The organism is Salinicoccus jeotgali (assembly GCF_039538805.1).
GTDB classification, from domain to species: domain Bacteria; phylum Bacillota; class Bacilli; order Staphylococcales; family Salinicoccaceae; genus Salinicoccus; species Salinicoccus jeotgali.
Window position 1 is genome coordinate 57672 of the sequence record NZ_BAABCK010000012.1, and the last position, 57671, is coordinate 115342.

Below are 57671 nucleotides of genomic sequence, written 5' to 3' on the forward strand. Positions count from 1 at the left end.
GCCATCTCAAGGACATTTTTTACACGGGCGTCATTAGGGACTTCGAACACACCGGGATATTTCACCGCACCCTTGACTTCCACCATGATTGTCTGTGATTCAGCTTGCTCTTCTTCAGGGGCTTCATCGGATGACTCTTCATAAGCTTTAGGTTCGTAGGCTTTCATCGGCATTTCTTCCTCATTGGAAGACATTAATTTAAACACAATTATCGAAAACACTAGACACACGGCCGCACAAGCGATGGGAATTTTATACCTTTTGCATACTTCCATGAATTCAGTCACTGCATTTCCTCCTAGAATAATCTCTCATATATATATGGGGAGAAATGGCCGTTTTTCTTTTTTTACATTGCAAGTAAATAATAAAACTCGAAAAATAAAAATGACCCGGCATCTGCCAGGTCATTCCGTCTGTTTATTTTTTCAATACATAGAATACCCTGTCACAAATATCGGTCACTGGATTATCTATTGAGAAATCACTGAAGGAATTGAGGATTGAAAAATCAGTCTGATTGATTACCCGAATCATTTCCTTATGCTTATAGGTTCGTTGCTCATGGGTTTCAGCAATTTTACGGTATGTGTCCCCGTCTTCCTCTTTTACGAAGAACGTCATATCATGGATTACCGACAGTGGATGCTCACCTGTAATGGCATGCCATATATAAGTGATATGATCTGTTTCATCCGAATAGGTCATATCATTAAATTCATGCTCCATTTTATAGACGCTATGGATATCGAATAGGAAGATACCATCTGGATTCAGATGATCGTAGACGTTCTTAAGCACCTGGGCCACTTCACTAGGGTCTTTGCAGTAGTTCATCACATCGACGGTTGCAATTGCCATATCAAACTTCTCATCAAGGCGGAAATCGAGCATATCTCCAGTTAAAAACGATGTTTGCTTCAAATTTTTTGATTTTGCCTCTTCTATCATCTGTGGGGACTGATCCATGCCAGTCACCTTGTCGAAATCAAGCTGACTGGTCAGACGGCCTGTACCGCATCCGATATCCAGGACACTTTGCCGCCCCCCTTTGAAATGGTTGATGATGTCCAGCCAGAGATCATATGGCAGATCATAGGTGAGTGCCTCATAATGGCGGCTGAAAAGTTGGTAGGTTGACTCAGACTTCAACGCGTTCACCATTCTTGAACAGACGCTCAAGATTATAGTATTCACGCTCTGGTTTATGGAAGATATGGAGGACGACGTTGCCTGCGTCGAGCAATACCCATTTACCTTCCTTATAGCCTTCCATATTCGTCTCTACGCCGTGTTTTTGACACGCATCCTCTGCTTCATCGGCAATCGCCTGAACCTGGCGGTCCGAGCTTGCGTCGCAGATAAGATAATAGTCGGTGACGCTGCTTGACCCTGAAACATCAAATTTCATGATCTCCTCTGCACGCTTATCATCACATGCTTCTGCTAAAAGTTCGATTAGTTGTCCGGTTTTCATACATTCACTCCTTGACCATATTATAGTAATTCAAGCATTCCAATGTCTTATGATAGATCGGCTGATCCTTAGACAATAGATGCTGCATGTTGGCTTTAGTAATCTCATAGACCGCAAGATCCAGATTGCGGTCATCAAAAACAAGCTCCCGTATCGTTTCCACGCCGGGCTGACTTCTTTTCGGCTCAATATAATCTGCAACATAGATGATTTTTTCATTAAGCGACATATGGCTCCTGCCGCTCGTGTGGTTCATGATCGCCTGGTAGATTTCCTCATCCTGCACCCGGTACTCTTCACGCATTTTTACTGCAGCCACTGGGCCATGCAGAACCGCAGATTTATAGCTGAGGAGTTCAGGGTCGAGCTTATACTTTGTGACGTACTGGTACATCTCGCCCAGTTCATCGTACTTCGAGAAATCGTGGAGTATGCCTGCAAGGAAGCATTTATTTTTGTCTCCCTTGAATATTTCAGCCATTTTAACTGCCGTCTCTGCTACTCTTTTGGAATGTTTATACCTTTTTTCAGGTAGTTTGGCCTTTACCATATCTAACGCCACTTTATGTTTCATACAAGCGATGCTCCTTTATATACTGGTATACAGAAGGCTCGAGCTGATGCATTGCCACTTCCCCTTTTTTTATCCTTTCCCGAATGACTGTAGAAGAAATCTCCATAACAGGCTGGCTAAGGGCAATGAAGCGTTCATCTATGGCCAGTTCATCGGAGCGGCGGCTCATTACAACGAAATTCATCATTTTAAGCAGCGCTTCATGACGATGCCACTTGTGGAATCCTTCATATTGATCGGAACCGATAAGGAAATACCGCTCATCTGATGGATATTCCTCCTTCAGATATTGGACGGTGTCGAAAGTGTAGCTCATACCTTCCCGAGTAATTTCCCAATCGAGGATTTCCATGAACTTGTAGGGAGCGGCGGCTCTTTCTAACATTTCAAGACGGTGTCTGTCACCAGTGGTGGATTCATCTTTCAGCGGTGACTGTTTTGCAGGAATCAGGATGATCTTATCCAAATCCAGGGCGATCTTAGCCTCAACGACGCCATGTATATGACCGAGGTGCACAGGATCGAATGTCCCTCCAAAGAAGCCTATCCTCATCCCAAGTCGATCTTCTTGTTCTCTTCAGACATTTTATACAATACAATCGTCTTTCCGATTATGGTGACGACATGACTGTTCGTGGCTTCGCTGATTTGGGCCGCTATATTATCCTTATCCTCCAGACAGTTCTGCAGGACTGATATTTTGATGAGCTCCCTCTTTTCAAGAACGTCGTTGATCTGCTCGACGAAGTTCTCATTGACTCCATTTTTCCCAACCTGGAAGATGGGGTTTAGATGATGCGCCTCTGCTTTCAATTGTTTCACTTGACGAGAAGTGAGTGTATTCATGATTGGCCTCCATTATATTCTTTATACTTTTTATTAACTGCTTCGTAATCTCCCTTGTCGCCAGTCCATATTTCATATGCATCCATTGCCTGATGGATGAGCATCGGCATGCCGTTCATACGGTTTGCTTCCTTGAAATAATCGAGGAATGGCGTTACTTCCGGTTTATAGATGAGGTCGACTCCGATTGTCGATTCGCCGAATAATCCTTGCGGCAAGTCCAACACCTCTACAAGATCTTCATTTGCGAGTCCCACCGGTGTCGAATTGATGATGACATCGAATGCTTCTTGACCAGTCAGCTCAGGCAACAGCGTGAAGGAGAAGTCCGTCGTTATAAATCCCTCCATGGCAGTACTTCGGCGTGCCGCTATGGTCACGTCATCTCCGATGTTCGCGTGTGCCCGGTGTACTGCTTTCGCTGCACCACCGGCTCCGATGATGAGTACTTTGCGTCGACTTTTACCGAACTTGCCATGGAACGCATTCATATAGCCTGTAACATCGGTGTTATGGCCCCTCCATACTCCATTTCTTATGGACACGGTGTTCACAGCACCGATGTTTCGGGCATCCGCTTCAATCTCATCCAGATGCTTCATGATACTTTCTTTATGTGGGAGGGTGACGTTGAACCCTTTCAGTTTATTAGCCGATGCCGTCTCCTGTATGGCATCAAGCGCGTCAGGTTCAACTTCAATCGCCAAGTATTCATCAGACCTCCCCTTAGCAGCGAAATTCGCATTATGGATTAAAGGTGAGAGACTATGCGATACAGGGAATCCTATTACTGCATAATTACCCATTACTGGTCTCCTTTAAATATCGTCGGCCTCAAAGTGACTTCCACACCTTCAGGCACGCGTACAGTCACTGTAGATCCGCCACCTACGCGGATGAACGACAGTCCGCTTATTTCTATGTCACTATCTTCTTCGATATCGAATTCATGACTTTCATAGGACTCGGTCAAGTAAGGTGTTTCAATTTCGGGTGGCGCCAACAGAGTATTATAATGTTTGCTGTAGAATTCATCTGCATTATCCGTCTTGGTCCGGTGGATGGTAAGCGCGTGGTGTGCAAATACGTTAAAACTGTTGCGTTCTCCATAATTATGGTCGATACGCGCCAAGTTACCGATGAAAAGACTCTGCCCGGAGTCCAGTTGGAACCCTTTGGATTTGATCTCTTTAGTTGGAGTTATATGCTTTAAGCTGTCGCTTGAGACATAATGGGCCATTTGGGAATTCAACATCACACCAGGTGTATCATAGATGAACGCATTTCCATCCAGTGGGATATCGATGAGGTCGAGGGTGGTTCCAGGGAACTGGCTTGTCGTAATCACTTCTTTATCTCCCGATGTGTTTTCAATCAGGCGGTTAATGAGTGTCGATTTACCTACGTTCGTCGTGCCCACAACATAGATGTCCTTGCCTTCCGACAACTTCGACAAGCGCTCGAGCAGCTTGTCTATCCCTTCATTCTTCATAGCACTCACTACTACAGTGTCGACAGCTTTGATGCCCGCTTCACTGAGCATGAGTTTAGCGCGATGCACAAGCCGGCTGCGGTTGACCGATTTTGGCAGCAGGTCAATCTTATTGATGACCGCAACCACTTTCTTGTCCCCGACAATCCTGTTGAAGGACGGGATGATGCTGCCGTTGAAGTCGAATACATCAACCACTTTGACGATCAGACCGTCCGTTTCATATAAGGCATTCAGCATCGTCATGAAATCTCCGGAATCGACATCCACATCCATCACTTCATTATAATGTTTCAGACGGTAGCATCGTTTGCAGATCGGATTTTCCTTTTCCAGTCCGCTTGCGGGTATATAACCCGGTTGTTTTTCGTCATCGCTCTGCAGTTCTGCTCCGCAGCCAATACATTTAATAGACTCCAAATGTCAGTCCCTCCATTGAATAAGACCTTTACGGTCAAAATATCTCATTATGATGCGTTCAATTCTCCGGTTGACCACAGTGGCCCAACCATCTTTCTTTTTGACGGGCAATACCAGAATACTTTCCAACCCGGTCCGATTCGCCCCCAATACATCCGTCAGAAGCTGATCGCCGATCATGACCGTTTCAGATTTAGCTGCCCCCATATTGGCGAGCGCTCTCCGGTAGGAATGCCCTAGGGGCTTTCTGGCCCGGTATATATACTGGATTTCGTGCGGGTCACTGAAATCACCGACTCTTTGCTGGCTCCCGTTAGAAACGATGGAGACTTTTATATCGTTATCCTTCATCTCCTTAAGCCACTTCAACACTTCTTCATTGGCATCGGGTTCGTCGAACCCCACCAGAGTATTGTCCAAATCCGTGATGATTGCGCGTATGCCGCGCTCTTTTAAATATTCAGGCGTTATGCTATGGAATTCCCTGAAATAGTCGCTTGGTAAAAAATATTTTTTAAGAAGCTTCAATGTCCGCACTCCCAGTGAGTTTTTTTATATTCTATCACAAAAATAAAAGCCCCTTAAAAAATTAAGGCGCTTTTTTAACTATTCAATGATGTCATTATCCTCTGTCTCGGTCTCTTTGTAAACCAGAAAACCGATGACGACTGTAATGATGATTGAAATGATCATGAGAAAAGTCATTGAGTATCCCTCCAGGTCACAAGTCCTTCATTAATAATTTTACAACTTCAGATGAATGAATACAAGCTTTAGACAAAAATTCTTCATAAGCCATATCTGCACTGTCATCCGCCCTATCTGAAATCGAACGGATGATGACGAATGGCGTCGAGAATTGATAGCAAGTCTGTGCGATGGCCGCCGATTCCATATCCACCGCATAGGCTTTTTTGAAGTTTTGCAGGATGGCGCCCTTCTGGGCCGCATTGCTGATGAATGAGTCACCACTGACCACTTGGCCGCTATGACCAGTTATATCCTGATTTTTGGAAATCGCGGTCATCGCCAACTTCACGAGGCCCTTATCAGCATAGTACATTTTTGGCATGCCCGGCACTTGCCCCAGCTCATAGCCGAAGTCGACAGCATCGACATCGTGATGCAGCACATTCGTGCTGACAACCATGTCCGTCACATCAAGGGTATCCGATAAGGCCCCGGCCACACCCGTGTTGATGATGAGGCTTGGGTTATATCGTTCAATGAGGAGTGCGGTGATCATGCTTGCATTCACCTTTCCGATGCCGCTCTCGACGACAATCGCATCTCTTCCGAAAAGTTCACCGGTGTACGCGGTGGTATGGGCCAGTTCCTCCGATGAGCTGATATCCATCCATTCCAGTAGAATGTCAACTTCCGGCTTCATCGCACCGATGATACCGATGGGTCCCCTAGTCAATGGAAACAATCTCCACTTTCATTTCATTGCCGTTCGGGAGCGGTACATTTACTGAATCCTTCAATTTGGCACCCATCAGGGACTGGGCTATCGGCGATTCATTTGATATTTTACCTTCAAACGGATCGGCTTCAGCACTGCCGACAATCTGATAGGATTCTTTGTCTCCATCAGGCAGTTCCTTGAATGTGACGGTCTTGCCGATCTGGACTACATTATTGTTGTTGCTGTCTTCAATGATTTTGGCGTGGCGCAGCATATCTTCAATTTTGGTGATTTCCTGTTCGACGAACCCTTGCTCATCTTTAGCTGCATCATATTCAGAGTTCTCTGAGAGGTCACCGAAACTTCTTGCGACTTTTATCTTCTCAACCACTTCGGGGCGTTTTACGACTTTCAGATGTTCGAGTTCCTCCTGCAATTGTTCATATCCGCTTTTTGTCATTGGAAATTCTTTATTCATATCCATAATGGTTATAAGCCTCCAGTAATTATAAGTCTAGTTAATTTTTGATTCGTTAAGCAATGTGCGTATTTTGGTCGTGATGAGATCAATCGCCACATCATTCTTGCCACCTTCAGGGATGATGACATCACTGAAGCGTTTAGTGGGTTCGATGAATTGCAGGTGCATCGGCCTGACTACGTTCAAGTACTGGCTGATTACTGAATCCATCGTCCGGCCCCGCTCTTCGATGTCACGCTGTAGCCTTCTCAATATACGGATGTCGGAATCTGTATCCACATAGAGTTTGACGTCCATCAAATCCCGCAGTGCTTCGTTCTCAAGTGCGAATATGCCTTCGATGATGATGACATCTTTCGGCTCAACCAGAATGGTCTCATCACTCCGCGTATGGATCTCATAGTTGTATGTCGGGATTTCTACAGGCTTGCGCTCGATGAGCTGGCCAATGTGGGAAATGAGAAGATCATTATCGAATGCAAATGGATGATCATAATTGGTCTTCAGCCGTTCCTCGAATGTTTTATCGCTCTGGTCTTTATAATAATAGTCCTGCTCGATCAATATGACGCTGTGACCGTCCAAGGCATGCATTATCTTGCGTGTGACTGATGTCTTGCCGGAGCCTGAACCCCCGGCTATGCCAATGACTGTTGGTTTTCTCATTCGCCTTGCTCCTCTTTATCTTTTGTAATTATGAGTAGGCCATCGCCGACCGGCAAAAAGGCTGAAGACATCTTCGATTCTTTTATCATCCGATTGAACCCGTCCACCTTCTCCTTCATTCTCCGGGTGCCGCGGGCAGTGATTTCTTCCTTTGTGACCAATCCTCTAAGCAGTATATTGTCGATGATGATCAGACCACCCGGTTTGACATGAGGAGAGAACTTATCGAAGAAATTCCCGTTGTTCCCTTTTGATGCATCGATGAAGAGAAGATCGAACTTCTGTTCACCAAGTTCCTCGGGGACCACTTCCTTGGCATCTGCCAAAAGGCTCCTCACCCTGTCTGACACACCTTGCATTTCGAAAAATCGTTTAGCATGTGCGTGGGAATCCTGGTCTTTCTCAATAGTGACGACAGAGATATCCTGGCTTACCGATAGCATGTGCATTGCACTGTAGCCAATGGCAGTACCTATCTCAAGGATTCTTTTTGTGCCTGAGAGATGGATATAATGTTTCATGACTGATAGGGCGTCCTGGTCCATGATGGGTACACGGTTTTCTTGTGCATACGCAAGCATTTCAGGAAATAATTCTTTTTCAGTGTTCATTTCTTTAATATATTCATAAATGTCCATATAAGCCACCATATATACAAAAAATACAACTGATAACAAAAGTTATCAGTTGCTTTGTTCGTCAGAATCATATTAGCACAGATTATTCCAGTTGAAAAGACGATTTTACATGCTAATTGTTATTAATATATTTTTCCCTGTTTTCAGTGTGTTCTTCGAATGTTTCAGCAAAATGGTTATTGCCTTCGCTGTCTGCAAGGAAATAATAAAAGTTTGTATTGGAAGGATTCATTGTGCTCTGTACAGACTCCATGCCTGGAGACGCGATTGGACCAGGTGGAAGGCCTGTAATATTGTAAGTGTTGTAAGGATCCTCCACTTCAAGGTCTTCAAATAATGTGCGTTCCTTATGCTCACCTAGGGCATACAATACAGTTGGGTCAGTCTGAAGCGGCATCGCCGGGTTCTCGGACATGCGGTTTAAGAACACGCTTGCGATCTTGGAGCGGTCGGCCAGCGATGTCGCCTCTTCTTCGACTAGGGAAGACAATGTGAGGAACTCATGGAATGAAAGTTCCTTCGTCTCGCCTTCAAAAGTCATTGTATATCCTTCACTCGAATTGAAGACGCTGTATGAATTATTCTTAGTGGCATCAAGCATCTGTTCAATAATGTCCTTTACCTTCGGTTCTTCCTCAGTGATGTCATATGTTGCAGGGAAAAGATAGCCTTCAAGCGGGAACTTGACCTCTTCATCGAGTATTGCATCAGACAGCATATCAGGATATTCCTCAATCAACGATTTGATGTAGGATTCATCATTCATCAGATCCATGAATTCTTTTTCCTTGATAGGCAGCTGCTCTGCCATCTGGGCGGCAATCTCATCTATCGAATAGCCTTCAGGTACCGTCAGTCTATGTTGGATTTCCTGATAGATACGCCCTGTTTCAAGCGTCTTTGCAATCTTTTCGAAGTCCATTGAAGGAGAAAGTTCATAGTTTCCGGCCTGATAATTGGTGATGCTATTTAGTTTAAGGTAGTATTCAAACATCATGCCACTTTTGATGATCCCTTCCTCTTCCAGGACTTCACCTATCTTATCGGCTGTCGAACCTTGCTCTATCTTCACTTCTTTGACTTCTGTAGAATCGCTGTCCAGAGGCTCGATCCCAGATTTGACGTATACATATATGGAGAAGGCCGCGATTACAAACAGTATCGCCAACGTGGCGATGACGAACAAGGACAGGTATGACGATACATTCTTTGAAAATTTGATATCTTCGTATTTGCTCATGTATAACTCCTATCTCAAAAATAGCTTCCAATAAAATTGGAAGCCATCCGTAATTCCAGAAAAAATCTACTGTTCCGGTTCGTCCATACGAGTATTGACGATTTCTTCGATCATATCCCATTCTTCATCCGTCTCGACGGGCATGAACTTACCGCCTTCGCCATCTCCATCGGGTACATTGATCATCGGAATAAGTTCTATCTCTTCATCCTCATTGGAGAAGTTTCCTTCCTCTGCAAGAATGACGTATTCCTTATCGAACCCTGGATGATGGAATTCGAGCATTTTGCGGTAAAGTACTTCGTTCCCCTCTTCGTCGTATAGTGTCAGCATTTCCTCTTCCATGTTGAATTCCATTTCTTCCTGACTCATAGTTCAATCTCCTTTGACCGGGTTATCGAGGTAGCCCTGCAGTATGAATACTGCGGCCATCTTATCGATAACTGCCTTCCTTTTTTTTCGGGAGAGGTCCGCTTCAAGTAGCGAGCGCTCTGCCCCGATTGTGCTTAAACGTTCATCCCATAGTGTTATTTTAACATCTGGCAACGCGTTTTCAAGCAATTTGGCAAAGTGGATTGAACGCTCTCCACTCTCTCCAATTGAATTATTCATGTTCTTTGGCAATCCTACGATTATTCTCTCGACATCATTATCCATCGCCAGCCTGACGATCTCTTCGATACCGTATATCCCTTCATCGTAGTCGATTTTGAGCGTGGTGACGCCTTGCGCTGTCCACCCGAGTGCATCACTCAGCGCCACACCAATGGTCTTCGTCCCAACATCAAGTCCGAGTATCCTATTCATGTATTTCCTTCTCGATGTAGCTCCTGACAAGGACTTCCATTATTTCATCACGGTCGATATGCCGAATTCTATTGCGCGCCTCATTATGCCGGGGGATATAGGCCGGATCACCGCTTTGGAGGTATCCGACGATCTGGTTGATTGGGTTATACCCACGCTCTTCCAGTGTCCTGTAGACGACGGCCATGATGTCTTTGACATTTTCAGTTTTCATGTCGTCTACACTGAATTTCATTGTTTCATCAAACTGGTTCAATTACAGCACTCCCATCGTTGCTTCCCTTTTCAATCAGTATAGCATTGATTGTTTTTATAAAGTACTTTTAATATAGTCTTCAACAAATTGTAATGCACTTGTTATATTCTCTGGAGCGGTGCCGCCACCTTGTGCCATATCCGGGCGCCCACCGCCTTTCCCGTCCACTGTTGAAGCCATGCCCTTCATGATGTCGCCGGCTTTTAGGCGGTCGGTCAATGATTTAGGCACTGTCACCACAAGGGATACCTTGTCGCCATTCACCGAACCGAGCGCAATTACTGCATCTTGGGCCCGTGATTTTAGGCGGTCCATCGTTTCTCTCAGTTCCTTGGCATCTTCTGTCTGCACTTCCATGGAAAGCACCGGCACACCGTTGATATCCTTGGTTTCATGGGTGGCCTCTGAGAGCTTTTCATCTTGGCGAGATGCTTTCAAATTCTTGATTTCATTGTGCATCGACTGGTTTTCAGCAAGCAGCGCTGAGACCTTCTTATTGACTTGGCCATCTTTGACCTTCAGGTTTTTGGCAATCTCTTTTACAACTGCTTCCTTCTCTTTGTAGTACGCCACCGCGTATTTGCTAGTGACAGCTTCTATACGTCTTATGCCTGCCCCGATGCCTGTTTCAGATACTATCTTGAAAGTACCGATTTCACCGGTGTTTCTGACATGGATACCGCCGCATAGCTCTATCGAGTACTGGTTGATATCCACTACGCGGACGACGTCGCCGTATTTTTCACCGAACAGTGCCGTAGCACCCTTTTGTTTTGCTTCTTCTATCGGCATTTCCTCAATCTCTACAGCCATATTGCGGTAGATGTTGGCATTCACTATATTTTCTATCTGTTCGGTTTCTTCTGCGCTCAGGCCTTCAAGGTGGGAGAAGTCAAAACGCAGCCGTTCTTTTTCCACAAGTGAACCTGCCTGGCTTACATGATCGCCAAGCACATCTTTTAACGCCTGGTGCAGAAGGTGCGTTGCAGTATGGTTTTTGATGATGAAGTTACGGCTTTCTGCATCCACTTCCAGGTCATATGTGGCACCTTTGGAAAGTCTACCTTCCGAGATATGTGCCACATGCACATTCTGCCCGTTCGGTGCCTTGTAGACTGAGCTGACTGTAAGTTTTGCACCGTCTGCCCGGATCTCCCCTTTATCTGCCACCTGTCCGCCGCTTGTTGCATAGAACGGTGTACGGTCAAAGATGAGTTCCACGTCCTGGCCCGCCTCTGCAGCATCCATCTCGCTATCCGCATGGATGATGTGAAGCAGCACGGCTTCTTCGCTTTTAGAAGTATAACCGGTGAATGTACTCGGCGCAGTAAGGCGCGCAAGCGTTTCAGACTGGACCTGCATCGAGTCACCCGATTTCCGGGCATTCCTTGCCCGTTCACGCTGCGCTTTCATTTCTTCGATAAAACCTGCTTCATCAACCGTCATGCCGTCATTCTCTGCATATTCCTTGGTCAGTTCATACGGAAATCCGTAAGTGTCATAGAGTCTGAAGGCATCTTCGCCGCTGATGACATTATCATCCTGCTGCGCTTTCTTCTTGAACTGTTCGTAGATTTGGATACCTTCATCAAGCGTGGCAAGGAAGCGCTCTTCTTCTTTTTTGATGACTTCCTTGATGAATGCCTTGCGTTCGCCCACGTTCGGGTAGAAACCTTCCATTATTTCAGATACCGGTTCCACCAGGTCAAACATGAAGGCACGGTTGATGTCGAGCTCTTTGCTGAAGCGGACTGCGCGTCTGATCAGACGTCTTAATACATAACCGCGTCCTTCGTTTGAAGGGAGTGCACCGTCCGCAACCGCAAAGCTCACGGTGCGGATATGGTCGCTTATCACTTTGTACGCAACATCGGCTTTGGCATCTTCGCCGTAACGGTGGCCACTGATCCTACTGATCTCAGCAAGGATTGGGGTGAAGAGATCCGTATCAAAGTTGGTCGGCACTTCCTGTATGATGCTGGCCATCCTTTCGAGCCCCATGCCCGTATCAATGTTCTTTTTCGGCAGTGGTGTATAGGAACCATCCTTGTTATGGTTGAATTCACTGAATACGAGGTTCCAGATTTCCAGATAGCGTTCATTTTCCCCACCCGGGTACATTTCATCCGCCGGAGCACCCGGTTCGAAATCCGGACCGCGGTCATAGAAGATTTCACTGTTCGGGCCGCACGGACCTTCCCCGATATCCCAGAAGTTACCTTCTATGCGGATGATGCGATCAGCATCAAGGCCAATCATCTCCCGCCATATCCTGTAGGCATCTTCATCTTCTGGGTGGACGGTGACATAGAGGAGTGATGGGTCGAAGCCGATCCACTCGCTGTTCGTCAGGAAGTCCCATGCGTAGCGGATCGCATCTTCCTTGAAATAATCCCCTATCGAAAAATTGCCTAACATTTCAAAGAATGTATGGTGACGGGCTGTAAAGCCGACGTTCTCAATATCGTTTGTCCTGATCGCCTTTTGGGCATTGACGATTTTAGGGTTCTCTGGAATGGTGCGGCCGTCAAAGTACTTCTTTAGAGTCGCCACCCCTGAGTTGATCCACAGCAGGGAGTCGTCATCTATCGGTACAAGCGGTGCACTCGGCTCCACCATATGATTGTGTGCCCTGAAGTATTCAAGGAACATATCCCTGATTTCGTTACCGGTCAGTCTTTTCATTACAGTCACTCCTTAGTTTTTAAAATAAAAAAAGATCCCCCCAAAATATGGGACGATCTGAACCGCGGTACCACCCAAGTTATGACATAGTCATCACTTTGCATATATATAAAGTGGGTGGAGATTAGCACGTGAAAGGATGCGTCACTGCTCTCAGCTGCTGCAATGTCTCTGTCCATCACAATCCAGTCACTCGGGATCTCCACTTGTTTTAACCTTGATTTGATTATAGGAATATTCATCGGATCTGTCAATTGAAATCGTATGGTGTCACGCCTTCCATATTTATCATGGCAGGAATCTGGAACATTTTCGATTCGGTCAGGATTTCAGGCATCTCGTCTGCCGGCTTATCATCCTTGTTAAAGAGCAGCCGGATCATCTCGGACAGAGAAGTGCGTCTGTGGATGCCCTCTTTCTCCAGGGAATCATAGAATGCTTCTTGGTCCCCACACAATATAAGGGATTCTTTCGCACGTGTGATCCCTGTATAGACGATGTTCTTCATCAGCATATGGCGATAGCTTTTGACGACCGGCATGATGACGATCGGATATTCGCTCCCTTGCGCTTTATGGATGCTCGTACAGTAGGCGTGCGATAATTCCGTCAGTTCTTTGCGTTCGTATGCGATATGGATGCCATCATAATCAACCAGAATCGTATCCTTTTCTGCTTCATCTTCATCTTTGAAGAGTATGGAATCGATCACTCCGGAGTCACCGTTAAAGACATTGTCTTCACCCCGGTTGACGAGCTGTATGACTTTGTCCCCCTTCCTGAATATGACATCGCCAAAGGCGATTTCATTTTTATCTTCAGCTTCAGGATTGAGGATGGTCTGGAGGATGCGGTTGAGCTTCAGGATTCCGGCATCCCCTCTATAGATGGGAGCCAACACTTGAATATCACGCATGTCATATCCTTTGTCGACCGCTTTTTTCACCACATTATCGACGATATCCGGAATATGGTTCATTTTAGCGGGAATGAAAAGGCGGTCTTTGAACTTTTCGGTGATGTCCATTTTCCTACCTTCTTTTATCTCATGTGCCAATCGGATGATCGAAGATCCTTCGCCTTGACGGTATATTGTATCGAGCTCGGTCGTCGGAATGACTCCAGACTCGATCAGATCTTTGAACACGGTGCCGGGACCGACGGATGGCAATTGATCGCGGTCCCCGACGAACACCAGCCGCGTGAAAGGTTTGACATTGCGCATCAACTGAAAGAACAGCCATGTATCGACCATCGACATCTCATCTATGATGATGAGGTCTGCATCGATTTCTGCGTCGATCACTTCATCCTTACCGGTATCCATGCCCCAACCTATCATACGGTGAATGGTTGACGCCTTGATGCCTGCAGTTTCACTGAGGCGCTTGGATGCCCGGCCAGTGGGGGCGACGAGTCTAATCGGGTATTCGTCACCGTCATACTCGTCGGCAGGCTTCAAGTCGTTCAATTCATGGTAGGCACTGATGATGCCTTTGACTATTGTAGTTTTCCCTGTTCCGGGACCGCCTGTGATGATGGAGATCTTTTCAGTCAACGCACTGATCATGGCAGATTTCTGCCTATTGTTGTAGTGGATATCGAAGCGTTCACCAACATCTGCGATGATTTCGCCTGCCTTCTCTTCACCCGCTGATACTTCCGAACGGTCATTCATCATGCGGAAGATCTGCTCGGCCGATTTGTATTCGGAATAAAAAAGGGAGGGGACATAGATGCGGTCCTCATATTGGACGAGCCGGTCGTCGTCTGACAGCTGATCGATCGACTGGTTGATGGTCTCGTCCGAAAAGTACTGCTCAGCGTCATGGTTCAGCAATTCCCGTGTCATTCCGACAAGAGTGTCCCGTGTGGCATAAGTATGACCATCCGACATGATCACACTCTCCACTAGATACATGATGCCGGCTTCAAGACGGCTGACATCATCTTTACCGATACCAGCATTCATCGCTATACGATCCGCCGTATGAAAACCGATGCCATCGATGTCCATAACCAGTCGGTAGGGCTCCTTCTCTATCACCTGGAGTGCCTGGTCCTGGTAGGTCTTCAATATTTTAGCACTCATCCTGGCACCGAAACCAAGATCGGTCAGTTTGATGACCAGACGCTCAGTCTGGCTGTTCTCCAATATGCGGTAGTGGATCATATCGCGCTTCTTTTTGGACAAGCCTGCCACATCATCCAGTACACTCCGGTCATCTGCAATTTTTTTCAATGCATTGACGCCAAGGGTTTCAATGATCTTTTTGGCTGTCTTTTCCCCTATTCCTGGAAACGTATCCCCTGAGAGGTATTGGATCAGCCCGCGCATCGTCGTCGGCTGCTCTTTCCTGAACATGTCCGCACTGAATTGTTCCCCGAAACGTGCATGACGGGTCACTTTGCCTGAGAACCTATATGTGTCGCCTTCTGCGACCGCGTGGAAGTAGCCCGTGACGATCGCTTCGTCACTGAAGTTCGTATTCGTTTCATTGATGAGTACCTTGAGCACAGTAAAACGCGTCTGTTCACTGACGAATATGACGCGCTCCACTTCCCCTGTTATGAATGTATCATCGTAGATTGTAGATTGATCCAAATGGAATCACCTTCCTCGTTCCGGTCCTCTCAATCGTTGAGTCGTGCAAGTGCATGATGGGCAAGATGATGGTCCTCTTGGATCTCTATTGCGCGCTGGAAATGGCTTATCGCCTGCGCTTCATCATCTTTCATGAGCTTAACCAGTCCAAGGTTATATTCGGCATCCGCGTTCTCTTCCATGGATAATACTTTCTTCAACAAGGTCTCCCCGGGCCCGTACAGCCCGACTTGACAGCAGAGAAGACCATATTGGAACGCGATATCCGCATCATCAGGCTTTACTTCATGTGCTTTTTCAAAAAATTGAATGGCCTGTTCAGGTTCGTTCAGGTGTACATGGCTCATGGCCAGCATGAAATTCAGATCACCATCGTCTGGGTTCCGGGTGTAGGCCAGCAAGTAGAGCCTTACCGCTTCCTTGAACCGTTCATTATCGAAGTAGACGTTCGCGAGTGCATAGTAGGCGCTCGTACTCGCCTCATTCAAGGTGATCGCCTTCTGCAAAAATCGCTCTGCTTCTTCATCTTGGCCGGCCCGATGCAGCAGATTGCCGGCGTTGATATAATGTGCTTCTTCCTCAGGTGATGACTCTATCTCCTTGAATATCTCCTTAAGTGCCTCTTCAGTTCTGCCCTCTTTGATCAACTGTTCATATCTGATGGTCATTATGCAAGATACTCCAATTCTTTTGATTCTTTGTATATACGGTCTATCGTCGCTCCGCCGAGACACACTTCCCCATCATAGAAGACGACTGCCTGTCCAGGTGTAACGGCGCGCGCCGGTTCGTGGAATTCTACAAGCAGCCTATCGTCCATCTGCTTGACGGTCACCGGTACATCTTCTTGGCGGTATCTGAATTTGGCGGTGCATTCAAACGTTTCCGGTACTGGGTTGATGAAGTTGATGTCTGAAGCTTCGAGGCTTGAAGAAGACAATGCTTCATTGTCGTAGCCGGATACTACATACAATTCATTTGTTTCAAGGTTTTTCCCAGCCACAAAGTAGGGTCCTCCGTCTCCGCCGATGCCGAGACCTTGCCGCTGTCCGATCGTGTAGTACATGAGGCCGTCATGACGGCCTTTATCTTCCCCGGTATCCATATTGATCATGCGCCCTGGATTGGCGGGCAGATAACTGCTCAGGAATGTTTTGAAGTCCCTTTCGCCGATGAAGCATATGCCGGTCGAATCTTTTTTATCTTTTGTGGCCAGATCATACTCGCGCGCCAGCCTGCGCACTTCCTTCTTGTCCAAGTGGCCAAGGGGGAACATCACTTTGGATAATTGCTCCTGGGATAGTTGGTTGAGGAAATACGTCTGATCTTTATTATTATCGATGCCCCTCAGCATCTTTGTACCCTCCTCATCATGCACGACTTGTGCATAGTGTCCGGTCGCAACGTAATCTGCACCAAGCTTCATGGCATGATCAAGGAACGCCTTGAATTTTATCTCCTTGTTGCACATCACATCAGGGTTAGGGGTCCGCCCTTTTCTGTACTCCTCGAGGAAATATTCGAATACCCTGTCATAATATTCCTTCTCGAAGTTCACAGAGTAGTACGGTATGCCGATCTCCTCAGCTACTAGGCGCACATCTTCATAGTCTTCTGTAGCGGTGCATACGCCATTTTCATCCGTATCATCCCAATTTTTCATGAAGATGCCTATTGTATTATAGCCCTGATCTTTCAGGAGCTTAGCTGTCACTGAACTGTCTACGCCGCCACTCATACCGACGACGACAGTTATATCTGAATTATTCATGTTATCCTTCCTTTCCGAGTATGCCTAACGCATAAGTCTTCCGTATATATCTTCAAGTGCCGTGACGATGGCTTCCACTTCCTCATCTGTCATCATATAGGAGAAGCTGAACCGTATCGATTGGCGGTTACGGTCCGATTCGCCATACATCGAAGTGAGGACATGGGAAGGGTTCAATGTGCCGGCCTGGCACGCGGAACCGGCTGAAGCATGGATGCCGGCCATGTCCAATGCCGTCAGCATGAATTCTGCTTCGGCAAAAGGGAAATGGATGTTGATGATGTGGCTTGCCGACTTATTGACGTCTCCGTTCACTTCAAATGGAATGTCGGATTGTGTCAGCAAGTTGAGGAACTGCTCTTTAATCTGCATCTCCCGTATGCTTCTGCGCGTTATTGCATCGGATGCCTGATGCATCGCGAGCGACAGGCCTTCGATCCACATGGTGTTTTCAGTGCCTCCGCGAAGTTCCTTCTCCTGGCCACCGCCTGTGATGAGCGGGATGAGTTTCACATCTTTATGTTTATAGAGCAGGCCGATACCTTTTGGGCCGTACATCTTATGTGCACTCAATGTCAGCAGATCCGCTCCGAGCTCCTTGACGTCTACCCTCATGTGCCCATAGGCCTGGACCGCATCTATATGGAGCAAAGCCGTATGCTCTGACAACGCTTCTTGTATTTCATAGATCGGCTGCATCACGCCGGTTTCATTATTGACCAGCATAATCGACACAAGTACCGTTTCATCCCGCAGGCTATTTTTGAGTTCATCGACATCTATCGCGCCATCCGCGTTAGCTTGGAGATAGGTGACGTCCGCATCCAGACTTCTCAATGTGTTCAGGACGGAGGCATGTTCTATCTCGGTCGTGATGATATGGGGGCGGACGTATTGGTTCGCCACCCCTCTGATTGCCATATTGTTGCCTTCAGTGGCACCACTGGTGAAAAAGACTTCTGACGAAGAGGCGTTTAAAAGTTGTGCAATCCCCCTGCGCGCCTTCTCGATTTTGGCCCGGGCATCTTTGCCTGCCCGGTGAATGCTTGAAGGATTGCCGAAGCCGTCATCTTCCAAGAGTGCTTTGCGGACCGCTCCATCCATAGGGGTAGTCGCCGCATAGTCTGCATATACTTCCATTAGAATCACCCATCTCCAAAAATAGCTTTATTATACATTATAAGATTTTAACATGGAACGGTAGATTTTTATACTTTTGAAGCCCATTGTTAGACAAAATAAATCTAATGGATGATAATTGTCCATTATAAGGAGGATTCTATCTATGTCAAAACAACTGACCCCATCCATTCTTAACCTTGTGCCTGTACGTGAGGGCGGAAATGCCAAAGATGCATTCAAGGATATGGTCGACCTCGCTGAACATGTCGACGGTTCAGATTATAAAAGATACTGGGTGGCTGAACACCATAACACCACTTCAATCGCGTCTTCTGCGACGCGCCAACTGATCCATCACATCCTGCACCACACAGAACATATCCGTGTCGGAAGCGGGGGCGTCATGCTGCCGAACCATTCCCCTCTGATCGTTGCAGAGGAGTTTGGCACCATGCACGCCATATTCGGGGACCGTCTGGACATCGGCCTTGGCCGCGCCCCTGGTACGGATATGCGTACCGCGTCTGCCATCCGCCGCAACAACCATGATGGCGTCTATACATTTGGTTCAGAAGTCGAAGAAATCCGTAAATACCTTTCGGATGAAAAGACCCAGGTTGTAGCCTTCCCCGGCAACGGCACAGAAATCCCGCTCTATATACTCGGCTCTTCCACCGACTCTGCACACCTTGCGGCCCGTCTGGGACTGCCATACGCTTTTGCGGCACATTTCGCACCAGATCATATGGAAGCAGCCTTCAAGATCTATGAACAGGAGTTCGAGGCCTCCGACCAGTTGGCGGAACCCTACAAGATTGCCTGCCTGAATGTTATCATGGCCGATACTGATGAAGAGGCGAAGCATCTCTCCACTACGATGGCGCAATTCGTCCTGAATGTCATCAGGGGCGGGGGCAAAAAACTGCAGCCGCCTGTTTCAGACATGGAATCGATCTGGTCGCCGCCTGAAAGGCAGATCGTCGAAAGCCGCTTCCCTGTAGCGATCATGGGCAGTGAAGCCACTGCGCTTGAGAGACTAAGATTATTCCAGAATAAATTCGGTGCAGATGAAATCATGGCTGTAAGCTACATCTATGATAAGGATGCACAGAAGTATTCCTATGACCTGTTCGAGAAGGTCGTCAGAAAATATAATGGCAGATAGAAATTCCCGGGATGTCTACATCCCGGGAATTTTTCTGCATATATCCACTTTTTCGTGATGACAGCCACGAACGCTGTCCAATTGCTCAAATACTGCAGCAGCTTCATTGCTTTTGCATAAAGTCAGCAATGTCGGCCCCGCTCCGCTGATGGTCGTGGCGATGGCACCTGCCTGTTCAGCCACACGCCTCACCTCATCGTATTCGGCGATGAACTGCCGGCGGTAGGGTTCGTGGTAGCGGTCTTTTGTCATCAGTCTGTGCATCGTACTATAGTCATTATTCATAATGGAAAGTAGAAGGACATTATTCAAGGCATTCTGACGTACGGCATCCTGCTTGCTGTATGTTTCAGGTAAAGCCCGTCGGGCTTCTTGTGTTTCCACTTCATATGGAGGAACGCTGATTATTGCAGACAGACCTTCGACATCCAATACGTGGTAGAACAGTTCCCCATCATAATAACCGACGAACAGCCCGCCTGTAACTGCAGGTCCGACATTATCAGGATGGCCCTCTATTTCACTGCCAAGGAACACCTTATCATAAGCCGTCAGGCCCAGCCCGCAAAACCGGTCAGCCAATTCAATTCCAGCCACTATCGCAGAAGCCGAACTACCCAGCCCATGGCTGAGCGGAATATCACTGCCCATCCGAATCTCAAGACCGGGCAGTCCGCAGCCATATTTCCGGGCGATATCCTGGGCTGTCCTTATGACAAGATTGCTCTCATCATGCGGCAGCACATCAAGAAAATCATCCTCGAATATAATGTTGAATCCGGAGCCTTCCTTTGCTTTTATATAAAGATACTTTTCAAGCGCCAGCCCGACGGAATCGAAGCCCGGACCGAGATTGGCGCTGGTGGCCGGTACCTTAAAGTGGTGCATCATTTTCACCCAGACTTTCAATGTACTCAATGATCTGACTCTCATCGTTCGGCAATAGCTTCGGCTTCTTTATGATTTGTTCCATCGCAGTCTCAGGATCCTTCAGCCCATTGCCGGTAAGGACTGTGACGACGGTGGCGCCCTTTTCGATCTTACCTTCTTCAAGCGCTCTGATCATGCCTGCTGTGCTGGCATTGGATCCTGGTTCTGCAAAAATACCCTCGGCTGCTGCCAACATTTCATAGGCTGCAAGAATCTCTTCATCCGTCACCGATTCTATGAGACCGCCTGATTCGTCGCGGGCTTCTACAGCCAGCGACCAGCTTGCCGGGTTGCCGATCCGGATTGCCGTGGCGACCGTCTCGGGCTGTTCAATCACCCGATCATTGACGATGGCCGCAGCTCCTTCTGCCTCGAATCCGTATATCTTCGGTAGGCCAGTATTATTTTTGGCATCATATTCCTTGAACCCTTTCCAGTAGGCTGAAATATTACCCGCATTGCCAACTGGAATCGTCAAATAATCCGGTGCTGCCCCTAAGACTTCAGCAATTTCAAAAGCTGCCGTCTTCTGTCCTTCCAATCGATATGGATTGACTGAATTGACCAACGTGATGCCGTCATTTTTTTTAGCGATTTTACGAACGACCTTCAATGCTTCATCAAAATTCCCCTGGATGGATATGATTTCCGCGCCATACATCATCGCCTGGGCCAGCTTGCCTAGAGCAATCTTGCCCTCCGGCACGACCACGATGGTATTGAGCCCTGCCCGAGAAGCATAGGCTGCTGCTGAAGCTGAAGTGTTGCCGGTCGATGCGCAGATGACTGTATGGGCACCCGCTTCCTTCGCTTTGGCAACTGCCATGACCATCCCCCTGTCCTTGAAGGAACCCGTCGGGTTGTGGCCTTCCACCTTCGCATAGAGTTCTGCTTCGAACTTCCGGCTCAGTGCATCGAGCCGGATAAGAGGCGTCCCCCCTTCATATAGGGTAAGGCGCGGTGTGTCATCGTCCACCGGCAGATATGCTTTATATTCTTCAATCAGACCGTTCCAATGCATTGAATCAATCCCCTTCCACTTTATAGGTTACATAAATGCTGTCATTATTCTCCACCAATGCCCGCAGCTTTTCCGGTTTGATCGCGGAAGTGATGATCACAGCCGCTTCCCCGCGCTCGATGAGTTCATAATCTATGCCGTGCTGCGATAACTGTTCCCCGGCGGATATTTCGTCAACGGTGAACCGGACGTAGAATCTTTTGGGACTGGCATCTTCTGTGATGACCGCCTCGTGTGCTGGCACAATATTCCGTTCAACGCACTCCATGCGCCTGAGGCAGCTGATCAGGTCGGATACTACAGCGGATGCAGTTTCCCTGCCACCGGCACCCGGCCCGTAGAACATCGTTTCCCCTACCGCATTGCCGCTTATATATACTGCATTCTTCTCGTTGGATACTGTAGAAAGCTGATGATCATCCGGCAGGAAGACGGGCGCCACTTCAATCGACAGACGGTCATCATGGAATGTACTCCGGCCGATCAGCTTCATCGTCAATCCGGCACTCCTGCCTGCCTCTATATCTTTCAGTTCTACTGAATCGATGCCTTGTGCCCGGACTTTCCCGATATCCACCTTGCGGTTGTAGGCCAGCCGGGACAACAGCACAATTTTCCTCTGGGCATCGAAACCGGCCACGTCATTTGTCGGATCAGCTTCTGCATATCCTTTCTCCTTGGCGGCGTCAAGCGCTTTTTCGTAATCCCAGCCCTCACCAGTCATCTTGGTCAATATGTAGTTGGTGGTGCCGTTCAGTATCCCCATCACTTCCTGTATGCGGTTCGCGTTCAGTCCTTGACTTATACCGTTAATTATAGGTATGCCGCCTGCTACACTGGCTTCATACATCAGCATGGCACCATTCCTGTTTGCGGCTTCAGCCAGTTCATCGATATGTTCGGCCAGCATATCTTTATTCGCGCTGATAACATGCACCCCTTTCTCAAGGAATTCGAGCAGCATGTCCCGGGTGGACGCCATGCCGCCCATCACTTCAACCACTACATCAATATCTGCAGCATGGATCTCATCGATGGCATCCGTTATCGTCACACCGCGAAGCTCGACTCCGCGTTCCTTATATTTATCCCGGACCAGAACATGGCTGATGGAGAAGCTGGCCCCGATTTGCCTCTCAATCTCCTGACGGTTCATCCGAATGACTTCCATCACTCCGGAACCGACCGTTCCCATACCAAGTATTGCCACTTTCATGTCACCATCACCTTTCTCCAATCATACTTTCATATAAGACTATATATTAGAGAGAAAAGGCGGATAATTCAAGCAGCAATTCAAATAAGGGTACACATTATATGATTTTTGATGTATTATTGTTTTTAAAATTCAGAAAAGTAGAGGTGCAAAGGGATGAAGGTAGCTAAGTTTGGAGGCAGTTCCCTCTGTAATGCAGCACAAGTCAAAAAGATTGCCGATATAATGAAAAGTGACAGTGAACGCCGCATTGCGGTCGTTTCCGCTCCCGGCAAAAGAAGCACTGGCGACACGAAGGTGACGGATATGCTGATTGCCCTACATGCCAATCATACTGCCGGCCTGCCGGTCGAAGAGATCATCACGGATATCATAGGAAGATTTGCCGCAATGGTCGATGAACTTGGACTGGAATACCATCTGCTGGAGAAATATGAAGAAATATTGCGCTCATATCTGGCGGATATCAATGAGAAGAAGCGCCTGCTTGACGCTTTGAAATCATGCGGGGAGGATTTTAATGCGCAGCTGGTCAGCGCGTATTTGAATAAAATAGGGGTCGATGCCACTTATATGTGCCCTGGTGAAGCGGGGATACTGGTGACGGATGAACCTTCCAATGCACTGCTGCTTCCCGAATCCTATGACAGACTGGAAAAGTTGAAGGACGCCGGCCAAGTCGTGGTGATCCCCGGATTCTTTGGATATTCAAAAAGCGGTCAGATCGTCACTTTCCCAAGAGGAGGATCGGATATTACAGGGGCCATTGTGGCACGTGCGGTTAATGCATCACTCTACGAAAACTTTACGGATGTAAGCTTCATCTATTCGGCCGATCCGTCCCGTATCAGATCGCCGCATAAAATCGAGGAGATCACCTACCGCGAAATGCGTGAGCTGTCATATGCCGGGTTCGGCGTATTCCACGATGAAGCACTGGAACCTGTCTATAAACATAATATCCCCATCATGATACGCAATACGAACGCCCCGGAAATAGAGGGAACGAAGATTGTAGCCGAACGGGAGTATATACCCCGGATGCCGGTCATCGGCATCAGCTGCGATGAGGGCTTCACATCGCTCACAATGAATAAATACCTCATGAACCGGGAAGTCGGTTTTACAAGACGGCTGCTGCAGATCATGGAGGACCATGACCTCTCCTATGAACATATCCCTTCGGGTATAGATAATCTATCCATCATACTCAGATCTAATCAGTTCGAAGGCAATGATAAATTGGCGGCGGTCATCGCTGATATCGAAGATACGCTTGAAACCGAGTCGATACATGTCGAAAACGACCTTGTACTGATCATCATAGTCGGAGAAGGAATGAAACATCACATCGGCGTCGCTACAAAGACAACGGTCGCCCTTAGTAAAAATGACATCAACATCAGTATGATCAACCAGGGGGCTTCAGAGATCAGCATGATGTTCGCCGTGGCCCAAAAAGATGCCCAGAGGGCGCTTCATGCAATCTACTATAATTATTTTGATGAATCCTGAAAATCAGGCTACAATAGATGGACACCTACCCCTCACCATATACTAGAAGGAGACGGGTTCGGAAAAACATGGGAGGCCCGCAATGATATTCAAAAAAAGGATCGAACATATAAGAAGATACCGGGAGATTGCTTTGGCCTTCTCCAAAAGTGGTTTCGGATTTATCGTAGAAGAGTTGGGACTTGATGAGGTTCTGTCCCTGCCGAAGAAAATATTGCTCAAAAAGGATGGCACACATGTCGAAAAGACGCGCGGAGAACGAATCCGCCTCTTTCTGGAAGAAATGGGCCCCACTTTCATCAAAGTAGGCCAGATTGCAAGTACCAGACCTGACCTTCTGCCAGAAGACATCATCGAGGAACTATCGAAGCTCCAGAGCCACGTGCCTTCTTTTCCATACGATGAAGCAAAAGAGATCATCGAACACTCTCTGGGAGCTAAGATGGATGATATCTTTTTGGAGTTTGAACAAGAAACAATCGGCTCCGCCTCCATAGGCCAGGTCCACAAGGCCAGGCTTGTAACCGGGGAAGCTGTTGCAGTCAAGGTGCAGCGCCCGAACATCGAGAAAATCATCCGCAATGACCTGGAAATCCTGCTACAGTTGGCATTGATGGCAGAATCGCGTATCGAATGGGCCCGCCAATATCAGCTGGTGGACATGATGGAGGAGTTCTCGAAATCCATCATAAATGAACTCGACTACACCATCGAAGGGCGCAATGCAGATAAGATCGGCAAACAGTTCAAAGATGACGAGGTCGTCCATATTCCGGAAGTCTACTGGGATGTCACGACAAAAGATGTGCTCGTGATGGAGTTTATAGAGGGCATTCAAATCGGAGACCTCGATTCACTGGCGGCTGAGGGGTATTTAAACGAAGTGCTTGCAGAACGTCTCACACACGCAATTTTTCACCAGATCCTGATTGAAGGATTCTTCCATGGCGACCCGCATCCTGGGAACATCACCGTAATGGACGGCGGCGTCATCGGTTTTCTCGACTTCGGCATGGTGGGCAAGATGACGCGTGAGATGAAGTCGATCTACGGCTCGCTGCTCATCGCCATGATGAAAAAGGATGCAGACGGTGTCGTCCGCGCCATAACACGGATGGGGGTCGTGCCCGACGAAGTCAATATGAAGATCCTCAAAAAGGATGCCGAACTGCTACGCGACAAGTATTATGACGTTCCGCTCAGCCGCATGGATCTCGGTGAAGCCGTACAGGACATCTTCCATATAGCGAATGAGCACCATATCAAGCTGCCGACAGATTTCACGATGCTCGGCAAGACCATTCTGACGCTTGAGAGCATCGTCCGTGAACTTGATCCTGATTTCAGCATTGTTGATGTAGCGGAACCTTTTGGCAGACAGCTCCTCAGGGAAAGGTTCAATCCTAAAAATGCTGCAGATCATGCATGGCGCAGTTGGATCGAATTCAGCGATGACCTAAAGGATGTTTCCGGTAATGTCCACGAATTCTCCAAAGGATTGAAAGGTCGCAGTGTCCCTGTAGAACTGCAGGTGAAGCGGAGCGAGGCGTTCATGAAGCGTCTCGACCGGATAGGCAACCGATTGACGTTCAGTATCGTCCTACTGTCCTTCAGCATCATCATGGTCGGCCTCATCATCAGTTCCGCATTGACCGACCAAGCCACCGTCCTCTTCAATATTCCGGCTATAGAAATCGGTTCTGTGGTAGCTCTACTGATGTTCATCGGCATGATCTATTCCATATTCCGTTCTGGAAGATTTTAAAAGAAGCCCTGGAGGACCTCCAGGGCTTCTTTATATTATATATAGAACATGTAGTCGTCGATTTCATCGTCATCGTGGTTCACCATATCCAAAAGCGTAGTGTGGTCGAGCACGTCACGAAGGGCGTCCCGTATCCTGCCCCACAGATAGCGTTCCGTATCGGTGTCCTTATCATCACCTTCAACCGCAACGATATTCTCTTCCAGTGTCCTGAAGATCTTCCCGACAGTGATCTCATCCGGCGCATGGTTCAATTCATAGCCGCCATAGGCGCCCCGTGTACTTTTGACGAGTTCTGCACGTTTTAAGTTCGTGACAATCTGTTCAAGGTATAGGTCGCTGATCCCCCGCTCGTCGGCAATGGATTTGACGCTACGCTTATGCTCACCGTAGCTTCTGGCTAAAGCCAGCATAAAATAGAGACCATATCTCCCGCGTGTAGAAATTTTCATAAAGCACCTCATAGTTTAAGTTCATATTTATATCGGTTATAGTAGTATTAAATATATCATAACTCTGAAACAGGTGAAAATATGTCAACTCAGCCTCTGAGCTTTAGAATGCGACCAAAAACGATAGATGAAGTCCTCGGCCAGACCCACCTTGTCGGTGAAGGCAGCATCATCCGCCGGATGGTGACGGCTAAACGCCTTACATCAATGATCCTCTATGGCCCACCAGGCATCGGCAAGACCAGCATCGCGAGCGCAATTGCAGGTTCGACAAGTTACAAATTCCGTACCTTGAATGCTGTCACCAATACGAAGAAGGATATGCAGATGGTGGCCGATGAAGGAAAGATGAGCGGCAGCGTCATCCTCCTTCTTGATGAGATACACCGTCTGGATAAGGCTAAGCAGGACTTTCTGCTGCCGCATCTGGAAAATGGCAACATCATACTGATCGGGGCCACTACGTCCAACCCCTATCACGCCATCAACCCCGCCATCAGGAGCCGGTGCCAGATTTTTGAATTGCATCTGCTCGATCCGGAAGATGTTGAAGTCGCACTTAACCGTGCGCTTTCGGATACTGGTCGAGGCCTTGGGGACATGTCCATAAATATCAGCAATGAAGCCCTCGAATATCTGTCCGTCACAAGCCAGGGTGACGTCAGAAGTGCGTTGAATGCTTTGGAACTGGCAGCACTTAGTTCTGACAAAGACGCTGGTGATGTGGTCAATATTTCATTGGATGACGCGCGTGCCTGCATGCAGAAGTCCGATCTGCTCTATGACAAAGACGGAGATCAGCATTATGATGTGATGAGCGCCTTCCAAAAAGCGATCCGCGGCAGTGATGTCGATGCCTCGCTGCATTACCTGGCCCGCCTGATAGAAGCGGGCGACCTGGTCACCATCGTCAGGCGGCTGCTTGTCATCAGCTATGAAGATATCGGGCTTGCGAACCCGCAACTCGCCTCACGGACCCTTGATGCCATCCATTCGGCGGAACGCCTCGGTTTTCCAGAAGCCCGCATACCCCTATCCCAGGCAGTGATAGAACTTGCCCTGTCCCCGAAATCGAACAGTGCAATCAAAAGCATCGACGCCGCCCTATCGGATATAAGAAAGAAAAAGACAGGAAGCGTGCCTAAGCACTTGAAGGATGCACACTACAAAAGTGCAGAAAAACTCGGCAACGGCCAAGGCTATAAATATCCCCATAATTATCCGAACCACGTTGTCAGGCAACAGTACCTGCCGGATCCTCTAAAAAACGCAGCGTACTACCAGAAATCAGATGTATCCAAGTACGAGAAACAGCTCGCCGAAGTATACGACAAGCTCAAAAAGATATAAAAAAATAAGCACCGAATTTTACAATTCGGTACTTATTTGGAATATCCGAGCATAAGCCGTGTGTTATTGTTGATTATTTTGGCCTGCTAATTGCAGGTGGGTGCCCAGTTTCCTACTCCAAACGTCCTGTCGGACAGGCATGTTTTTCATAGGAAAACCTATCAAGCTCCCGTTTATAAAAGTGTTAGGTCAAAATATAATTCAACACATCACGAACTTCTCAGATATTCCTCTTGAATACATAATAGCACATGCCTCGAAAAAAAGAAAGGAAAATGAATACGTTTTCTCTGGTTGACCTTCCCCAACCCACCGGCAGGCTGAAGCCTGCCGGTATTTTTCTATTCTTCCGTGTTTACAGAAATATGCAGCTCATCTAATTGTCTTGGATCGACATGTGAAGGTGCATTCATCATCAGGTCACCGGCACTTGCCGTCTTAGGGAAGGCGATGACGTCACGAATGTTGTCTGTACCCGCCAGTAGCATCACGAACCGGTCCAGACCATATGCGATTCCACCGTGCGGAGGTGCGCCGTATTTGAACGCTTCAAGAAGGAAGCCGAACTGCTCATCGCGTTCCTCTTCGGTGAAACCGAGTGCTTTGAACATCTTCTTCTGAAGTTCGGCATCATGGATGCGGATCGAACCACCGCCGAGTTCATAGCCATTCAATACGATGTCATAGGCATTCGCCTTCACATCTTCCGGATGATCCTCCAATTTGTCTATATCCTCTTGCCTTGGCGAAGTGAACGGATGGTGGGCCGCGAAATAACGGTCTTCCTCGTCATCATATTCAAGCAACGGCCAGTCGGTCACCCATACGAAATTAAACTGATCCGCCGGTATCAGCTCCAGATCCCGGGCAAGCTTGTTACGCAAGTTGCCGAGTGCGGCGTTGACGACTTTTGCAGAGTCCGCCACGAATAGGATAAGGTCATTGTCGACCAGGGAAAGCGTGCTTGAGAGTTCCGACTGCTCCCCTTCATCGAAGAACTTGGCAACCGGACCATTCAAGGCGCCCTCATTCACCTTCAGCCAAGCCAATCCTTTAGCGCCATAATTTTTGACGAACGCTTCGAGCTTGTCGATGTCTTTCCTCGAAAACTTATCGGCCGCATCCTTCACGACAATCGCTTTGACAAGTCCGCCGTTATCGACTGCAGAACGGAATACTTTAAATTCGGATTTGCTGCTGAATGCGCTCAAGTCATTCAACTTCATGCCGAATCGTGTATCTGGTTTATCCACACCGTATTCAGCCATCGCCTCATTGTAGGTCATCCTCGGGAATGGCAGTGTGATATCCATACCCTTAACATCCTTCATGACGTGGGCAATCATTCTCTCATTCAGATCCATGATCTGCTCCTGGTCCATGAATGAAGTTTCAATATCAATCTGTGTAAATTCCGGTTGGCGGTCGGCCCTCAAATCTTCGTCGCGGAAACATTTGACGATCTGATAGTAGCGTTCCATGCCGGACAGCATAAGAAGCTGCTTATAGATCTGTGGGGATTGGGGCAATGCATAGAATTCCCCTTCGTGGATCCTGGAAGGCACCAGATAGTCGCGCGCGCCCTCTGGCGTAGACTTGGAGAGTACCGGCGTCTCGATGTCGATGAAATCCTCATTGTCCAGGAAATTCCTGACACTGCGGTTCAATGAGTGTCTGAGCTTCAATATGCTCTGCAGCTTCGGCTTCCGTAATTCCAGGTATCTGTATTTCAACCTGAGGTCCTCGTTCGTCGTATCATCGGTGATCTGGAATGGCGGTGTCTCTGATTTTGACAGCACTTCCACTTCATCTGCAAACACTTCGATACGCCCTGTCGGGATATTGTCGTTCCATTGTGACTCATCTCGCTCATGCACTTTGCCGGAAACGGCGATGACATATTCCGTACGGATGCGGTCGGCAATATTCAATGCCGACTCGGATACTTCCGGGTTGAAGACCACTTGAATCACACCTTTACGGTCCCTCAGATCGATGAATATCAGACCGCCCAAATCGCGTCTTTTCTGTACCCATCCTTTTAGGTTCACCCGTTCTCCAGTCATCTTTTCTGTGATTTCCGCTGTATGTCTCCTCATGATTCTACCTCCTCGATTAGTTCAGCAAGTGCTTTTATGTCATCAAGTTTGACTTGCTTCGTGCTGCCGTCCGCCATATTCTTCAGCTCGGCTACATTCGTCTCCCTTTCTTCTTCGCCTATTACGATGGTATGCTTGGCGCCTTTACGGTCGGCATCCTTCATCTGGGCCTTCAACTTCCTGTTCTTATAATCCATATCCGAACTGATGCCTTCAGCGCGCAGCTGATGGATGAGCCGGCTTGCTGCGGTTCTTGATGCACCATCCAGCGTGCAGATGTAGAGGTCGATACCTTGGGGCTTTGGAATTTCAATGCCTTCAGCCTCCAATGCCATAATCAGACGCTCGATGCTGAGCGCAAAACCGATACCCGTTTCAGTCGGACCGTCCAGCAATTCCAGCAGACCATTATAGCGCCCTCCGCCACATAGTGTGGTGATTGCGCCAAATCCTTCTGCATCGCTCATCAGCTCAAATGCCGTGTGCGTATAATAATCGAGGCCCCTGACCAGGTTATAGTCGATTTCATAGCCGATGCCGAGTGCATCGAGGTTGCGCTTGACCTGTTCGAAATATTCCTTTGATTCTTCATTCAAGTAATCGTAGATTCTTGGCGCCTGTTTAACGAGTGGGTGGTCACGATCCTTCTTGCAGTCAAGGATGCGCATCGGGTTCGTATCGATCCGGGATTGGCAATCTGAACAGAACTCCCCGATGGATGGTTTGAAGTGTGCCACCAATGCTTCATTATAGGCGGAACGACTGTCCTGGTCACCGATCGAATTGATGTAGAGCTTCAGATTCGAAAGGCCGAAAGACTTGTAGATCTGCATCAGCATGCTGATGACTTCCACATCGATAAGCGGGTCTTCTACGCCGATCGCTTCTATACCGAACTGCACAAATTGGCGGTAGCGCCCCTTCTGCTTCCTTTCATAGCGGAACATCGGCGCAAGGTAATAGACCTTGACGGGCTGATTCACATCATGCTGCATCTTGTTTTCTATATAGCTTCTGACGACAGGTGCGGTCCCTTCAGGCTTCAAAGTCATGCTGCGGTCGCCCTTGTCCTGGAAAGTATACATTTCCTTATTGACGATATCAGTGGAGCCACCGACTCCTCTGACGAACAGCTCAGTCGATTCAAAAACCGGTGTGCGGATTTCGCTGTAGTTGTAATCCTGCGCGATCTGATGGAGACGTGCTTCGATGAACTGCCATTTATAGGTGTCTTTAGGAAGGATATCCTGCGTACCTCTAGGTATTTGTATCATTATAAACCACTCCATTTCCGAAAATTAAAAAAAGCCCCTTATATCCAATTGGATATAAGGGGCGATTACTCGCGTTGCCACCCTGATTCAGCCGATAAAAGGCCCTCTGGCATATTAACGGCTGCCACCGCCCGGCGCACGGGGTTCTACCAAAGTGTCGGTTCATGGATACGGATGATGAGTCTGTTTTCAGCCTCGACAGACCTCTCTGGACATCACCCTATCCCCCTCTTTGGATCAAAGAACAGTTTTTCATTTATATAGTATATTAATATTATGGCTTAAAGCCGATGAAGTCAAGCATTCATTTCAAGTACTCTACGATTCCGTCGGTAAGGCCCTGCACCATCAGTTCCTGATAATGCGAAGTCAGAAGGATGCGATCATCCAATTCATTGCTCAAATAGCCAAGTTCAACAAGGACCGCGGGATAATCCAGTTGCCATGTCACCTGATAGTTCATGCTGTGGACCCCGCGGTTCCTGAAATAGGAGCGGGTATCCAGTGCATTGTTCAGCGTTTCGGCAAATTTCTTTTGATGTGGATACGTATAATATGTGGTGAATCCGGTGACGCTCGGATCATCCATGGCATCGCTGTGCAGGCTGATGAACAGGTCGCCTTCAACTTTCCTGGCATCAAGCGACGCGAAGGTGTCCTGCTCCCTTGTGAGCAGCACTTCTGCACCGTGCCTTTCCAGTTCTTCCTTCAACTGCCCAGCCAGTCTGTAGACGATTTCATCCTCTGTAATGCCCGAGGCACTCGTCGCCCCCGGATCTTTGCCACCATGGCCCGGGTCGAGCACTATAGTCGTGCCTGAAATATCATATTCACGCGGCTGCAGGTCAATTGGCGCCTCGTTGCCTGAAGCCTTGAACAGGTGACCGGTTGCGGCGGTGATGAAGACTATCAGGGAAGCGGCCAACAGAAAAGCCACAGGAATCATATAGACATGTTTTTTGTACTTGATGAAAAAGGTGACTGCACCAAATGTGTTGACGAGAAGCCTTTTCATCCATTCCATCACAATATTTTTCCATTTTCCGCTTCATACATGAAGGTGATCGGCCCTTCGTTGTTGATCTGTACATTCATCATTTCACCAAAGAACCCTTCTTTCACCGTCAGGCCCTGGTCCTTCAGATGGGAATTGAAGACGTCATAGAGATGTTTGGCCTGCTCCTTGCCGGCTGAATCGGTAAAGCTTGGACGGTTACCTTTTTTCACATCGGCGTAGAGCGTAAATTGGGAGATGCTGAGGATTTCCCCATCCACATCTTTGATGGAGAGGTTAATCTTCCCATCCCTATCTTCAAAATTCCGGCTGGCGGCAATCTTCTCAGCGAGTTTCCTCGCATCCGCCTCCGTCGAATCTTTGGAGACGCCGACCAGCAGGCAATATCCTTTTTTGATTTCATTGTAAAATTCATTGCTTATCACTGTCGCACTCGACACCCTCTGCAATAAGACCCTCATTAATTCCACCTCATTTAAATACCCGTTCTACACTGTAGATGTCAGGCAGCTGTTTAATCTTGTCGACGATCCGATACAAGTCTGTGACATTATGGACCATCACCGACAAACTTATTTTGGCATGATTATCGATATCAGCCCGTCCGTTCACCCGGGTGATCGGGAATTTCGTACCGGCAATCATATTGAGCACTTCGTTGACGAGCCCCTGCCTGTCATACCCTGTTATTTCCAGGTCAGCCTGATATTTACGGTCCTTATCCTTATTCTTCACCCACTCCACATCTATGAGCCGTTCGGTCTCATTTCTGATGTTCGGACAGCTTGTTACGTGGACCTTCACACCATGACCTTTCGTGATGAAACCGATTATCTCATCGCCCGGTATAGGGTTACAGCATTTGGAGAGGTTGATGAGCATATTATCCATGCCTTGTACATAGACGCCGGACTCCGTTGAAATCTCCTTATAGTGATGGGTCCTGTCGATCTCTTCCACCACATTCGATTTCTCTTCAGTGACTTTGAATTTCTCCATCAATCTGTTTGTCACCTGCTGGGCTGTTATGCCACCAAAGCCGACCATCGCAAACAGATCATCCTCACTATTTAAGTTATAGCGTTCAAGGACAGGTTCCATATGTTGCGGCTTCAAGATATTATCAGGTTTGTATTCGCGGTTCTTTATTTCATGCTCGACCGCAAAACGTCCTTTTTCTATATTGCTCGCCCTATCCTGCTTTTTGAAGAAGGCGCGTATCTTATTTTTGGAGCTTGATGATTTGACGAGCTTCAGCCAGTCCAGGCTCGGACCGTAGGATTGCTTGCTGGTCCTTATTTCGACGATCTCACCCGTCGATAACTCATAGTCGATCGGGACGATCTTGCCGTTCACTTTCGCCCCGATCATCTTGTTGCCCACTTCTGTATGGACCTGGTAGGCAAAATCGATTGGGATTGCCCCTTTCGGCAGCTCGACCACGTCTCCATTCGGTGTGAAGACATACACTTTATCGCTTAGCAGGTCCGTCTTCAATGCTTCCATGAATTCTTCTGCATCCGGTGAAGATGTCTCCTGGTCTATAAGATCCTGGAACCAGTGGAGGCGCTTGTCGCGTGAAGGTTCTTCCTTGAGTTCCTTCCCTTCCTTGTAAGCCCAATGGGCTGCCACCCCGTGTTCCGCTATATCATGCATCTCATATGTCCGGATCTGGATTTCCAGAGGATCTCCGTTCGGACCGACTACTGTGGTGTGGAGGGACTGATACATGTTCGGTTTGGGCATGGCGATATAATCCTTGAAGCGGCCTGGCATTGGTTTCCATATCGTGTGGATGACACCGAGCACCGCATAACAGTCCTTAATGTTATCCACCAGCACCCGGATGGCAAGCAGATCGAATATCTGGTCAAACTGCTTATGGTCCTTCTTCATTTTTCTGTAGATGCTGTATATATGTTTCGGCCGTCCTGATAATTGTCCTTTTATTTTTGTATTGGCCATCTCTTCCTCGATGCGTTCCATCGCATCATTGATGACCACTTCACGCTCACTGCGTCGTTTTTTCATCAAGCTCACAATCTTGAAATACTGCTGTGGCTCTATATATCTGAGCGCGATATCCTCAAGCTCCCACTTGATGCTTGAAATACCGAGCCTGTGCGCAAGCGGCGCATAGATTTCAAGCGTTTCCTGTGAAGTCCTTATCTGCTTGGCTTCAGGCATTGCTTTTAGCGTCCTCATATTATGCAGCCGGTCTGCGAGCTTCACGAGGATGACGCGGATATCCTTGGCGATGGCGATAAAGAGCTTTCTATGGTTCTCCGCCTGCTCTTCTTGCTTGGACTTGTATTTGACCTTTTCAAGTTTCGTTACACCGTCCACTATCACTGCAACTTCTTCGTTGAACATACCCACAAGATCTTCAAAAGTATAGGGTGTATCTTCCACAACGTCATGGAGGAATCCCGCGATGATGGTGGGACCGTCAAGCTTCAGCTCTGCGAGGATCCCCGCAACTTGTACCGGGTGCAGTATGTAAGGCTCTCCGCTTTTCCTGTATTGTCCTTCGTGCGCTTCATGTGCAAGTTTATACGCCTTCTCTATCATGCCCATGTCCTTCTCATTCATATAGGCGCTGCACATTTGTATCACCTGATCCGCACTATAGGGATATTCCTTGTTCATGTCCTCACCGCTTCCCATTACACTGATTAGAATCATCATACTATAAAATCCATTTCAAATAAATGAATGTAGAAAAAAAGCCTGTTTTCACAGACTTTATGGCGTGCTATTGTGCATAAGTGATCAGAGAGAGTGTGTCATACCCCTCAAGACGCTTCTTGCCTTCCAGATATTCAAGCTCTATAAGGAAGGCAATGCCGACGACGATGCCCCCGAGCTTCTCAACCAGATGGATCGCCCCTTCAATCGTCCCACCGGTAGCGAGAAGATCATCGGTGATGAGTACGCGCTGTCCGGGAGAGATTGCGTCCCTGTGCATAGTCAGGATGTTCGAGCCGTATTCCAGATCATATTCATACTTGATGACTTCCCTCGGCAGCTTCCCTTCTTTTCTGACAGGAGCAAATCCGATGCCCATGCTGTATGCCACAGGACACCCGATGATGAATCCCCGTGCTTCTGGACCGACGATGATATCCACTTGTTTTTCCTTGGCATATTCGACAATCTGGTCTGTTGCATAGCCATATGCCTTGCCATCGTCCATTATAGTCGTGATGTCTTTGAAACTGACGCCTTTTTTAGGCCAATCCTGTACTTCTGAAACATATTTTTTAAATCCATTTTTTACCCCACTCACTTCGAAATTAATGTCCTGAGATAGTTTTTCAGCTCAGAGGAGGAAGACATCTTCAACATTTTTTCTGCCTCAAGCCGCTTCCTCAGTTCATTGAAAAGCAAAGATTCTTCAATTTTACGGTCTGAATCATCCTTTTGCTTATATATTATACCATCTTTTAACGTAATCATGTCCAAATCCACCATAATATCAACCATCATTTTGAGGAAATTCATTTTTACCCCAAGACGCCCAGCAAGTGCAGGCGCATGTTTAGCGAGGTTGATTGTGCCATCGTCAGCGCCCGACACCAGCTGTTGCAGGGCGTTGACATCCGCTTGTGAGGGAATCCCGGAAAAAAAGAGTTCTTCACGGCTGTTGAATATCGAGATTATTTTAGATGCATGGATACCATTCAGTGAATACGCAAGATCCAGAAGGTCATCAGGCAGATCCCTCAGTACTACAGTCCCTGAAGTGAACGGCAGATCTTCCCCGTATTCGTAGTAATTGTCACCGAGCCGCTCCTTACCTTTGGCGATGACGAAAACGTCATTCTTTGATATCATGTCGAACCGCTGATCGGACCGACTCCTCATATCGATCAGTTGGACATTATCCACATTGGCGTCCTGAAGCATCAGCTGCAGACTGCGTTTTTGATTGAACTCGTTGATGTTGACCGTCCCAATCAAGCTGATGACATCATTCTGTGACACTTCATTGATGAGGTGCCCAAACCCGAAACCGATGACATCCATGCCGACCCGGGGCATCGTCAGTTTGATATGGCTCTTATCTTTACCCACTTGCCGTATTTGCCCTATCGTATCATTTTGGAGCAGGAAAACAGGCGATTGAAATGATTGGCCGAATGGTTTGAGGCGCTCGAAACGCTCGAATCCCTGCATGGTCATGTTGGTCCCATCCACCTGGTAATCGATGTATTTCACCGGCTTCAGATCAAGTCCGAGGCTTGCGAAGTATTCTTCCAGCTCTATTTTGAATGCGTCAATGTCTTCTGCCGCCACCTCGATGCCAAGCGCTTGGGCGTGTCCCCCAAAATGGGTATAGTGCGTCGATTGCCGGGTGATTATGTCATGCAGGTCAAGCCCTTCAATCGAGCGGCCGGAACCACGGTAACTGTCCCCATCCCGGGTCAGTACAATGGCGGGCTTGCCGAACTCTTCCACTATCCTCGAGGCGACTATGCCGAGCACCCCGGGATGCCAGCCGTCGGCATATGCGATATTGATCTGGTTCTCTGTCCTGATCTGCTCTACAGCCTCCCCGAAAATATCGATGACCAGCTGCTTACGTTCGGCATTCATGTTCTCGATCGTCATAGCCATTTCATATGCTGCATGCCTCTCATCCTCGAGCAACAGTTCCACGGCGATTTCAGCTTCTCCAAGCCGACCGGTGGCATTCAGACGGGGGGCAACCGTAAACGCTATGGTTTCCTCATCGACCCCGCCTTCATGACCGGCCGCACGCAGTAAGGTATGAATCCCTGTGGAAGGTTCGTTATTCAATATTTCCAACCCTTCCATCACCAGCTTCTTGTTCTCGTCTATCATGGGCACAAGATCAGCTACAGTGCCGATTGCAACAAGTGCAAGATCGTCCTGCGCGGCGGCGCCCAGAGCCTGTACCAATTTGTATGTGATGCCGACGCCTGCCAGACTTTTGAAGGGATATGAACCGTCAGGGTGGTCCGGGTGGATGATCACCGTCTCCGGTACCGATTCACCGAAAGTGTGGTGGTCGACGACGATTGTATCTATGCCGTGGTCATTGAGGAACGCCAGTTCCTCTTTACCTGAAATGCCATTGTCTACAGTGATGACAAGGTCGTACTGGCCGATGACGATCTCCTCGAACACTTCCCGGTTCGGTCCGTAACCATCTTCTATGCGGTTGGGTATGAAATATCCGGCGTCAGCCCCTTTTCGCCTCAATGCTTTAAGCAGCAGGACGGTGCTGGTGATGCCATCCGCATCAAAGTCACCATAGACGAGTATGCGTTCCCCATGCTCAACAGCAACATTAATCCGACCCACCGCCTTGTCCATGTCGTGTACCAAAGAGGCGTCATAGGTTGTGGGATTATAGATTTTCATCAAATCTTCCTCTGTCGTATATCCTCTGTTTTCGAGGATGGTCTGTTCAAGCATATTCAATTTGAAAGCACCGATTAAAGATTCGGGTATCTCCTCTGTCCCTTTGCGAACTCTCCATTCAAACTTCGACTGATACATGTGATCCTCCCTTTATAAAACGCCCGGGGACTCCCGGGCGTTCTCTTATACCAATATTTTTTCGTCGTTCTTTTTCTTCTCTTCATAAACCGTCAAACTGCCATCAGTCTTTCTGAACTGACGTTTCTTCAATATGCCCCATAACTGGAGGGCGATGAACAGCGAGGAATAAATGCCGCTGATCAGACCAATCAGCAAAGCGAGTGAGAAGTTGAAGATTGCACTGCTGCCGAAAATGATCAGGAATAATACGACAATGACAACTGTGAATACAGTATTGACCGAGCGGGTCAGTGTCTGCTTCAGGGAACGGTTGATGATTGCATCAATTTCTTTTTCATTATTGATGACTTTATATTTACGCAAGTTCTCCCTCACCCTGTCGAATGTCACGATGGTATCGTTGATCGAATAACCAACGATCGTCAGGACCGCTGCAATGAATGTAATGTCCACTTCAATCCTGAAGATGGAGAAGATGGCGATCATGATGAATGCATCATGGATGAGTGCCAGCACACTCGGCAGCGCCATGCGCCATTCGAAGCGGATCGAGGCATAGATGATGATGCCTATTGAAGCGATGGCCAATGCGATCATTGCATTCTTCGCCAACTCCTGCCCGACTATTGGGCTGACCGTACTGACCGCTGGCTCGTACCCGTATAATTCATCGAATGTATTCTGCATCGTGGTGACTTCTTCCTGATCCAGGTTTTTGGTATAGCGGACAACCACCATATCTTCACCAGAAGTGGTGATGCTGTCAGGGGCGAGGCCGATATCTTCAAGCTCTGTCTCCACCTCTTCTACAGTAGCCTCTTCCGACGTTTGGATATCCGCCCGTGTGCCGCTTGTGAAGTCTATACCCAAATTCAATTTGAAGATGGACAGGATGAGAAGGCCGGCGAGTATGGTCACTAGACTGAATGTAAAGAACTTCTTCGCATGGCCGACAAAATCAAACTTGTCCCAAGGTGTCGTCAGATGTTCGATATCCTTGCCTTCGTTCAAGCTGAAGCGGTCCGCTTCCTTGACCCCGAACCATGTCAGGCGCTTGTTGAAGAAATTCGATTTGACGAGCAGTGACAACAGTATGCGCGTCAGGAAGACGGCGGTGATGAAACTCATCAGTATCGATAGAAGCAACATGGTCGCAAACCCTTTGACGCTGCTCGTACCGAATATGAAGAGCACTATGCCGGCGACCAATGTAGTGATGTTGGCATCTATAATCGTCCAAAGCGACGCCTGGGATGCCTTCTTATAGGCTTGTTTGATGTTACGGCCGATCCGCAGTTCATCCTTCATGCGTTCATACATGATGATGTTCGCATCGACTGCCATCCCGACCCCAAGGATCAGGGCGGCGATACCCGGTAGGGTGAGCACCCCACCGATTATATTGAAGCCGAGCACCGTAAGATAGATATAGACCGTCAACGTGACAGCGGCGATGATCCCAGGGAGCCTGTAGAACGCAATCATATAGAGGAAGACAATCAGCGCCCCGATCAGTCCCGCCGTTACGGTCTCGTCGAGTGCCTGTTCACCGAACTGGGCACCTACCGAAGTCGAATAGATTTCCTTCAGGTCAACAGGCAACGAGCCTGCATTGAGCAGTGCCGCAATATTCTGGGCACGCTCCAATCCCTCCTGGCCGGAGAATCCACCCGAAATCATAACGTCGGATGTGTTCAAGGCCTGCTCCACACTTGGTGCAGAGATGAATTTGGGGTCTTCTTTTGTTACTTCTTCTTTAAAGCTATCCTCACCCTCTTCAAAATCCATCCAGATTACCATCAGATTCTCACCTGGAGGGCGATTCGAGATCTCTTCAGTGATGTCCCTGAATTTTTCGGGGTCTTTCAGCTGAAGCGAGACCATCGGTTGGTTCATTTCATCAAAGCTTTGACTGGCGCCGCCCTGTACAAGATCCGAACCATCAAGGAGGACTTCATCATCGACGTTTCTGATCGTCAGTTCAGCCTGTGTACTGAGCAGTTCACGGGCCTCCGTCTGATCTTCCACACCCGCCAGCTGTACGCGGATCCTGTTGCCGTCTTCAACCTGGATATTCGGTTCAGAGACACCAAGTACGTTGACGCGCGAATCGAGCGTCTGTGCGGTGCTGCTCATTGCAGCTTCATCGATCTCGTCTCCTTCATGCAGTGGTTCAACTTGATAGAGCACCTCGAAACCACCCTGAAGATCCAGGCCGAGATTGACATTTTTGCCCAGATCTTTAGCAGTCAGCCCCACTGTCGTCAATAATATTATTGCAAGGATAATTGCAGATATTATCCTGTTTTTCTTAGTTTTCAATAGGACACACCTCGATTATTTTATGAATCATCAATATTTCAATTATAACGCTTGGGAGCTTAAATTAAAAATTAAAATTAAAAAAAGCTGGCTCACCGAGCCAGCTTATCATACTACTTGACAATTTCCTTAAGTGCAACACGTTCAAATTTAAGGATGGCACCATTTACATCATCGGTGCGGATGTACATATGTTTTTGATCGAATGACTCAACCGTTCCGTGGATGCCTCCGATAGTGATGATATCATCACCTTTTTGCATATTTGCCTGCATATCTTGCACTGCTTTTTGTTTCTTCTGTGCCGGACGGATCATCAGGAAATACATTACCAGAATTAATACCAGGAACGGCAGAATGGCCATGAAAAACTCCATTTAAAAATCTTCTCCTCTTTAGAAATTTTTTGGATTTTCAACATTCAATCCATATGATTCGAAAAATGCTTCTTTAAAGTCCATTAATTGATCATTTAAAATCGCAGTTCGAACATCTTCCATCAATTTTAGCAGAAAATAAAGGTTATGGTAAGTCGTAAGCCTTAATCCTAGAATTTCATTTGCTTTGAATAGATGTCTGAGGTACGCCTTTGAATAGTTCCGGCATGTATAACAGTCGCAGCCGGGGTCAAGCGGCGTGAAATCCCGCTCGAACTTCTTGTTTTTGACGACAACCCTGCCTCTTGAAGTCATGGTTGTGCCATTGCGTGCAATACGGGTCGGCAGGACGCAGTCGAACATGTCGATGCCCCTGATTACACCTTCTATCAGGGCATCTGGAGAGCCGACGCCCATCAGATACCTGGGCTTGTCTTCCGGCAGCAGTGGCACAGTCTCCTCAAGCACACGATACATAATGGGTTTTGGCTCCCCAACGGACAATCCACCGATGGAATATCCGGGGAAATCCATGCTGACCAGATCTTTGGCACTTTGTTCACGCAAGTTTTTGTATTCCCCGCCTTGCACAATGCCGAATAGCGCCTGGTTGCGGTCATGGCCACCTTTATTGTGATGCTCAAGACACCTCTCAGCCCATCTGCTTGTGCGCTCGATGGAATCTTTTACATATCGTTCCTCGGCTGGGAAAGGCGGACATTCATCAAATGCCATCATGATATCCGATCCGAGGTCATGCTGGATGTCCATTGCCTTCTCCGGACTCAGGAACAGCTTGGAGCCATCCAGATGGCTCCTGAAGTGGACACCTTCTTCTTCGATTTTGCGTCTGTCGCTCAGGCTGAATACCTGGAATCCACCGGAGTCGGTCAATATCGGCTTATCCCAGTTCATGAATTTATGGAGACCGCCTGCTTCTTTAATGATGTCGCTCCCCGGTCTCAGCCATAGATGATAAGTATTGCTCAAAATGATCTGACTGCCGATATCCGCAAGCTCCTCCGGAGTCATTGATTTGACTGTCGCCAAGGTACCGACGGGCATGAATATCGGAGTGTCTATAGTACCGTGTGGTGTATGGAGTTTGCCTATACGGGCTCCGGTCTGTTTACATGTCTTAATATGTTCATATCTGATTGCCATCTAAGTTTCATCCTCATATATTATCATTGCATCGCCAAAACTGAAGAATCGGTATGATTCATTGATGGCATGTTGATATGCCGCCATGATCGTCTCTTTATCACTGAATGCACTCACCAGCATCATCAGCGAAGATTTAGGCAGATGGAAGTTTGTGATCAGGGCATCGATCGCCCGGTATTCAAATCCGGGATAGATGAAGATATCAGTGAATCCACTGGCTTCAGTGAACTTACCGTGATCCCTGACGATCGTCTCCAATGTCCTTGTGCTCGTCGTCCCTACACTGATGATCTTACCGCCTTTTGACTTGACCGTGTTCAACAGTTCCGCTGTAGGATGGTCCATGATATAGAACTCCGAGTGCATCTTATGGTCTTCAATCACATCTGTACTGACGGGACGGAATGTACCTAGACCGACATGCAATGTGATGTAGGCGATATGTACACCTTTAGCCTTGATTTTCTCAAGCAGCGCATCGGTGAAATGCAGCCCTGCAGTCGGCGCGGCTGCCGAGCCTGAATGTTTGGCATACACAGTCTGATAGCGCTCTTTATCCTCAAGCGTCTCCTTGATGTAAGGAGGCAGAGGCATCTCTCCAAGGGCATCCAGTACATTTTCAAGCACACCCTCATGTTTCAGTTCGACATGCTTGATACCTTCATCGAATGAGTCTGTACATACTGCCTTGAGCAGGCCGTCACCAAAGCTTACCACCGTACCTGGGCTGATCTTTTTAGCTGGCTTCACCAGCACTTCATATCCCCCTGCGACCGGCTTCAGCAGAAGCATTTCTATTTTTGCGCCGGTCTCTTCTTTGATGCCGTATAATCTTGCCGGCAGTACTTTCGTATCATTTAAAACGAGTACATCTCCCGGGTTGAAGAAGTCGATAACATCTTCAAACGTCTTATCGGAGACCGTGCCTGATTTCTTCTCCAATGCCAATAGTCTGCTTGAAGCCCGGTCCTTCAGAGGGGTCTGGGCAATCAGATCATGTGGCAGGTTGAAATCAAATTCTTCGAGTTTCAAACTTATTCCCCATTTCTCGATGTATCTGGCTGTGTGTCATCTTTGAAGTATTCGTAGCTTTTTGCGGTGGCCCGGCGGCCGCGCTGAGTGCGCTCTAGGAAGCCTTGCTGAATCAGATAAGGCTCATAGACGTCAAGGAGCGTCACCACTTCCTCACCAATGGAGACCGCTACCGTCTCCAACCCCACCGGTCCGCCACCATAAGTATGTATGATTGTGTTCATAATTTTATGGTCGACCGGGTCGAGGCCGCTCGGATCCACCTCAAGCACTTTAAGGGCATGATCAGTCGTTTCCAAAGTGATGGATGGCTCTTCCTTGACTATGGAAAAGTCCCGTACGCGGCGCAGCAGCCGATTAGCTATACGCGGCGTGCCCCTTGAACGTCTGGCCAATTCCACCGTGCTGTCGGGGTCGATGGATACTTCAAATATTTCCGCTGTGCGGTTTACGATCGTCATCAGGCTATCGACATCATAATATTCGAGTCGCAGCTGTACCCCGAAACGGTCCCGAAGTGGCGCCGAAAGACTGCCAAAACGGGTTGTGGCCCCTACCAGAGTGAAGGGTGGCAGATCGATGCGGATGCTTCTCGCTTCCTCACCTTTACCGATGACGACATCAAGGAAGAAATCCTCCATTGCCGAGTAGAGTATTTCCTCCACTGCACGCGGCAGACGGTGAATTTCATCGATGAACAGCACATCGCCTGTTTCAAGGCTCGACAGGATGGCAGCCAAGTCCCCTGCACGTTCCACTGCAGGACCTGAGGTTGTACGTATATTTACACCCATCTCATTTGCGATTATATTGGAAAGCGTCGTCTTGCCGAGCCCCGGCGGCCCATGCAGTATTACATGGTCGAGGGCCTCTCCCCTGATCTTTGCCGCCTCGATGAAGACTTTGAGGTTATCCTTCAACGTCTTCTGCCCGATATACTGGCTTAAAAATTCAGGGCGCAGTGACATTTCCACCTGCTCTTCCTGATTCTGCCTATCTTCATCTAAAATACGATCGTCCATAGTAACACCCCATTATTGAACTAAGTACTTCAAACCTCGCTTAACGGCCTGATCGACTGAATCGAAATGTTCCTGATTCAGGTTCTTTTCAATCCGCTTGAGTTCCCGCTTACTGTAGCCCAACGCTTCAAGCGCAAGCATGGCTTCCTGGATATGGTGGTTGTTGCCACCTTTTTCGGGTGTAGGCGATACTATGCTTACATGTCCGAGCTTGCCTTTTAGATCCAGTATGATCTGGCTTGCCGTCTTCTTTCCGACCCCCGGAAATTTCTGCATATATTTCTCATCTTCGGCTTCCACCGCTTCAATGATCTCTTCCGGACTCGAAGCAGCAAGTATCGCCAGTGCACTTTTCGGACCGATGCCGGTCACTTGAAGCAGAGATTGGAAGAGGACCTTTTCGTCCATTGTCACAAACCCGTATAGCGTGTGGCTGTCATCCCGCACAATCAGTTCGGTATGGACCGTCACATCTTCCCCATCCCTGTTCTCAAAACGGAAAGGGTTCGGCACCATGATCAAGTAGCCGATCCCACCAGTCTCTACTGTAATATTCTGTGGCGCAACTTCTTTTAACGTGCCTTTTATATACTGATACATCAAATCACCATCATTCTACGAATTCGAATTCACCGCGGAGGATCCTTACTGTATCGCCCGTCTGGATGCCTTTCTCACGCAGGGCATCGTCGATGCCCATGGTGCGCATCTGCCTTGCGAACCTTCTTACGGCTGCATCGCGGTTGAAATCGGTCATTTTGAAAATGCGCTCGATGGAATCGCCTGATACGACATAGGCGCCATCATCATCACGTGTAATCTCAAATGCATCAGGATCTTTTTCATGCCGGTAGACGACACGGTGATCTGTCTCTTCGATGACTTCTTCGACCGTGGAAGCTTTCTCAAGCATGTCCGCAACGCGGTAGAGCATATTGTCCAGATTTTCACGGGTGGCAGCCGAAATCCGATATATCTCCTTATCTTCCCCCACTGCTTCCGCAAACTTCTCAAAGATGCCCTCGTCTTCCACAAGGTCAGTTTTATTGAGCACGATGATTTCAGGCCGTTTGAGCAGGCTTTCATTATATAGGCCCATCTCTTTACGGATTGTTTCATAATCCTCTACTGCATCCCGTCCTTCAACCTCACTGATATCTATGACATGAACGATGACTTTAGTCCGCTCGACATGCCTTAGGAACTGATGGCCAAGCCCAGTGCCTTCCGAGGCACCTTCAATGAGTCCAGGCAGATCAGCCATGACAAATGATCTGCCGTCCCCCGTCTCCACGACGCCCAAGTTCGGCTTGATGGTTGTGAAAGGATAATCCCCTATTTTAGGTTTCGCTTTGGTGACGGCACTGAGTATGGTCGATTTTCCGACACTCGGGAAACCAACGAGGCCGACGTCGGCCAGTAGTTTTAACTCAAGCACTACATCAAATTCCTGGCCAGGTTCCCCATTCTCGGCAAAGTCCGGTGCCTGGTTCCTTGACGTGGCGAAGCGGGAATTTCCGCGGCCACCCCGTCCGCCTTTGGCGACGACGGCCCTTTGCCCGTGTTGGGTCAGATCAGCTAATGTTTCTCCGTCTTTTTTCTTCTTGACTACTGTACCTGGTGGCACCTTCAGTACCATAGGCTCACTGTTTTTCCCGTGGGCATTCGCACTCATTCCGTTACCGCCGCGCTTCGCTTTAAAGTGGCGCTGATACCGGAAGTCCATCAATGTCCTGAGTCCTTCATCGACCTCAAATATGATGTCCGCACCATCGCCGCCGTCGCCGCCTGAAGGTCCGCCCATCGGAATATATTTCTCACGTCTATACGCGACGAGGCCATTTCCGCCATCGCCGGCTTTTATGAATATACCAACCTGATCTATAAACATAGTCTCACCCCTATCCTTAAAATATTATATCATATCGTACACCACTCATTTAATGAAAAAGGACACCAGCTCTGCTGATGTCCACTCGTTCATTATTTCGCTTCGGTATAAACAGAAACGCGCTTTTTATCGCGACCAAAACGCTCGTATTTTACAACGCCGTCGATCTTAGCGAATAGAGTATCATCTCCGCCGCGTCCAACGTTCTCACCTGGGTGGATTTTAGTTCCACGCTGGCGGAAAAGTATGGAGCCGCCTGTTACATGCTGGCCATCTTGTCTTTTGGCACCAAGGCGTTTGGATTGGGAGTCACGTCCGTTCCTCGTTGAACCTACACCTTTTTTGGATGCGAAGAATTGCAGATTGAGTTTAAGCATTGCTTTCACCTCACTTGAATAATAATTTGATGTTTTCACCGTATTCTTCTTCTATTGTTTTAAGTGATATGATCATGCTTTCCAATAGAGTCTGGAGTTTTTCATCATCTGGGTCTGTCACTTCAAAATTGAAGGAGCCGGATTCTTCCTCCATATCGATTGAGGGATTCGCATCCGTCATATTGAGTATGGCGTTTACAGAACCGAAGACAACTGCCGAAGCACCTGCACAGACGATGTCACTACCATACTCACCGAACATGGCATGGCCTTCCATATTGAAGGAAGTGACCTGTCCATCATCATTTATATGGAATTCTACATTAATCATTAGAAGTCTATCTTATCAACTGTCAGTTTTGTATATGGCTGACGGTGACCTTGTTTACGCTTATAATTCTTTCTGCGCTTGAATTTCACGACGTCGATTTTTTTACCGCGGCCGTGCTTTTCAACTTTTGCAGCTACAGTAGCGCCTTCTACAGTAGGGGCACCAACTTTAACTGAATCTCCACCTACAAAGAGTACTTTGTCAAAAGTGAATGTGGCACCTGCTTCTGCGTCAATCTTCTCGACGTAGATAGTTTGGCCCGCTTCAACTTTAATTTGTTTACCACCTGTTTCGATAATTGCAAACATACTTACACCTCCTAATATAAAATAAGACACGCCATCTGCAGGTGGATAGTGATCGCTTGAACCTGCAACTGAGCGGTTGATGTCTACATTATCACCAACTTCTGCATTATACCAGCAGCAGATGGTGCTGTCAATCCTGCTTGAGGAGTTCTTTCCTGACTCTGGAGACTTTGCGTGCCACGACAAAAACAATCAAGAAGAGCAGCGCATTGATGAGCACACTCGGCACCGCTCGTAGGGCCGCATAATCAAACATTGGCATATCGATTATGCCAAGTATGGAAAAAATCGCATATATATATGCATCGTAAAAGAAGATGAGCAGCAGTACGACAAATGCCATGGCGACAAAATCTCTATGGAAGACCCGGAAGGCGGTGTGCATAAATACGACGAACGCCACCATCCCGAAGGTGTGTATACCATAGAGGGACCCTATGTAGATGTCGAGCATTGCTCCGAATACGACCGCCAAAAATATTCCCATCCTCGATCCTGCATAGATCGACAGCAGCAATATGAAGATAAGCAAGGTGCGGGGTACAAAATAGACCGTCACTCCACTGATAGATGCTGGACTGAATTCCGCAAAGGTAAAGTCGATATACATGAATAGGAAGGCACAGAGGAAAATCATAAGTGTTCTCATATTATTCCTCCATTGACTCCGGATTTCTTTTGATGACATGTACCAGATCGATGTCATCCATATTACTGTTCAACTGTACGTAAGCATTTTGACTCAACCCATACTCATCGTTTTCGACCTCAACTATTTTGCCGATGAGCAGACCTTCCGGCAGGCTTCCCACCAGACCGCTCGTGAAGACTTCATCGCCTCGTTCGAGTCCGCTGCGGTTTTTAATGTTCTCAACTACAAGTAGGTTGCGTTCATCATCAAACCTGCGAATATTACCATATGCCGTATCGTCTTCATGGGTCACTTGAACTGAGAGGTTATTGCCGGCTGATGATGTCGTCAGCATCTCTACATAGCTTGAGCTACCGTTGGCTCTGACCACAGTCCCCACCAAGCCTTTTGTGGTCATCACCGCCATGCCTTCCTTTATGCCGTCGGATTCCCCTTTATCGATGGTAAAGTTATCCATCCACTGGTCAGGTGACCTCGATATCACACGGGCATCCACACTTTCGTAGGAGCGTCTGGAACTGACCTCCAGAGTTTCCCTCAACTCCTCATTCTCCGCTTCAAGGCCTTCCAGGTCTGCCTGCATCTGCGGCAGCATCTCAAGCTGTGCATGTAATTCCTCGTTTTCTTCAACAGCATTGAAACTGGCGGAGATCTTATTGATGATGTTGCCTATGAATCCGACCGGCGCGTCTATGACGACTTGCGAACCTGCTGTCAGATCGCCGGTGAACTGCTCCGCTTTAGTGACGGAATTCCTATCCGTCATTGAGAAACCTATTAAAAGTATTAATACAATGATGCCAAAAAGTATGATCAGCATACGATTACGGTTGAAAAGCCTGTTCACGATCGAGCGCCTCCATTGATTGATGATATCTGTTAAAAGAATACCACAATAGAGCATTGCTGATAAAGGATATGTAAATAAAAAGGAGAGGCCCTAGGGCCTCTCCATAACAGATAAGATAATAATATATATGATATCTAGAACAGTAAGTATACATGTTCTATCAAAGGCTTTTTAGATGACAGCATCATCAATAGCCTGTTATGTCATTTTCATTACAATTATTATGTTACATGTTTAATTGTTCGCTTTCAAGGGGATAATGTAGATTATTTAATGTAAAATGTCATTTTTCCATAAATTTTGAATCGCTCTGAAGCGCTCAATCACTTCCCGCAGCTCGGCGTCATCTACAGCTAGGGATATGCGGATGTAGTATTTTCCGCGCGAGCCGAATGGAATTCCTGGAGTGACAAGGATGGAGCATTCATGGAGCAGGTAAGCCTTAAACGTCTCACCGTCAAACCCTTCCGGCACATGGATCCAGCCGAATATCCCCCCTTTAATCGGATTGATTGGAATACCCATATCCAATAACGCTCCTGTAACCAGACGGCTCCTTGTGGAGAAGGTATCCTTCTGTACGGGCAGAATATCTTCAGCATGTTGGAGTGCCGCAATAGATGCCTCCTGCACCACACCCCACATACCCGTTTGTGTATGGTCCTGATAAGTGTTGATTGCCCTAATCATTTCTTTGTTTCCTACAGCGAAACCTGAACGGAATCCAGACATGTTGAATCCTTTCGACAGAGAATAAATTTCAATGGCACAGTCGAGGCTGCCTTCACTCTGGAGTATACTGGGATGTTTCCCATCAAATGAAAATGGTGCATAGGCAAAATCGTGTACTACGCAGGTGCCTGTTCCTTTAAACTGCGCTATCGTACGATCGAAAAATGCTCGGTCCGCAACTGCACCGAGCGGATTCGACGGATAATTCAAATATAACAGCCGCGCATTGGCCTTCTCTTGGTCATCTAACGCATCGTAATCCGGCAAATATTCGTTTTCTGCAAGAAGCGGTAGATCATAGATCACCCCTTTCGCCAATTCAACACCGGCTGCATAATCTGGATAGCCTGGATTAGGCAGATAGACCCCTTCCCCCGGCTCGATGAACATCATCGGAAACTGCACTAGGGCACTCTTGGTGCCGTACAGCAGTGCGATATTGTCCTCATCCAACTCCACATCGTACTCATGCTTGTAGAAATCGATGATCGCATCCTTAAATGACTGTTTCCCCCTGAATTGTCCGTACCGTTGATTTTCTGGTTGGTAAAGGGCTTCTGCCGCTCGCTTCAGAATGGGTTCTGGTGTCTCGGCATCCGGTATGCCGACTGCGAGGTTGATCAGTGGGAGGGGACCGGATGGTACCTCTCCAGCCATAGCCGTCTTAAAATAGCTGTCGGGAATACTTGAGAGTAGTTTGTTCATCTTCATTCTCCTTCTGGTTTATCGAATCCTTTGAACTGCTCGTCTATCGTCTGTTTAAAGTGTTCCGACTCAACTGCATTGATGAGGTCCTCTGCCATTTTGCTGTCTTTATCTGAAGCATTTACGACAATCTGATTCCTGTAATTCTCATTCATATCTTCAAGCTGGAGCGCATCGGCCAGATCCATTCCGCTTGCTAGCGCAAAGTTCCCCGGCACGAGCGATAATCCGATCTGATCGACACTTCTAGGCAGCTGCCCTGAATCCTGGTAGACGAATTCCAGATTTTTATTGTTCTTTAATATATCCTTCTCTTCTATCGCAAGTAGATTTGCGTCTTCTGCAACTTCAATCAGACCAGCATCCATAAGCGTCTGGAATCCCCTTGAAGAATTGACGGGATCCAGAGGCAACGCCACTTCACTGCCGTTTTCTATTTCATCCAATGAATCATACTCGCTGGAATAGAGTCCCATAGGTGCAGTCGGCACTTGGATGAGATTATGGAAATCCGTACCGTTCTCCTTATTGAAGTCAGCCATGAACGATTTGTTCTGATAAAGATTCGCATCCAGATCTCCATTATTTAAAGCATTATTCGGTTGGATGTAGTCGGTGTACTCAACAATCTCCACCGTGTAGCCCTGTTCTTCCAAGGCCGGTTTCAATGCAAAGTTCACCATATCACTGTAGGGGCCGGTGGAAGCGCCGATGGTGATCACTTCCCCCTCCCCTTCGTAGAGCAGTGCGCTGCTTCCTATAATGACTGCAAGTGTTGAAGCAAGGAATATCAATATCCCACGCATATCAGTTCCTCTCCTCTCTTTGGCTCAAATAGTCCCCGATTATCTGGATGAGTTGGACAATTATAATCAGAATGACGACAGTCGCAATCATCGTCACGGTGTCATAGCGGTAATATCCGTATCGTATCGCAAGATCTCCGATTCCACCCCCGCCGACGACCCCTGCTGTGGCACTGAAGGCGACAATGGTGATGATCGTCAGCGTAATCGCCTGGGTGATGCCCCGCTTCGCTTCCGGGACCAACACATCCGTAATGATCAGCCAGAGTGATGCGCCTCCGGCAATGCTTGCTTCAATCACGCCTTTATCCACTCCATTGAAGCTTGTCTCCACCAGTCTGGCAAATAGCGGGATGGCCGCCAAGGAAAGGGCCACGCTCGCAAATACCGGCCCGTGGGAGCTGTTTGTCAGCCAAGTCGCAATCGGCATGATCGCTACAATCAATATGATGAAAGGGAACGACCGGATCACGTTCGTCAACGCCCCTAAAAACTGGTTCAGTGGTTTTATCCTATAGAGCAACGGATTCGCAGTCACATACAGCAATATACCGAGCGGGAGTCCAAGCAGCACCGCAAAGAATATGGATATCGAGACCATCAGGGTCGTTTCGAGCAATGCCCGGTATAACAGCGGTGTAATTTCAATCAATCTTTCCATATATCTCAGCCCTCTCTATTCCTTTTGAGTCGTCGATGAATTGCTTCAGTCTGGCGATTTCTTCCTGTCTGCCTTTAATGTGGAGCATCAGAAATCCAAGGGGCATATCCTGGATGTATTCGATGCGCCCGTTCAAGATGCTTATATCGCAATCAAAGTGGCGGTAGAGCTGATTGACATAATTCGCTTCTGCATGTTCATTCAAGAATTTGATGGTGATCACTTCAGATTCACTATTCAGTTCAATATGCGGCGGGATGGTGAAATCGTATATATCCTGAACAAACCCCTTCGTCACCTTATGCTCCGGGTGGCTGAAGACTGCGTAGACATCATCCATCTCCACGATTTCCCCTGCCGTCATCACACCTACTCGGTCAGCAACCTCTTTTATGACCTCCATCTCATGGGTGATCAATACAATGGTGATCCCGAACTCCTTATTGATCTTCTTAAGCAGTTTCAAAATTGTTTTTGTCGTATCAGGATCGAGTGCGCTCGTCGCTTCGTCACATAAAAGCACTTCAGGCTCATTGGCCAGCGCCCGCGCAATGCCGACACGCTGCTTCTGTCCCCCACTCAAATTTTTGGGGTAGCTGTCCATCTTGTCGCTCAAGCCCACAAGCGACAATAACTCTTCAATGCGCGACGGCACTTTCTTCTTATCATAACTGCTCGCCTTCAACACAAATTCTATGTTCTGGTATACAGTTTTAGTTTCAATCAGATTGAACTGCTGGAAGATCATCCCGATCTTCTGCCGTTTTGCACGCAAGTCTCGCTCTGCCAACTTGCCCAAATCCGTACCATTAACATTGATGTTGCCGGTAGTCGGCTGTTCCAACAAATTGATCAGGCGCAACAGAGTACTTTTCCCTGCGCCACTAAAGCCAATCAGACCGAAGATCTCACCCTCACGAATGGAGAGCGTCGTCTTTTTCAGAGCTTCTATCCTTTTTCCTTTAACGAAATATTCTTTAGAGACATCGGTAATTTCAATAGCCACGCCACCACATCCTTTTTATATTAAAAACAAAAAGCCATCTGCTAAATGCAAATGGCTTAAAGATATCTATCTGCCAAGCATCCGCTTGTAGGATTTAGCACAGTACCATAATAGCCTGTTGCTGAAGCTTCAAAGGGCCCAATCCCTCCACTTCTCTGGATAAATGTATTTAATTGAGTGAATATCACTTTACTCGAGATTATTAGAATTGTCAATATATTAATAATACTTGAATTATAATTTAAAAATTTATAGAAATCATGATATTGATAATCTCAAACCAAGAAGACTTCTAAACAGGGTGATGTCATCACCCTGTTTTACTCACAAATATGATATCTAGATTCTAAATAACATATAGAATCTATCAAAGGATTATGGAACTACCATTATTTAAGAAATATTGCGTAGCATCATCTGAATAACATCCTTATTATGTAAAACTTAACTCCCCATCATACTATTCGATCCTTAGTTAAAATTACCAATTTGATGTGTAGTAAAGAGTGAATCGATTATAATCTATAAATTTAGCGTGATAAAAATCAGATGCAGCTTGATTAATGTGGTTATGATAAATCTTGTCATATTCGTATGAACCGAAAAATGGCCCCTTATGAATAGGGAGCAAAACCTCAGCTTTTTCGGGATTGTATCTAATCTCATTTAGTAAAACATATAACTTACTAGCAACTTTTAATTCAATTTTTACTTTCCCACAGTTGTCTAAGGAAAAATTATCTACAAAATAGCCTTGAAGAGCGTTAAATTTCCTATAATAACTATATTCTATAAATTCTTTTGTTTCATTATCTTCAAGATATAAATACATATCCAAACCCATTTTTCCATCCCCTTCTACCTATTTAATGACATTCATCTCTTTCAAGCTAATATATTTTCCAGACCCAATGATTATATGGTCTAAAAAGTCGACGCCGATCATTTCCCCACACTCATACAAACGTTTTGTAACCTCGATATCTTCTCTCGAAGGCGAAGGGTCACCACTAGGATGATTATGTACACATATTATCGCGGCAGCGCTCCTCTTTATTGCTTCTTTATATACCTCCCTAGGATGTACTATCGAAGTGTTCAAAGACCCTTTAAACATAGTTTCTTGGTGAATAATCATATTTTTGGTTGATAAATACAAAACTACAAAGTGCTCTTGTTGATAATACCTCATTTTTTCCATAAGCAGTTTACTAACATCATCTGGGCTTTTTATGTAAAGATCTTCCTCTAATGAATGTGTATGCATTCTTATTGCTAGTTCAATAACTGCTAATATTGTTATTGCTTTTGCTTCCCCAATACCTTTAATGCTGATTAACTCCTGATAGGTAAGTTCACGCAGTTCACGAACAGATTTCATATCCTTTATGATTTTGTTTGCAATTCCAATACTAGACTCCTCTTTGTGGCCGGTATTGATGATTATCCCAAGCAATTCTTGGTTGGTAAGCTTGTCAGGTCCATAAATCATCAGTCGTTCTCTTGGTTTATCCGAAAAGTGCATCTCTTTAATTAACATTCTTATAGGAAGCCTCCAAAATATATAGAATTCAAATCATCATATAACAAAAATGAAAGTATAATAGCCGTAGTAATAAATGGAACCAGAGGGATCTTAACGGGTAACTTTGTTTTATAGAAATGCAGTATTATTACAAATAACCCTCCAATCAAATAGGTAAGAAGTAAGCTATAAATAAAGAAGTTGACAGGGGTAATCAAAGTGATTACTGTAAACAATTTTATATCGCCATATCCTATTGATTCTGAAAATAAATAAAAGAATAGATGCAAAATTAAAATTATACAAATGTCCTGAAATGGTTCTAAATAATAAAGATCTGTTAAAAATAGTCCAGCAACTAAAAATATAAGATTCATGTGATTTGGTATTTTTAAATTTTTTCTATCATAGATTGAAAGCGGCAACAAAATTGTAATCATCAAATAATATAATGTGAGGTCTTTGAGAGAAAGATTAAAATAAATGGGCAGTAAATAAAGAAGTATTACTAAAATTTCACAGACTATAAAACTGTTATCGATTTTCCCTTTACAATAGGAACATTTTCCCTTAAGCAAAATAAAACTCATTACCGGAATTAGCTCATAAGGCTTTAAGCTCTGAAAACATAAATCACATCTACTTCTACGATATAAAATCGAAATGTTATCGGATGCAGTTACAGCATATATAAATGATGCGCAGATACCTCCAAGAATAATTATAAAAAACATAGCATCACCTCTTCCTGACACTATATTAGCTTCATAATCATTTTTAGTAAAAATGCAATAATCATATATAACGGTTTGAAAGTCACTAAAAAGGTGATTTTGGATTAATAATCATGTAGTTTTTATTTATTATGTCAGTTTTACATTTGTTTCTTCACATTATAATTTTTTCTTAAAACCTCTAGTTCATTATTTCTCCCATATAACTAAACCTCCCCCGACACTCATACCGCTTCTCATACCCCTTCATATTCTTGCTGAATTGATACCTGCATTTTTTGTATTCATATAGATGACGGCATCTTTGAATTGATGGGTGCGAATCTGAGATGAGCCCAAACGGTTCAGTGTTTCTATAAATTCCGAATTGGATTTTTTATATGATTATTCTTAATAAATAGTGCATAATGCACACATACTCATGTTAGAGGACATCCCAAATGATCGTTCAGTACTTTGTCCAATGAAATTATGCGAGATGATTATTTCCATTTTGACACTTTAAATACAACCTTTTTTAATTTCTTAACAGCCTCTTCTACTGTTCCTAATCTCAGTTTCGCAAACCCTATTATCAATGCTCTCTTATCCTGACCTTCTTCAATCCCTTTAATACTGAATCTTCTCAAAGTATAAAGTTCTATATTTTTACAGGTAGCCTGTCTTTCTATCTCCTCATAAGTCTTATCTGTTTTAAATTCTGCGTAAAAGTGTAAGCCGGCTGGTATATCATGAATTACTATACTGTTTCCGAACTCTTCCTTTAATGTTGTAATTAGTTTCTCCCTCACCTTCTCGTAATGTAAATTCATCTTTTTTACATATTTAGAATAGTCGCCGTTATTTATAAAATGGTTTAGAGTATACAGATTGAATATACTACTGCCTTGAATCCAATTCGAGTACATTTCTCTATATTTTCTCAGTAAGTCAGGAGGGAGCACTATATAACTTATTCTCAGTCCCGAAAAAAGTGTTTTTGAAAATGTTCCGGCATAAATTACTTTGTCGTGTCTGTCCAAACTCTGAAGAGCAGGTATATGATCTGTCCCATATTTGAATTCACTATCGTAATCATCTTCTATAATGTATCTTTCATTTGATTCAGAAGCCCAGTTCAATAATTCAATTCTGCGGGATATAGACATGATCTTTCCTGTGGGGAATTGATGTGAAGGCGTGATGAATAGAATATTGGAATCTGATTCTTTTATTTTATTTATATTAATACCGGAATCATCCAACTCTATTGGGTTAACTTTCAAGTTTAAAGCTTTGAATAAATCATACATTCTTCGGTAACCCGGGTTCTCCATTCCTACTGTTTTTGTGGTATTATCCATTGTCAGTATTTGTTTGATGAGTGACTGAGTACCTGAACCAATGACGATTTGTTCCGGTTTGCATTTTACCCCCCTATTTACTGAGATAAGTCTGGAAATTGTCTCCCTGATTTCATATGGTCCCTGGGGATGGCTTATTTGTGAAATTTCTTCCTTATAATTTTTAAAGACATGTTTTTCAGCATTAAGCCATTTGTCATGCGGAAAATATTCTAAATCAGTAGCCATATGAGAGAGAGATATTTCAAAGCGTCGAGGGGCACCTTCTTCCTTTAGATCTTCTGGAAACTCGGACTCTTCCATATCATCATTATATTGTGCAATATCCTCAACATAATAGCCGCTTCTCTCAATCGCATGAATATATCCTTCTGCCAGAAGTTGTTCGTAGGCATTGGTTACTGAATTCACACTGACATTCAATTCTTTTGAAAGATTTCTTTTCGTTGGAAGCTTCTCACCCGGCAACATTTTGCGATTCAAAATTAAATTTTTAAAATTGATATATATCTGCTGATACTTATAAAATTTTTTCTCATTTTCACCTATATTCAATAGCATGTTTATTCCACACTCCTTTTGGTACCATATAAATTAGAAAATTGGTACTTTTCATTATATCAGCTATGGTGCATATTGGGATAAGATTGAGCATCATATATTAGGAGGCTATTTAATATGACTAAAGTTACTACTGATGATAAAACATTAGATATTCAGAAAAAAAGAGAAAAATACGTTCCTAAAGGAGTTAGCAATGGCAATTTAAATGTTGCTGATTATGCTTCAGGCGCTACCGTCACTGATGTATCAGGTAAAAAGTGGATAGATTTTGCAGGCGCAATAGGCGTGCTTAATGTTGGACACACTAATCCAAAGGTTACACAGGCTGTGAAGGATCAAGCTGACAAATTTCTCCACCCTGGTTTCAACGTTATGTTGTACGAAGGCTATATAGAATTGGCGAAAAAATTAACAGAAATTACGCCGGGAGATTTCAATAAAAAGACGATTTTATTTAACTCTGGTGCAGAAGCAATTGAAAATGCAATAAAAATCTCCAGAAAATATACTGGTAGACAAGCCGTAGTGTCTTTCAAACGTGGATATCATGGTCGCACAAACCTAACAATGGGCATGACTAGTAAGGTTAAGCCTTATAAGTTTGGATTTGGACCTTTTTCTCCAGAGATATATCAAGCACCATTTCCTTATTTGTATAAAAAACCAAATCATCTTTCAGAAGAAGACTATGTGAATCAAATAATCAACGACTTCAAATCTTTTTTTATTGAAACAGTTGCTCCTGAAACAGTCGCTTGCATTGTCATGGAACCCGTTCAAGGAGAAGGCGGATTCATTATTCCTCCCATCAAATTTGTGAAAGCGGTTTCTGATTTCTGTAAAGAACATGATATTATTTTTGTGGCTGATGAGATACAAACAGGATTTGGTAGGACAGGCAAAATGTTTGCGATGGAACATTTTGATGTTACACCAGATCTTATGACGGTTTCTAAATCATTGGCAGCTGGGCTACCGCTAAGCGGTGTAGTTGGTAAAAGTGAAATTATGGATTCATCTAATCCTGGGGAATTAGGCGGTACATTTGCAGGTAACCCGCTGGCATGTGCTGCTGCTTTGGCTGTTATAGAAATCATGGAAGAAGAACAGCTCTCTAGTCAAGCTGAAAAACAGGGAGTAATTATTGAAAATAAATTGACTCACTTGAGAAAAGAACATGATTTTGTTGGAGATATTCGGAGACTTGGTGCCATGGTTGCTGTAGAAATCGTCCAAGACCGTGAGTTGAAATCTCCTGATAAAAATAAAACTGCAGCCATAACAAAATACGCAAATGATAATGGCCTGCTCCTCCTGTCGGCAGGTATTAACGGCAATGTCATCCGCTTCCTCGCGCCTCTAGTAGCAAGTGACGAGGAAATTGAAAAAGGACTAAATATACTTGAAGACGCTTTTAATTCAGTTAAGGAGAGCGAATAAATGA

Annotated in this window: 59 protein-coding genes, 1 other RNA gene, 1 riboswitch and 1 other annotated feature (2 of these 62 cut by a window edge); of the genes, 6 read left to right on the forward strand and 54 right to left on the reverse strand. The window is 46.4% G+C overall.

What is annotated here, in order from left to right; genetic code table 11:
• From ABD734_RS02005 to ABD734_RS02110, 22 genes are all read right to left on the reverse strand, one after another.
• A protein-coding gene (locus ABD734_RS02005) for a helix-hairpin-helix domain-containing protein (protein WP_344700945.1) crosses the window boundary here: on the reverse strand, window positions 1-287 show its 5' portion. Its footprint begins 340 nt before the window's first position; the window shows 287 of its 627 coding nt (coding positions 1-287); the start codon lies at window positions 285-287; its stop codon lies off the left edge, out of view.
• Window positions 288-420: 133 nt separating this feature from the next.
• A complete protein-coding gene (locus ABD734_RS02010; RefSeq protein ID WP_344701058.1) occupies window positions 421-1161 on the reverse strand; it encodes a class I SAM-dependent DNA methyltransferase in 741 nt (246 codons plus the stop codon).
• Window positions 1142-1477, reverse strand: coding sequence for a ribosome silencing factor (rsfS, locus tag ABD734_RS02015; protein ID WP_344700946.1), 336 nt, complete (start codon window positions 1475-1477; stop codon window positions 1142-1144). The genes ABD734_RS02010 and rsfS overlap by 20 nt, the downstream gene beginning before the upstream one ends.
• Before the next feature lie 4 nt (window positions 1478-1481).
• Window positions 1482-2051 (reverse strand): bis(5'-nucleosyl)-tetraphosphatase (symmetrical) YqeK, encoded by a 570-nt coding sequence (yqeK, locus tag ABD734_RS02020; protein ID WP_344700947.1) that lies wholly within the window; start codon window positions 2049-2051, stop codon window positions 1482-1484.
• Complete coding sequence (gene nadD / locus ABD734_RS02025; RefSeq protein ID WP_344700948.1) at window positions 2041-2604, reverse strand: nicotinate (nicotinamide) nucleotide adenylyltransferase; 564 nt, start codon at window positions 2602-2604, stop codon at window positions 2041-2043. The genes yqeK and nadD overlap by 11 nt, the downstream gene beginning before the upstream one ends.
• Window positions 2601-2897 (reverse strand): ribosome assembly RNA-binding protein YhbY, encoded by a 297-nt coding sequence (gene yhbY / locus ABD734_RS02030; RefSeq protein WP_344700949.1) that lies wholly within the window; start codon window positions 2895-2897, stop codon window positions 2601-2603. Before yhbY ends, nadD begins: the two co-directional genes overlap by 4 nt.
• Window positions 2894-3703: a shikimate dehydrogenase gene (gene aroE, locus ABD734_RS02035; protein ID WP_344700950.1), complete on the reverse strand. Its 810-nt coding sequence runs from the start codon at window positions 3701-3703 to the stop codon at window positions 2894-2896. Before aroE ends, yhbY begins: the two co-directional genes overlap by 4 nt.
• Window positions 3703-4809 (reverse strand): ribosome biogenesis GTPase YqeH, encoded by a 1107-nt coding sequence (gene yqeH, locus ABD734_RS02040; RefSeq protein WP_344700951.1) that lies wholly within the window; start codon window positions 4807-4809, stop codon window positions 3703-3705. Before yqeH ends, aroE begins: the two co-directional genes overlap by 1 nt.
• A gap of 3 nt (window positions 4810-4812) precedes the next feature.
• Window positions 4813-5337: a YqeG family HAD IIIA-type phosphatase gene (locus ABD734_RS02045; protein ID WP_344700952.1), complete on the reverse strand. Its 525-nt coding sequence runs from the start codon at window positions 5335-5337 to the stop codon at window positions 4813-4815.
• A 193-nt stretch (window positions 5338-5530) separates the two neighbouring features.
• Window positions 5531-6232 (reverse strand): 5'-methylthioadenosine/adenosylhomocysteine nucleosidase, encoded by a 702-nt coding sequence (locus ABD734_RS02050; protein WP_344700953.1) that lies wholly within the window; start codon window positions 6230-6232, stop codon window positions 5531-5533.
• The gene (gene greA, locus ABD734_RS02055; RefSeq protein WP_344700954.1) at window positions 6225-6701 is read right to left on the reverse strand and encodes a transcription elongation factor GreA; all 477 of its coding nucleotides are present in this window, start codon (window positions 6699-6701) and stop codon (window positions 6225-6227) included. Before greA ends, ABD734_RS02050 begins: the two co-directional genes overlap by 8 nt.
• Before the next feature lie 30 nt (window positions 6702-6731).
• Window positions 6732-7364 carry a uridine kinase gene (gene udk / locus ABD734_RS02060; protein WP_344700955.1) on the reverse strand — a complete coding sequence of 211 codons (633 nt, stop codon included), beginning with the start codon at window positions 7362-7364 and terminating at the stop codon, window positions 6732-6734.
• Window positions 7361-8002: an O-methyltransferase gene (locus ABD734_RS02065; protein WP_344700956.1), complete on the reverse strand. Its 642-nt coding sequence runs from the start codon at window positions 8000-8002 to the stop codon at window positions 7361-7363. Before ABD734_RS02065 ends, udk begins: the two co-directional genes overlap by 4 nt.
• 112 nt (window positions 8003-8114) lie before the next feature.
• Complete coding sequence (gene mltG, locus ABD734_RS02070; RefSeq protein WP_344700957.1) at window positions 8115-9242, reverse strand: endolytic transglycosylase MltG; 1128 nt, start codon at window positions 9240-9242, stop codon at window positions 8115-8117.
• A 66-nt stretch (window positions 9243-9308) separates the two neighbouring features.
• The gene (locus ABD734_RS02075) at window positions 9309-9614 is read right to left on the reverse strand and encodes a DUF1292 domain-containing protein (protein WP_344700958.1); all 306 of its coding nucleotides are present in this window, start codon (window positions 9612-9614) and stop codon (window positions 9309-9311) included.
• Between the two features lie 3 nt (window positions 9615-9617).
• A complete protein-coding gene (ruvX, locus tag ABD734_RS02080; RefSeq protein ID WP_344700959.1) occupies window positions 9618-10049 on the reverse strand; it encodes a Holliday junction resolvase RuvX in 432 nt (143 codons plus the stop codon).
• A complete protein-coding gene (locus tag ABD734_RS02085; protein WP_344700960.1) occupies window positions 10042-10305 on the reverse strand; it encodes an IreB family regulatory phosphoprotein in 264 nt (87 codons plus the stop codon). The genes ruvX and ABD734_RS02085 overlap by 8 nt, the downstream gene beginning before the upstream one ends.
• Window positions 10306-10359: 54 nt before the next feature.
• Window positions 10360-12990 (reverse strand): alanine--tRNA ligase, encoded by a 2631-nt coding sequence (gene alaS / locus ABD734_RS02090; protein ID WP_344700961.1) that lies wholly within the window; start codon window positions 12988-12990, stop codon window positions 10360-10362.
• Between the two features lie 250 nt (window positions 12991-13240).
• Window positions 13241-15595, reverse strand: coding sequence for an SF1B family DNA helicase RecD2 (recD2, locus tag ABD734_RS02095; protein ID WP_344700962.1), 2355 nt, complete (start codon window positions 15593-15595; stop codon window positions 13241-13243).
• A 29-nt stretch (window positions 15596-15624) separates the two neighbouring features.
• Window positions 15625-16263 (reverse strand): tetratricopeptide repeat protein, encoded by a 639-nt coding sequence (locus ABD734_RS02100; protein WP_344700963.1) that lies wholly within the window; start codon window positions 16261-16263, stop codon window positions 15625-15627.
• Window positions 16263-17366, reverse strand: a complete 1104-nt coding sequence (mnmA, locus tag ABD734_RS02105; protein ID WP_344700964.1) for a tRNA 2-thiouridine(34) synthase MnmA — start codon at window positions 17364-17366, stop codon at window positions 16263-16265. The genes ABD734_RS02100 and mnmA overlap by 1 nt, the downstream gene beginning before the upstream one ends.
• Before the next feature lie 24 nt (window positions 17367-17390).
• Window positions 17391-18506, reverse strand: coding sequence for a cysteine desulfurase family protein (locus ABD734_RS02110; RefSeq protein WP_344700965.1), 1116 nt, complete (start codon window positions 18504-18506; stop codon window positions 17391-17393).
• Window positions 18507-18651: 145 nt separating this feature from the next.
• On the opposite strand from ABD734_RS02110, the gene ABD734_RS02115 reads away from it, so the two are divergent.
• Window positions 18652-19653 (forward strand): LLM class flavin-dependent oxidoreductase, encoded by a 1002-nt coding sequence (locus tag ABD734_RS02115; RefSeq protein ID WP_344700966.1) that lies wholly within the window; start codon window positions 18652-18654, stop codon window positions 19651-19653.
• Between the two features lie 15 nt (window positions 19654-19668).
• Here the strand turns inward: ABD734_RS02115 and thrB are convergent, their stop codons facing one another.
• From thrB to ABD734_RS02130, 3 genes are read right to left on the reverse strand one after another with little or no spacing between them, the layout of a single operon-like run.
• On the reverse strand, window positions 19669-20571 hold the full coding sequence (thrB, locus tag ABD734_RS02120; protein WP_344700967.1) for a homoserine kinase: 903 nt from the start codon (window positions 20569-20571) through the stop codon (window positions 19669-19671).
• Entirely contained in the window at window positions 20528-21604 is a 1077-nt protein-coding gene (gene thrC / locus ABD734_RS02125; RefSeq protein ID WP_344700968.1) for a threonine synthase, read from the reverse strand. The genes thrB and thrC overlap by 44 nt, the downstream gene beginning before the upstream one ends.
• A 4-nt stretch (window positions 21605-21608) precedes the next feature.
• Window positions 21609-22820 (reverse strand): homoserine dehydrogenase, encoded by a 1212-nt coding sequence (locus tag ABD734_RS02130; RefSeq protein ID WP_344700969.1) that lies wholly within the window; start codon window positions 22818-22820, stop codon window positions 21609-21611.
• A 156-nt stretch (window positions 22821-22976) separates the two neighbouring features.
• On the opposite strand from ABD734_RS02130, the gene ABD734_RS02135 reads away from it, so the two are divergent.
• Together ABD734_RS02135 and ABD734_RS02140 are read left to right on the forward strand one after the other, a co-directional pair.
• Window positions 22977-24335, forward strand: a complete 1359-nt coding sequence (locus ABD734_RS02135) for an aspartate kinase (RefSeq protein ID WP_344700970.1) — start codon at window positions 22977-22979, stop codon at window positions 24333-24335.
• An 82-nt stretch (window positions 24336-24417) separates the two neighbouring features.
• On the forward strand, window positions 24418-26100 hold the full coding sequence (locus tag ABD734_RS02140; protein WP_344700971.1) for an ABC1 kinase family protein: 1683 nt from the start codon (window positions 24418-24420) through the stop codon (window positions 26098-26100).
• 35 nt (window positions 26101-26135) lie between these two features.
• On the opposite strand, the gene ABD734_RS02145 is transcribed toward ABD734_RS02140, so the two are convergent.
• Window positions 26136-26552, reverse strand: coding sequence for an RrF2 family transcriptional regulator (locus tag ABD734_RS02145; RefSeq protein ID WP_344700972.1), 417 nt, complete (start codon window positions 26550-26552; stop codon window positions 26136-26138).
• A gap of 81 nt (window positions 26553-26633) precedes the next feature.
• Between ABD734_RS02145 and ABD734_RS02150 the strand changes: the two genes are divergently transcribed.
• On the forward strand, window positions 26634-27902 hold the full coding sequence (locus tag ABD734_RS02150) for a replication-associated recombination protein A (RefSeq protein ID WP_344700973.1): 1269 nt from the start codon (window positions 26634-26636) through the stop codon (window positions 27900-27902).
• Between the two features lie 38 nt (window positions 27903-27940).
• Here the strand turns inward: ABD734_RS02150 and ssrS are convergent.
• From ssrS to gabR, 28 genes are all read right to left on the reverse strand, one after another.
• Window positions 27941-28132: non-coding RNA, 6S RNA (gene ssrS, locus ABD734_RS02155), on the reverse strand.
• Window positions 28133-28243: 111 nt separating this feature from the next.
• Window positions 28244-30001, reverse strand: a complete 1758-nt coding sequence (gene aspS / locus ABD734_RS02160; RefSeq protein ID WP_344700974.1) for an aspartate--tRNA ligase — start codon at window positions 29999-30001, stop codon at window positions 28244-28246.
• Window positions 29998-31275 (reverse strand): histidine--tRNA ligase, encoded by a 1278-nt coding sequence (gene hisS, locus ABD734_RS02165; RefSeq protein WP_344700975.1) that lies wholly within the window; start codon window positions 31273-31275, stop codon window positions 29998-30000. Before hisS ends, aspS begins: the two co-directional genes overlap by 4 nt.
• 304 nt (window positions 31276-31579) lie before the next feature.
• Window positions 31580-32299 (reverse strand): N-acetylmuramoyl-L-alanine amidase family protein, encoded by a 720-nt coding sequence (locus ABD734_RS02170; protein ID WP_344700976.1) that lies wholly within the window; start codon window positions 32297-32299, stop codon window positions 31580-31582.
• Window positions 32299-32751 (reverse strand): D-aminoacyl-tRNA deacylase, encoded by a 453-nt coding sequence (gene dtd / locus ABD734_RS02175; protein ID WP_344700977.1) that lies wholly within the window; start codon window positions 32749-32751, stop codon window positions 32299-32301. Before dtd ends, ABD734_RS02170 begins: the two co-directional genes overlap by 1 nt.
• 10 nt (window positions 32752-32761) lie before the next feature.
• The gene (locus tag ABD734_RS02180; RefSeq protein ID WP_344701060.1) at window positions 32762-34939 is read right to left on the reverse strand and encodes a RelA/SpoT family protein; all 2178 of its coding nucleotides are present in this window, start codon (window positions 34937-34939) and stop codon (window positions 32762-32764) included.
• 106 nt (window positions 34940-35045) lie between these two features.
• Entirely contained in the window at window positions 35046-35579 is a 534-nt protein-coding gene (locus tag ABD734_RS02185; RefSeq protein ID WP_344700978.1) for an adenine phosphoribosyltransferase, read from the reverse strand.
• Window positions 35576-37819 (reverse strand): single-stranded-DNA-specific exonuclease RecJ, encoded by a 2244-nt coding sequence (gene recJ, locus ABD734_RS02190; protein WP_344700979.1) that lies wholly within the window; start codon window positions 37817-37819, stop codon window positions 35576-35578. The genes ABD734_RS02185 and recJ overlap by 4 nt, the downstream gene beginning before the upstream one ends.
• Before the next feature lie 45 nt (window positions 37820-37864).
• Window positions 37865-40144: a protein translocase subunit SecDF gene (secDF, locus tag ABD734_RS02195; RefSeq protein ID WP_344700980.1), complete on the reverse strand. Its 2280-nt coding sequence runs from the start codon at window positions 40142-40144 to the stop codon at window positions 37865-37867.
• Window positions 40145-40257: 113 nt separating this feature from the next.
• Entirely contained in the window at window positions 40258-40521 is a 264-nt protein-coding gene (yajC, locus tag ABD734_RS02200; protein WP_344700981.1) for a preprotein translocase subunit YajC, read from the reverse strand.
• Between the two features lie 18 nt (window positions 40522-40539).
• Window positions 40540-41685: a tRNA guanosine(34) transglycosylase Tgt gene (gene tgt, locus ABD734_RS02205; protein WP_344700982.1), complete on the reverse strand. Its 1146-nt coding sequence runs from the start codon at window positions 41683-41685 to the stop codon at window positions 40540-40542.
• Complete coding sequence (gene queA, locus ABD734_RS02210) at window positions 41686-42720, reverse strand: tRNA preQ1(34) S-adenosylmethionine ribosyltransferase-isomerase QueA (protein ID WP_344700983.1); 1035 nt, start codon at window positions 42718-42720, stop codon at window positions 41686-41688.
• 2 nt (window positions 42721-42722) lie between these two features.
• Window positions 42723-43742 carry a Holliday junction branch migration DNA helicase RuvB gene (gene ruvB / locus ABD734_RS02215; RefSeq protein WP_344700984.1) on the reverse strand — a complete coding sequence of 340 codons (1020 nt, stop codon included), beginning with the start codon at window positions 43740-43742 and terminating at the stop codon, window positions 42723-42725.
• Window positions 43743-43754: 12 nt separating this feature from the next.
• The gene (gene ruvA, locus ABD734_RS02220; protein ID WP_344700985.1) at window positions 43755-44342 is read right to left on the reverse strand and encodes a Holliday junction branch migration protein RuvA; all 588 of its coding nucleotides are present in this window, start codon (window positions 44340-44342) and stop codon (window positions 43755-43757) included.
• Window positions 44343-44352: 10 nt separating this feature from the next.
• On the reverse strand, window positions 44353-45633 hold the full coding sequence (obgE, locus tag ABD734_RS02225) for a GTPase ObgE (protein WP_344700986.1): 1281 nt from the start codon (window positions 45631-45633) through the stop codon (window positions 44353-44355).
• Window positions 45634-45725: 92 nt separating this feature from the next.
• Window positions 45726-46010: a 50S ribosomal protein L27 gene (rpmA, locus tag ABD734_RS02230; protein ID WP_344700987.1), complete on the reverse strand. Its 285-nt coding sequence runs from the start codon at window positions 46008-46010 to the stop codon at window positions 45726-45728.
• 10 nt (window positions 46011-46020) lie between these two features.
• Window positions 46021-46341: a ribosomal-processing cysteine protease Prp gene (locus ABD734_RS02235; RefSeq protein ID WP_344700988.1), complete on the reverse strand. Its 321-nt coding sequence runs from the start codon at window positions 46339-46341 to the stop codon at window positions 46021-46023.
• Window positions 46341-46649, reverse strand: a complete 309-nt coding sequence (gene rplU, locus ABD734_RS02240; RefSeq protein WP_344700989.1) for a 50S ribosomal protein L21 — start codon at window positions 46647-46649, stop codon at window positions 46341-46343. The genes ABD734_RS02235 and rplU overlap by 1 nt, the downstream gene beginning before the upstream one ends.
• Before the next feature lie 14 nt (window positions 46650-46663).
• Window positions 46664-46737, reverse strand: a sequence feature (ribosomal protein L21 leader region).
• A gap of 42 nt (window positions 46738-46779) precedes the next feature.
• On the reverse strand, window positions 46780-47298 hold the full coding sequence (gene mreD, locus ABD734_RS02245) for a rod shape-determining protein MreD (protein WP_344700990.1): 519 nt from the start codon (window positions 47296-47298) through the stop codon (window positions 46780-46782).
• Window position 47299: 1 nt separating this feature from the next.
• The gene (gene mreC / locus ABD734_RS02250) at window positions 47300-48148 is read right to left on the reverse strand and encodes a rod shape-determining protein MreC (RefSeq protein ID WP_344700991.1); all 849 of its coding nucleotides are present in this window, start codon (window positions 48146-48148) and stop codon (window positions 47300-47302) included.
• 273 nt (window positions 48149-48421) lie between these two features.
• Entirely contained in the window at window positions 48422-49594 is a 1173-nt protein-coding gene (locus ABD734_RS02255; RefSeq protein WP_344700992.1) for an aminotransferase class I/II-fold pyridoxal phosphate-dependent enzyme, read from the reverse strand.
• Window positions 49591-50394 carry a MetQ/NlpA family ABC transporter substrate-binding protein gene (locus ABD734_RS02260; protein ID WP_344700993.1) on the reverse strand — a complete coding sequence of 268 codons (804 nt, stop codon included), beginning with the start codon at window positions 50392-50394 and terminating at the stop codon, window positions 49591-49593. The genes ABD734_RS02255 and ABD734_RS02260 overlap by 4 nt, the downstream gene beginning before the upstream one ends.
• Before the next feature lies 1 nt (window position 50395).
• Window positions 50396-51055, reverse strand: a complete 660-nt coding sequence (locus ABD734_RS02265; RefSeq protein ID WP_344700994.1) for a methionine ABC transporter permease — start codon at window positions 51053-51055, stop codon at window positions 50396-50398.
• A complete protein-coding gene (locus ABD734_RS02270; RefSeq protein WP_344700995.1) occupies window positions 51039-52061 on the reverse strand; it encodes a methionine ABC transporter ATP-binding protein in 1023 nt (340 codons plus the stop codon). Before ABD734_RS02270 ends, ABD734_RS02265 begins: the two co-directional genes overlap by 17 nt.
• Window positions 52062-52124: 63 nt before the next feature.
• Window positions 52125-52227, reverse strand: a riboswitch (SAM riboswitch).
• A gap of 315 nt (window positions 52228-52542) precedes the next feature.
• Window positions 52543-52905 carry a hypothetical protein gene (locus ABD734_RS02275; RefSeq protein ID WP_344700996.1) on the reverse strand — a complete coding sequence of 121 codons (363 nt, stop codon included), beginning with the start codon at window positions 52903-52905 and terminating at the stop codon, window positions 52543-52545.
• Window positions 52906-52923: 18 nt separating this feature from the next.
• On the reverse strand, window positions 52924-53601 hold the full coding sequence (gene radC, locus ABD734_RS02280; protein ID WP_344700997.1) for a RadC family protein: 678 nt from the start codon (window positions 53599-53601) through the stop codon (window positions 52924-52926).
• 2 nt (window positions 53602-53603) lie between these two features.
• On the reverse strand, window positions 53604-54320 hold the full coding sequence (locus ABD734_RS02285; protein WP_344700998.1) for a prepilin peptidase: 717 nt from the start codon (window positions 54318-54320) through the stop codon (window positions 53604-53606).
• A 482-nt stretch (window positions 54321-54802) separates the two neighbouring features.
• Window positions 54803-56224, reverse strand: a complete 1422-nt coding sequence (gabR, locus tag ABD734_RS02290) for a MocR-like transcriptional regulator GabR (RefSeq protein WP_344700999.1) — start codon at window positions 56222-56224, stop codon at window positions 54803-54805.
• Between the two features lie 117 nt (window positions 56225-56341).
• On the opposite strand from gabR, the gene gabT reads away from it, so the two are divergent.
• Window positions 56342-57667, forward strand: coding sequence for a 4-aminobutyrate--2-oxoglutarate transaminase (gabT, locus tag ABD734_RS02295; RefSeq protein ID WP_344701000.1), 1326 nt, complete (start codon window positions 56342-56344; stop codon window positions 57665-57667).
• On the forward strand, window positions 57668-57671 hold the start of the coding sequence (locus ABD734_RS02300) for an NAD-dependent succinate-semialdehyde dehydrogenase (RefSeq protein WP_344701001.1). Its footprint extends 1397 nt past the window's final position; 4 of the gene's 1401 nt are visible here — the first part of the coding sequence; it begins with the start codon at window positions 57668-57670; its stop codon lies off the right edge, out of view.

Coding starts and splice junctions, on each gene's coding strand:
- alaS (WP_344700961.1), bottom strand. CDS start 12,990: ATGAAAAGACTGACCGGTAACGAAATCAGGGATATGTTCCTTGAATAC.
- ruvA (WP_344700985.1), bottom strand. CDS start 44,342: ATGTATCAGTATATAAAAGGCACGTTAAAAGAAGTTGCGCCACAGAAT.
- aroE (WP_344700950.1), bottom strand. CDS start 3,703: ATGGGTAATTATGCAGTAATAGGATTCCCTGTATCGCATAGTCTCTCA.
- ABD734_RS02100 (WP_344700963.1), bottom strand. CDS start 16,263: ATGACCATCAGATATGAACAGTTGATCAAAGAGGGCAGAACTGAAGAG.
- ABD734_RS02140 (WP_344700971.1), top strand. CDS start 24,418: ATGATATTCAAAAAAAGGATCGAACATATAAGAAGATACCGGGAGATT.
- tgt (WP_344700982.1), bottom strand. CDS start 41,685: ATGGCAATCAGATATGAACATATTAAGACATGTAAACAGACCGGAGCC.
- rplU (WP_344700989.1), bottom strand. CDS start 46,649: ATGTTTGCAATTATCGAAACAGGTGGTAAACAAATTAAAGTTGAAGCG.
- rsfS (WP_344700946.1), bottom strand. CDS start 1,477: ATGAAAACCGGACAACTAATCGAACTTTTAGCAGAAGCATGTGATGAT.
- obgE (WP_344700986.1), bottom strand. CDS start 45,633: ATGTTTATAGATCAGGTTGGTATATTCATAAAAGCCGGCGATGGCGGA.
- udk (WP_344700955.1), bottom strand. CDS start 7,364: ATGAGAAAACCAACAGTCATTGGCATAGCCGGGGGTTCAGGCTCCGGC.
- mnmA (WP_344700964.1), bottom strand. CDS start 17,366: ATGAATAATTCAGATATAACTGTCGTCGTCGGTATGAGTGGCGGCGTA.
- ABD734_RS02235 (WP_344700988.1), bottom strand. CDS start 46,341: ATGATTAATGTAGAATTCCATATAAATGATGATGGACAGGTCACTTCC.
- hisS (WP_344700975.1), bottom strand. CDS start 31,275: ATGATACAAATACCTAGAGGTACGCAGGATATCCTTCCTAAAGACACC.
- ABD734_RS02135 (WP_344700970.1), top strand. CDS start 22,977: ATGAAGGTAGCTAAGTTTGGAGGCAGTTCCCTCTGTAATGCAGCACAA.
- ABD734_RS02130 (WP_344700969.1), bottom strand. CDS start 22,820: ATGAAAGTGGCAATACTTGGTATGGGAACGGTCGGTTCCGGAGTGATG.
- ABD734_RS02275 (WP_344700996.1), bottom strand. CDS start 52,905: ATGGGTTTGGATATGTATTTATATCTTGAAGATAATGAAACAAAAGAA.
- gabT (WP_344701000.1), top strand. CDS start 56,342: ATGACTAAAGTTACTACTGATGATAAAACATTAGATATTCAGAAAAAA.
- ABD734_RS02265 (WP_344700994.1), bottom strand. CDS start 51,055: ATGGAAAGATTGATTGAAATTACACCGCTGTTATACCGGGCATTGCTC.
- aspS (WP_344700974.1), bottom strand. CDS start 30,001: ATGAGGAGACATACAGCGGAAATCACAGAAAAGATGACTGGAGAACGG.
- ABD734_RS02260 (WP_344700993.1), bottom strand. CDS start 50,394: ATGCGTGGGATATTGATATTCCTTGCTTCAACACTTGCAGTCATTATA.
- ruvB (WP_344700984.1), bottom strand. CDS start 43,742: ATGGACGATCGTATTTTAGATGAAGATAGGCAGAATCAGGAAGAGCAG.
- nadD (WP_344700948.1), bottom strand. CDS start 2,604: ATGAGGATAGGCTTCTTTGGAGGGACATTCGATCCTGTGCACCTCGGT.
- gabR (WP_344700999.1), bottom strand. CDS start 56,224: ATGCTATTGAATATAGGTGAAAATGAGAAAAAATTTTATAAGTATCAG.
- yhbY (WP_344700949.1), bottom strand. CDS start 2,897: ATGAATACACTCACTTCTCGTCAAGTGAAACAATTGAAAGCAGAGGCG.
- ABD734_RS02115 (WP_344700966.1), top strand. CDS start 18,652: ATGTCAAAACAACTGACCCCATCCATTCTTAACCTTGTGCCTGTACGT.
- ABD734_RS02170 (WP_344700976.1), bottom strand. CDS start 32,299: ATGGAATGGATGAAAAGGCTTCTCGTCAACACATTTGGTGCAGTCACC.
- thrC (WP_344700968.1), bottom strand. CDS start 21,604: ATGCATTGGAACGGTCTGATTGAAGAATATAAAGCATATCTGCCGGTG.
- mltG (WP_344700957.1), bottom strand. CDS start 9,242: ATGAGCAAATACGAAGATATCAAATTTTCAAAGAATGTATCGTCATAC.
- ABD734_RS02145 (WP_344700972.1), bottom strand. CDS start 26,552: ATGAAAATTTCTACACGCGGGAGATATGGTCTCTATTTTATGCTGGCT.
- greA (WP_344700954.1), bottom strand. CDS start 6,701: ATGGATATGAATAAAGAATTTCCAATGACAAAAAGCGGATATGAACAA.
- dtd (WP_344700977.1), bottom strand. CDS start 32,751: ATGAGGGTCTTATTGCAGAGGGTGTCGAGTGCGACAGTGATAAGCAAT.
- ABD734_RS02285 (WP_344700998.1), bottom strand. CDS start 54,320: ATGTTTTTTATAATTATTCTTGGAGGTATCTGCGCATCATTTATATAT.
- ABD734_RS02150 (WP_344700973.1), top strand. CDS start 26,634: ATGTCAACTCAGCCTCTGAGCTTTAGAATGCGACCAAAAACGATAGAT.
- yqeK (WP_344700947.1), bottom strand. CDS start 2,051: ATGAAACATAAAGTGGCGTTAGATATGGTAAAGGCCAAACTACCTGAA.
- rpmA (WP_344700987.1), bottom strand. CDS start 46,010: ATGCTTAAACTCAATCTGCAATTCTTCGCATCCAAAAAAGGTGTAGGT.
- yajC (WP_344700981.1), bottom strand. CDS start 40,521: ATGGAGTTTTTCATGGCCATTCTGCCGTTCCTGGTATTAATTCTGGTA.
- ABD734_RS02065 (WP_344700956.1), bottom strand. CDS start 8,002: ATGGACATTTATGAATATATTAAAGAAATGAACACTGAAAAAGAATTA.
- recJ (WP_344700979.1), bottom strand. CDS start 37,819: ATGTATCAGTCGAAGTTTGAATGGAGAGTTCGCAAAGGGACAGAGGAG.
- mreD (WP_344700990.1), bottom strand. CDS start 47,298: ATGAGAACACTTATGATTTTCCTCTGTGCCTTCCTATTCATGTATATC.
- ABD734_RS02075 (WP_344700958.1), bottom strand. CDS start 9,614: ATGAGTCAGGAAGAAATGGAATTCAACATGGAAGAGGAAATGCTGACA.
- ruvX (WP_344700959.1), bottom strand. CDS start 10,049: ATGAATAGGATACTCGGACTTGATGTTGGGACGAAGACCATTGGTGTG.
- ABD734_RS02255 (WP_344700992.1), bottom strand. CDS start 49,594: ATGAAGATGAACAAACTACTCTCAAGTATTCCCGACAGCTATTTTAAG.
- ABD734_RS02110 (WP_344700965.1), bottom strand. CDS start 18,506: ATGGAAGTATATGCAGACTATGCGGCGACTACCCCTATGGATGGAGCG.
- radC (WP_344700997.1), bottom strand. CDS start 53,601: ATGTTAATTAAAGAGATGCACTTTTCGGATAAACCAAGAGAACGACTG.
- ABD734_RS02180 (WP_344701060.1), bottom strand. CDS start 34,939: ATGAACAAGGAATATCCCTATAGTGCGGATCAGGTGATACAAATGTGC.